Source organism: Pseudomonas sp. Sample_23 (genome assembly GCF_004307595.1).
Classification (GTDB): Bacteria; Pseudomonadota; Gammaproteobacteria; order Pseudomonadales; family Pseudomonadaceae; genus Aquipseudomonas; species Aquipseudomonas atacamensis.
The window spans coordinates 1-54,367 of sequence record NZ_RCNX01000098.1; the positions used below are offsets into that span (position 1 = coordinate 1).

Genomic DNA, 54,367 nt, shown 5'->3' on the forward strand with positions numbered 1-54,367 from the left:
ATTCATGCTGGTGTGTGGGGAACATACAAGGAGCTGCCGAAGGCTGCGATCTTTTTCTATGGGGTTACAGAGATTCCAGGCATCCCGCCAAATCATTGCCCAACTTTTCCAACACCTGCTCATAGCCCTGAGCCGTCGCCGGGGTGTACCCGCCCAACGCATCCAGTTCCGCCAGCTTCACCGGCAGGCCAGCCACCAGTGTTTCCGCCAGGCGCGGACGCAATGGCGGTTCGCTGAACACACAGGTCTTGCCCACTTCCTGCAAACGCTTGCGCATCGCCGCGACGTGCTGGGCGCCGGGTTGTACTTCGGCGGCCACCGCGAACACCCCGGCGTGCTTCAGCCCATAAGCGTCTTCGAAATAATCGAAGGCTTCGTGGAAGACGAAGTACGGCTTGCCTTCGACATTGGCCAGGCGCTTCTTCAAACGCTGATCCAGCGCATCCAGACGTGCATCGAAGGCTTTGGCATTGCTCTGATAACGCTGGGCATTGGCCGGGTCGGCGGCGCTGAGGTCGGCAGCCATTTTGTCGGCGATCACCCGCGCATTGACCGGTGACAGCCACAAATGTGCATCCAGCGAGCCGGGGCGATGATCGTGATCATGCTCGTCGGCTTCTTCGGCATGGGAATGGTTGTCCGCGCCGAAATGCCTCAGGTTGAGGCCAGGCAGATCCTGCACCGCGACGCTCGGCAGGCTGCGACCGCCGAGTACGCGCGGCAGGAAACCTTCCATGTCCGGGCCGATCCAGTAGAGCAGATCGACCGACTGCACCTTCCGTACGTCGGACGGGCGCAGGGCGTAATTGTGCGGCGAGGCACCCGGCGGCAGCAGCACCTCGGGAATCGCCACGCCGTCCTGCACGGCAGCGGCAATCAACTGCAACGGCTTGATGCTGGTGAGCACTTTGACCTCGGCCTGAGCCGTACCGATCAGCAGAAAAGTGGCAATAAAAGCCGCAAAAACAGAAAAAAGTCGGGACACGATGACCACTCAAGGAAGCGAGAACGGGTAACATAATAACGTCTCCAGCAAATCTCGTCGCCGCTCATGCCTATTACCCCTATTACCCCTATTGCCAGCCGTCCCCACGACCACTCCCATTGCGTGCACAGCGCTCTGTCCGAGGCCGATACCTTGTGCGCGCAGAAAGGTTTGCGTCTGACTGCCCTGCGCCGCCGCGTGCTGGAACTGGTCTGGCAAAGCCACAAGCCGCTGGGTGCCTACGACATCCTCGCGGTGCTCAGCGAGCAGGACGGCCGCCGCGCCGCGCCGCCTACGGTGTACCGCGCACTGGATTTCCTGCTGGAAAACGGCCTGGTCCATCGCATCTCGTCGCTCAACGCCTTCGTTGGCTGCGTGCATCCTGAACACGCGCATCAGGGCCAGTTCCTGATCTGCCGCGAGTGCCACGCCGCCATCGAACTTGAGCAAAAAGTGATCAGCGACGCGATCATCAGCAGCGCCAAAGACGTCGGTTTCATCGTCGAAGCGCAGACCGTCGAAGTGGTCGGCCTGTGCGCCGGTTGCCAGGGGGCCTGATGAGCAATGCGCTGATCCGTCTGGAACAGGTCGCCGTCACGTTTGCCGGGCAGACCGTGCTGGACAACATCGAGCTGAGCGTCGAGCCGGGGCAGATCGTCACCCTGATCGGCCCCAACGGCGCCGGCAAAACCACGCTGGTACGCGCCGTGCTCGGGCTGTTGAAGCCAAACAGCGGCAGCGTCTGGCGCAAACCGAAACTGCGCGTCGGCTACATGCCGCAGAAGCTGCATGTCGACCCGACCCTGCCGCTGTCAGTGCTGCGCTTCCTGCGCCTGGTGCCTGGCGTCGATCGTTCGCGTGCCCTGGCCGCATTGAAGGAGGTCGGCGCCGAACACGTGATCGACAGCCCGGTGCAGAGCGTTTCCGGCGGCGAAATGCAGCGCGTGCTGCTGGCTCGGGCACTGCTGCGTGAGCCTGAGCTGCTGGTGCTCGATGAGCCGGTGCAGGGCGTCGACGTGGCCGGGCAGGCCGAGCTGTACAGCCTGATCACCCGGCTGCGCGACCGCCACGGTTGCGGCGTGCTGATGGTGTCGCACGATTTGCATCTGGTGATGAGCACCACCGATCAGGTGGTCTGCCTCAACCGCCACGTCTGCTGCTCCGGGCACCCCGAGCAGGTCAGCGGCGATCCGGCATTCGTCGAACTGTTCGGCAAGAACGCGCCGAGTCTGGCGATCTATCACCACCATCACGACCACGCCCACGACCTGCACGGTTCGGTGGTCAAAGGCCCGCTCAGCGGGCAACCTCATGTTCATGGAGACGGCTGCAAGCATGGCTGATTTTCTTTTGTATGCCCTGCTTGCAGGTCTGGCCCTGGCGCTGGTGGCCGGACCGCTCGGCTCGTTTGTGGTGTGGCGGCGCATGGCCTATTTCGGCGATACGCTGTCCCACGCTGCGTTGCTCGGCGTGGCGCTGGGCTTTCTGCTGGACGTCAGCCCGACGGTGGCGGTGACGGTCGGTTGCCTGCTGCTGGCGGTGCTCTTGGTGACACTGCAACAGCGCCAGCCGCTGGCGTCCGACACGCTGTTGGGAATTCTTGCACCGAGCACGCTCTCTCTCGGCTTGGTGGTACTAAGCTTCATGCATGAAGTGCGGATCGACCTGATGGCCTATCTGTTTGGCGACTTGCTGGCAATCAGTCCGAGCGACCTGGCGTGGATTCTCGGCGGCACCGCGGCGGTGCTGGTGTTGCTGGTGACGCTGTGGCGGCCGTTGCTGGCGGTCACCGTGCACGAAGAACTGGCGCGGGTCGAAGGCTTGCCGGTTGCGGGTTTGCGCTTGGCGCTGATGCTGTTGATCGCGGTGGTGATCGCCGTGGCGATGAAAATCGTCGGGGTGCTGCTGATCACTTCGCTGCTGATCATTCCGGCGGCTGCGGCACAGCGTCACGCCCGTTCGCCGGAGCAGATGGCCTTGGGGGCGAGCCTGCTGGGCATGCTCGCGGTGTGCGGCGGGCTGGCGTTGTCGTGGTTCAAGGACACCCCGGCGGGGCCGTCGATCGTGGTGACGGCAGCCGCGCTGTTTCTGTTGAGTTTTGTTCTGCCCCGTCGTGGGGTGTAGACTTGGCCGCTTTTTGCGCAATTAGAGAGTCGCAGGAATGAAGCCGTTCGCCTCCCGTTATCTGCTCCTTGTCGCATTTTCCGTGCTGCTGGGCGCCTGCCAAAGCACGCCGCCGGTGGCTGAAGTCCCGGATGCGCGGGCTACGGCCATCGCACAGCTGGAGCAAAGCCTGGCCAGCAGCGAACTGGCCACCGCCGAAGACCAGTTGGCCGCGTTGCAGGCCGCGACCCCCAACGATCAGTCCCTTGAGCAGTACCAGCGGCAGCTGGCCGAAGCGTACCTGCGCCGCAGCCAGATCGTTCTGCAAAAGGGCGATGTCAACGCTGCCGCCACCGCGCTCAGCCGCGCCCGTGCTCTGATGCCCAAGGCGCCAGCGCTGACCGGCGGCGTCAACGGCGCGATCACCGAAGCGCGCAAGGCCGAGCTGGAAAAGGCTGAGGCCGCGCTGCTGGCTGCCGAAGCCAGGCCGAAAGCCAAGGTCATCGATCCGACCGCCGAGAGCACCACCGTTGCGTTGAACATCGGCGATATTCACAAGCTGCAACGACAACTCGATGCGATCGCCGCCGATGTAGTGAATTACGAATGCGCCGTCAGCATCCAGGCGCCGCGCACCGCGGATTATCCGTGGCTGGCGACCTTGCTGAGCAAGCGAGTCAAGAAGCTCGATCCTGATTTTGATTTGCAGATCGAGAAGCAGATCTTGCGCACAGTGCCGGCGCAGATGGTTTTAAGCCCGCGCAAGCCATAAAAAGATCGCAGCCTCCGGCAGCTCCTACATGGGATTGAGTACATCCTGTAGGAGCTGCCGAAGGCTGCGATCTTTTGCTTTTACGCTGGAATCGCCTTGGCCTTAGGCTCTCGCGCCCAGACCCGATGCTCGCCGATCGCGGCGAAGAACGGCTTGGTCAACGCGCCCACATCCGCGCCCTGCAACAGCCCCGCATCCGCATCGAGCTTCAGCAAGTCCTGCAACTGCTTGGCCTCGCCGTGCAGCGCGATCGCCTTCAGGTGCTTGTACGCTTCCAGCAGGTAATGCAACGCCACTCCATCACCGCTCAACGCAGTAATCGACGCCGCGCCACCCGGCACGAATACCGCGTCGAAAGCGATCGACGGCATGCCTTCCATCGACGCATCCACCGGCAATGCCTTGCCGTCAGCGGCTGTCACTGGCGCCGAGGTCGGGCCGAGCAGTTTTGCGTGAGCGCCTTCGGCTTCCAGCGCTTTCTTCATCGCATCGATGGCCGCAGCATCAACTCCGTTGGCCGCGAGAATCGCCACCTTGCGCGTCTTGATATTGCCCGGCAGCAGGTTGGCCTGGCTCAGCGCTGGCGATTGCTCCAGCGAGGTCTTGCGCACTTCGACCGTGCCTTTGGCTGGCGCCGGCAAGCCGAGGTTTTCCGCCACGCGTTTGGCCAGGGTCAGGTCGATATTGGCAAGGATCTCGTTCACTTCACGGGCACGGATGAACTCACGCTCGACCTTGCCCAGCTCGAAGCTGTAGGCAGCGATGATGTGCTCTTTCTCGTGGTCGCTCATGCTGTTGAAGAACAAGCGGGCCTGGGAGAAGTGATCGCTGAACGATTCGCTGCGCTGACGGATCTTCGCTGCGTCGATGCGCTCCGGGTAGCTCTCGAAACCACCGTCCTGTGCCGCCGGCGGGGTTTCTTTCGGCCAGCCGCCGTCGATCGAGTTTGGCTCGTAAGAAGCGCGGCCCTTGTCGATGGTGGTGCGGTGCTGCGCGTCACGCTGGCCGTTGTGGAACGGCGCCACCGGACGGTTGATCGGCAGCTCATGGAAGTTCGGCCCGCCGAGTCGGCTGATCTGCGTATCGGTGTAGGAAAACAGCCGACCTTGCAGCAGCGGGTCATTGGAGAAGTCGATGCCTGGCACGATGTGGCCAGGGCAGAAGGCGACCTGCTCGGTTTCGGCGAAGAAGTTGTCCGGGTTGCGGTTCAGGGTCATTTTGCCCAGCGGCGTAATCGGGACGATTTCTTCGGGGATGATCTTGGTCGGGTCGAGAATGTCGAAATCAAAGTCGTGTTCGTTCTCTTCTTCGACGATCTGCACGCCCAGTTCCCACTCCGGGTAGTCGCCCATCTCGATCGCTTCCCACAGGTCGCGACGATGGTAGTCGGTGTCTTTACCGGCGAGCTTCTGCGCCTCGTCCCACACCAGCGAGCAAGTGCCGGCGGTAGGGCGCCAGTGGAATTTGACGAAGCGTGATTTGCCCTCGGCGTTGATCAGGCGGAAGGTGTGTACGCCAAAGCCCTGCATGCTGCGCAGGCTTTTCGGGATCGCCCGGTCGGACATCGCCCAGATGACCATGTGCGCCGATTCCGGCACCAGCGAGACGAAGTCCCAGAACGTGTCGTGAGCCGAGCCGCCGGTGGGAATTTCGTTGTGCGGCTCGGGTTTCACCGCGTGGACGAAGTCCGGGAACTTGATCGCGTCCTGAATGAAGAACACCGGCATGTTGTTGCCGACCAGGTCGAAGTTGCCTTCATCGGTAAAAAATTTCACCGCAAAGCCACGCACGTCACGCACGGTATCGCCGGAACCACGTGGCCCCTGCACCGTGGAAAAGCGCACGAACACTGGCGTCCTCTTGCCCGGATCCTGTAGGAAGCCGGCCTTGGTCAGTGCTGCATGGTTCTCGTAGGTCTGAAAGAAACCGTGGGCGCCGGTACCGCGCGCATGGACGATGCGCTCTGGAATGCGCTCATGGTCAAAGTGCGTGATCTTTTCACGCATGATGAAGTCTTCCAGCAGCGACGGCCCGCGCGGCCCGGCTTTGAGGGTGTTCTGGTTGTCGGCGATCTTCACGCCCTGATTGGTGCGCAGTGCCTGACCGGTGGCGTCGGAACGGAATTCTTCCAGGCTGTCGAGCTTGGCATTGGTGTTGGCGCGATCCGGGGTGTCGGTCCCGGCCATTTCGCTTTTAGCAGGTGCAGGCTTTTTGATGCTCATCAGACGTAAACTCCTCGTTTGGCCCCGGATGCCTTCCGCAGACCCTTGAGTGATTCCCGGGCACGGCACCCAGGGTTTCAAGTCGCTTAACTAGTGACTGATGAGGCGCTCGGAGCGTTCCTTTTTTATGACCTTTGATCTTGTTATTGCCAAATCGAAGGTTAATTGCGAAATAAATGCTAAGAACCTCTATACGGACAGGCTAAAATGCGCGCCCGGCTAACCGCTGATCCTTTTCCAACGCGCCCCACAAGGTTCGCTACGTGATCGAGTTTCAAAACGTCCACAAGACTTACCGCGTCGCCGGTAAGGATATTCCCGCGCTGCACCCGACCAGTCTCGCCATCGAGAACGGCCAGGTGTTCGGCCTGATTGGCCATTCCGGTGCGGGCAAAAGTACCCTGCTGCGGCTGATCAATCGTCTGGAAGATTCCAGTGGCGGCAAGATCATCGTCGACGGCGAAGAAGTCACCGCACTGGACGCCAACGGCCTGCGCCGTTTCCGCCAGCAGGTCGGGATGATCTTCCAGCACTTCAACCTGCTCGCCTCCAAGACCGTCGCCGACAACGTGGCCCTGCCGCTGACCCTGGCCGGTGAGTTGTCGAGCAGCGAAATCAACCATCGCGTGGCCGAGCTGCTGGCGCGGGTCGGTCTGTCCGACCACGCGAAAAAGTACCCGGCGCAATTGTCCGGCGGTCAGAAGCAACGCGTCGGCATTGCCCGTGCGCTGGCGACCAAGCCGAAAATTCTGCTGTGCGACGAGGCCACCAGCGCCCTCGACCCGCAGACCACGGCATCGGTCCTGCAACTGCTGGCCGAAATCAACCGCGAACTGAAACTGACCATCGTCCTGATCACCCACGAGATGGACGTGATCCGGCGCGTCTGCGATCAGGTCGCGGTGATGGACGCCGGCGTGATCGTCGAGCAGGGTCCGGTGGCCGATGTGTTCCTGCATCCGCAGCACCCGACCACCAAGCGTTTCGTCCAGGAAAGCGAGCAGATCGACGAGAGCGAACAGCGTGACGATTTCGCCCACGTGCCGGGGCGTATCGTGCGTCTGACCTTCCAGGGCGAAGCGACCTACGCGCCGTTGCTCGGCACCGTCGCCCGGGAAACCGGCGTCGACTACAGCATCCTCGCCGGTCGCATCGACCGCATCAAAGACATTCCGTACGGGCAACTGACCCTCGCTGTCACCGGTGGCGACATGGAAGCGGCGTTTGCCCGCTTCACCGCCGCTGACGTTCACATGGAGGTGTTGCGCTAATGGAAATGTTTGACGCTGCAATCAAGCAATACGACGCCGCGATAGAAGCCATCAAACTGTTCTTTCAGAACATCGACTGGCTTGAAATCGGCCTCGCCACCAACGACACCATGCTGATGCTCGGCGGTTCGCTGCTGTTCACCGTGCTGCTCGGCCTGCCGCTGGGCGTGCTGCTGTTTCTCTGCAGCCCGCGTCAGTTGCTGGAGAACCGGGGTCTCTATGCAGTCCTGTCGGTTATGGTGAACATCTTGCGTTCGCTGCCGTTCATCATTCTGCTGATCGTGATGATCCCGTTCACCGTGCTGATCACCGGCACCTCGCTGGGTGTGGCCGGGGCGATCCCGCCGCTGGTGGTGGGCGCCACGCCGTTCTTCGCGCGTCTGGTGGAAACCGCGCTGCGCGAAGTTGATCGCGGCATCATCGAAGCGACCCAGTCGATGGGCGCGACCACGCGGCAGATCATCATGAACGCCTTGCTGCCGGAAGCCCGTCCGGGCATCTTCGCAGCGATTACGGTGACAGCGATTACACTGGTGTCCTACACGGCGATGGCCGGTGTGGTCGGCGCCGGTGGTCTGGGCGACCTGGCGATCCGTTTCGGCTACCAGCGTTTCCAGACTGACGTGATGATCGTCACCGTGGTGCTGCTGTTGATTCTGGTGCAAGTGCTGCAAATGGTTGGCGACCGTCTGGTCGTGCATTTCTCGCGCAAATAAGCGGTTTTTTAATCAAGAGGCGCGGGCCATTCGCTGGCGGGCGCCCTCACAAGGAGTTAGCTGAATGAAAAAACTGATCGCTGCTTTCGCCGCTGTTGCGGCGTTTTCGGCCCACGCCGAGACTCTGACCGTTGCCGCCACCCCGGTGCCGCACGCGGAAATCCTCGAATTCGTCAAACCGGCCCTGGCCAAGGAAGGCGTGGATCTGAAGGTCAAGGTCTTCACCGACTACATTCAGCCGAACGTACAGGTCGCTGAAAAGCGTCTGGACGCCAACTTCTTCCAGCACCAGCCGTACCTCGATGAGTTCAACAAGGCCAAGGGCACCAGCCTCGTCGCCGTGACCGGCGTGCACCTGGAGCCGCTGGGTGCTTATTCGAGCAAGCTCAAGGATCTGAAGGACCTGCCCGGTGGTGCCAACGTGGTGATCCCGAACGACGCCACCAACGGCGGCCGTGCGCTGTTGCTGCTGGACAAGGCTGGCGTGATCAAGCTCAAGGATTCAAAAAACATCCTGTCGACCGTCAAAGACATCGCCGAGAATCCGAAAGACCTGAAGATCCGTGAACTGGAAGCCGCGACCATCCCGCGCGTGCTGACTCAGGTTGATCTGGCGCTGATCAACACCAACTACGCGCTGGAAGCCAAGCTTGATCCGTCCAAGGATGCGCTGGTGATCGAAGGCAACGACTCGCCGTACGTGAACATCCTCGTGTCCCGCGCGGACAACAAGGACAGCGACGCGATGAAGAAACTGGCTGCTGCGCTGCACAGCCCGGAAGTGAAGCAGTTCATTACCGAGAAGTACAAAGGCGCGGTGTTGCCGGCGTTCTGAATCAGGTTGCTGCAATGAAAAAGGGGACGCCAATGGCGTCCCCTTTTTTGTGTCTGGTGCCTGGCTTGCGACCTGCCTTGAAGCTTCCCCTCACCCCAGCCCTCTCCCGAGGGAGAGGGGGCCGACCTTCAAGCTTTTCGAGCCTGAGATCGACTCACAATTGCAGGTCGGCGCAATTCGAATAAACACCTCGGTCAGTCCCCTCTCCCTCTGGGAGAGGGTTAGGGTGAGGGGCTTTTTAGCTTTTGAACTGTCACTTGCGCTCAAGCATCGCCGGCAACTGCGCCACCAGCTTGGCATTGTTCAACGGCGCGCGAATAAACCCGCGCTGCGTGCCGTCCGGGCCGATCACGGCGAGATTGCCGCTGTGATCCACGGTGTAATTCGGCTTGCTGGTATCGGCGGGAATGAACGGAATGCTCACCGCGTTCGCCACCTTCTGCAGTTCCTCGATAGATGAAGGCGTCAGGCCTATGAACTGCGGATCGAAATAGCCCAGGTACTGCTTCAACTGCTTCGGCGTGTCGCGGTTGGGGTCAACGCTGACCAGCACGATCTGCAATTTATCCACAGCCTCTTTCGGCAATTCACTCTTGATCTGCCGCAGTTGCGCCAGGGTGGTCGGGCAGATGTCCGGGCAGAAGGTGTAGCCGAAGAACAACAGACTCCACTTGCCTTTCAGCTCATCGATGGCAACCGGTTTGCCGTCCTGATCGGTCATGGTCACGTCCGGCAGGTTGCGGCTCTGCGGCAGCAGGATGATCCCGGCGTCGATCAGCGCAGTCGGGTCGCCCTGGCCTTTGCCGTTCAGCACTTTATTCACGGTAAGCCCGAGGATCAGCGCGATCACGGCGACGAGGATGAAGACGGTTTTCTGGGTTCGGGTCATAGGTTCAACAGTAAGTAGTGGTCTACGAGCAGGGCGATGAACAACAGGAACAAGTAATAAATAGAGTACTTGAAGGTGTTGATCGCCGCGTGCGGCCGAGTGCCACGGTACAGCACCACGGCCCATTGCAGAAACCTCGCGCCCAACGCCAGCGCACAGACCAGATACAGCACGCCGCTCATGTGAATCACGTAGGGCAAGAGGCTCACTGCCAGCAACGCAAAGGTGTACAGCAGAATGTGCACTTTGGTGTAGTGCTCGCCATGGGTCACCGGCAGCATCGGAATGTCGGCCTTGGCGTATTCCTCCTTGCGATGAATCGCCAGTGCCCAGAAGTGCGGCGGGGTCCAAGCGAAGATGATCAGCACCAGCAACAGCGGTTCGGCGCTGACATGGCCGGTGGCGGCAGTCCAGCCCAGCAGCGGTGGCGCGGCACCGGCGAGGCCGCCGATGACGATGTTCTGCGGCGTCGCGCGTTTGAGGAAACCGGTGTAGACCACCGCGTAACCGAGCAGCGAGGCGAGAGTCAGCCAAGCGGTCAGCTGATTGGTGAAGGTCAGCAGCAGCGCCTGGCCGAGCAATGCCAGCACCAGGGCGAAGGTCAGCGCCGCCACAGGTGAAACCCGGCCTTCGGCCAGCGGCCGTTTGTGCGTGCGCGCCATTACCGCATCAATGCGCCGATCGACCACATGATTGACCGCCGCCGCACCGCCGGCGCACAAGGCAATGCCCAGATTGCCAAACACCAGCACTGTCCACGGCACGCCGGCGCGGGTAGCGAGGAACATGCCGACCAGCGAGGTGATCAGCATCAGCACCACGACTTTCGGTTTGGTCAGCTCCAGATAATCGCGCCACAGCGCTTGCGCTGCACGCTCGCCGATCAGACTCGCCATGGCGTTTCTCCTTTCAATGCGATGGGCGCGACGACAGGTTTGTGCGCACTCAAGCGCCAGCGCGCCAGCACCGGTTGGTTCACCCGCAACAGGCTGGTGCGCGCGTGATAGTTGACCAGCACCAGAGTCAGCAACAGCGCCGCACCGCCAGCGTTATGGGCGACGGCCACTGGCAGCGGTAGATGAAACAGTACGTTGCTGATGCCGAGGGTGATCTGCGCGGCAAGGGCGATCAGCAGCAATCCGGCCAATCGGGTCATGCCTACCGCTTTCAACTGCCACGCCAGACCGAGCAGCACGACCGTCACCAGCAGAGCGCCGATGCGGTGGGTCAGATGAATCGCCGTGCGCGCATCGCTATCGAGTTGTCCGCCGAGATAATTCGGGCCGATGTGCTGGGTCAGGTGGAAACCGTTGGCGAAGTCCGCCGGCGGCAGCCATTGGCCGTGGCAGGTGGGGAAGTCGATGCAGGCCACCGCTGCGTAGTTGGAACTGACCCAGCCGCCCAAGGCGATCTGGCCGATCACCAGCAGCAGGCCCGCCGTCGCCCAGTATTGCAGGCGCTTGGGTACGGTCAGCGCCGGCAGCACGCCGGACAACCTCAGCGTCAGCAGGAACAGCAGACTCAACGTGGCAAAGCCGCCGAGCAAATGCCCGGTGACCACTTGCGGCCAAAGCTTGAGCGTCACCGTCCACATACCGAACGCCGCTTGGGCGATGACCACCGCCAGCAGAAACAGCGGCAGTTTCACCGGCTGGCCCGGATGGCGCCGGTTGACCCAGGCGCGCCCGGCCAAAACTGAAATCAGCAAGCCGAGGGTGCCGGCGAAGTAGCGGTGGATCATCTCGTTCCAGCCCTTGTGCGCCTCCACTGGCGCGTCAGGGAAATGCAGTTCGGCATGGGCCAGTTGCGCCTCGCTTTTCGGCACGCTGATAAAGCCGTAGCAGCCTGGCCAGTCCGGGCAGCCGAGGCCGGCGTGGGTCAGGCGGGTGTAGGCGCCGAGCAGCACGACAATCAGCGCCAGCAGGGTGGCAAACAGCGCGAGGCGAAATCCAGGTTTGGCCATGACGATGCCCTCATCCGATGTTCGACAGTTTCAGCAGATGCCGCAGGTCGTTAAGCAGATCCTTGCCCTTCACATTCGGCTCGTAACGCAGCACCAGATTGCCGTGCGGGTCGACGATCCACAGCTGCGGCACAGCTTTATCGCCGGTGGTCCTGGCGAACACCCCGGCATCCAGCGGATAGCGCTGCAACTGCGGATATTCACGGTCGAGTTTTGCGGCGTAATCAGCGCTCAGTGGTTGCGCGGCGGCGAGGGCGTGGCTGGCGCGCCCGGCTTCGCGGCCGAGGCTGATCTGGATCTGCCGCGCCAGATAAACCAGTTGCTGGCAATCGACGGCACAATCCTTCGGCGCCGTGACCAGAATCTGCCAGCGCTGCTCATCGGCCTGCACGCCGAGGTCGGCGCGGGTCTGGCCGTTGCCGATCAGCTCGCCGTGGTAGCTGCGTCCTTCCGGCACCCAGAACTGCAATTTGTACATGCCGGTGGCGAGCAGCATCGGCCCGACCACGCCAAGCACGATCAGCAACAATTGAATGCGCCCGCGCCGGCGGCTCGGAACGGGTTTGGCCTCAGACATGCTGGGTGGATTCATGGCGCTTCCCATGGCGTTTCTCCTTTGCGTGGTGCCAGCCGAAATAGAGGTAGAGCCCGAGCAACGCCGTGGCCATGGCGAACCATTGCACGGCGTAGCCGAGGTGTTTTTCCGGGCCCATCGCGACTACCGGCCAATCGGTCTGGTAGCTGGCCGGGCCGGGTTCGGCGCGTAATTCGTAGGCGAAGCCGTCGCGCTCCAGGGTTTGCCACAATTTGCCCGGCTCGACGGCGGTAATGGTTTGCGGCCAGACATGGCTGACCGGATCGGCGTGCAACTGGAACGTTGCGCCGGGGGCGACATAGACCCAGGCGTCGAGCGTCAGCGCCTCGGCCGGTGTCGTGAATTGCGGTGGCACGCGTCGATCGGGCCATGGCAGCCAGCCGCGATTGACCAGCAGCCACAGACCGCTGCGTTGATCCTGAAACGGTTGCAGCAATTCGACGCCGACCTTGCCGCCACGCTGGCGGTTGTCGAGCAACAGGGTATGGGCGGGGTCGAACTGGCCGTGCAGGCGCACGCGGCGGTAAGCCGGGTCGGCGCTGGCGAGCAGTTCACTGCTGGCCAGCGGTTCGGCCACGCGACGTTCGGCATAACTGGCCAGCAGCGCGGTTTTCTCCGCCCCCCGGCCCAGTTGCCAGAAGCCCAGTGCAACCATCAGCGGCAGCAACAGCGCCACCACGACAGTAGGAATCACGCCCGGGCGAAAGCGCTTCATGGGCGCGCCATAAAGTCAGTCATCGCGATCGCTATACTCAAGTGCATCGCCTGTCCCCCGGAGTCTTGCCATGTTCAAAGCAGCGATCGTCCTGATGCTGATTGCCACGGTCGTCAGCCTGTTCAGCGGCCTGTTTTTCCTGGTCAAGGACGACAGCAGCTCCAATCGGCTGGTCATCGCCTTGAGTGTTCGGGTGGCACTGGCCGTGGTCACCGTCGGCCTGATGGCCTGGGGTTTCTACAGCGGCCAGTTGGTGTCCCATGCGCCTTGGTAGCGCCAGCAGTCAGAGGACGTAAACGAAGAAGAACAAGCCGATCCAGACCACGTCGACGAAGTGCCAATACCAGCTCGCCGCTTCGAAACCGAACTGGTGCTCGTTGTCGAAATGGCCTTTCATGATGCGCATCAGCATCACGAACAGGATGATCGTGCCGATGGTCACGTGGGCGCCGTGGAAGCCGGTAAGCATGAAGAACGTCGCGCCGTAGATGCCCGAGCCGAGGGTCAGCCCCAGCTCTTGGTAGGCGTGAATGTATTCCTCGGCCTGGAAGCCGAGGAACGCGATGCCCAGCAGTACGGTAATCGCCAGCCACAGTTTCAGTGCGCCGCGATGGCCTTTCTTCAGCGCATGGTGGGCGATGGTGATGGTCACGCTGGAGCTGACCAGCAGGATCGTGTTGAGCAGCGGCAGGCCCCAAGGGCTGATGACATCCTTGGGCGGTGGGAACAGTTTCGGGTCGGGGTTGTTCAGCAACGGCCAGACATATTCGAAGTTCGGCCAGAGCATTTCCGACAGGCCCTTGCTGCCTTCGCCGGCCAGCCCCGGTGCCGACACGACGCGGATATAGAACAGTGCGCCGAAGAAGGCGACGAAGAACATCACCTCGGAAAAGATGAACCAGCTCATGCCCCAGCGGAACGAGCGGTCCAGCTGTGGGCTGTACAGCCCCGCGCGACTTTCCTTGATCACCGCACCGAACCAGCCGAACAGCATGTACGCCAGCAGCAGGCCACCGACGAAAAAGATCAGTGGGCCGTGGGAATCCGGGCGTGCGGCCTTGAGATCGTTGAACCAGGTGGCGAGGCCGTACACGGTGACGAACATCCCGAGCGTGGCGATGATCGGCCATTTGCTCTGGGCCGGGACGTAATAATGCTCATGAGTTGCCATTTATTGTTCTCCTTATCGGCCACGCTCAACCGCCAGTGTTAACAGCCACCGGCGGATGTCGGGCGGTGATATCGAACAGCGTGTAGGACAGCGTCAGGTGCTTCACTTCCTTGGGCATGTCGCGGTCAACGATGAAACGCACCGGCATTTCGATCTGTTCACCGGGCTGCAGCACCTGCTGGGTAAAACAAAAGCATTCGGTCTTGTGGAAAAACGCCGCCGCGTTGCTCGGCGCGATGCTCGGCACCGCTTGCGCGCTCATCGGTTTGTCGGTGGGATTGCGCGCGATGAACACCATTTCGTTGACCGCGCCGGGGTTGGCGGTCAGCTCGTCGTGTTTCGGGTAAAAGTCCCACGGCATGTCGGCGGTGTTGGTCGAGAGAAACTGCACGCGCACCTGGCGGGAGGTGTCGACCACTTGCTCGCCTGAGTACTGGCTGCCGGTCTTGCCGTTGATGCCGAAGGCTTTGCACATCACGTCGTAGATCGGCACCAAGGCAAAACCGAAGACAAACATCGCCACCACCACCAGCAGCAGGCGGGTGACGAGTTTCTTCAGCGAGATCGAGTCAGCCATGATTCATGTTTCCTCGTGTTCCCTGGTGGCCGGTGAAGCTTTTGTGGAGAGGGGATCTGTGTACATCCACAGGAGATCTGTGAGCATCCACTGGGGATCTGTGCCTCTGCACACATTGCAAAAAACAGCAGGTGTTCATTTCACTTCCGGCGGCGTGGTGAAGGTGTGATACGGCGCTGGCGACGGCACGCTCCACTCCAGCCCTTCGGCACCGTCCCACGGTTTCGCCGGGGCCGGTGCGCCGCCACGGATGGTCTTGATGACGATGAACAGGAAGAAGATCTGCGTGGCGCCGAACATGAATGCGCCGATCGACGAGACCATGTTGAAATCGGCGAACTGCAGGTTGTAGTCCGGAATCCGTCGCGGCATTCCCGCAAGACCGACGAAGTGCATCGGGAAGAAGGTCAGGTTCATGCCGACGAACGACAGCCAGAAGTGCAGCTTGCCGAGGGTTTCGTCGTACATGTGCCCGGTCCACTTCGGCAGCCAGTAATAAGCCGAGGCGAAGATGCCGAAGATCGCCCCCGGTACCAGCACATAGTGGAAATGCGCGACGACAAAGTAGGTGTCCTGATACTGGAAGTCCGCTGGGGCGATCGCCAGCATCAGCCCGGAGAAACCGCCAATCGAGAACAGGATGACGAACGCCACGGCAAACAGCATCGGTGTCTCGAAGGTCATCGAGCCTTGCCACATGGTGCTCGCCCAGTTGAACACTTTCACACCCGTAGGCACGGCGATCAGCATGGTCGCGTACATGAAGAACAGCTCGCCCACCAGCGGGATGCCGACCACGAACATGTGGTGCGCCCAGACGATGAACGACAGGAACGCGATGCTCGCCGTGGCATAGACCATCGAGGTGTAGCCGAACAGCGGCTTGCGCGCGAAGGTCGGGATGATCTGGCTGACCGCGCCGAACGCCGGCAGGATCATGATGTACACCTCGGGGTGGCCGAAGAACCAGAATACATGCTGGAACAGCACCGGGTCACCGCCGCCGGCAGCACTGAAGAAACTGGTGCCGAAGTGAATATCCATGAGCATCATCGTCACGCAGCCGGCCAGCACCGGCATCACTGCGATCAGCAGAAACGCGGTGATCAGCCAGGTCCAGACGAACAGTGGCATTTTCATCAGGGTCATGCCGGGCGCGCGCAGGTTGAGGATGGTCGCGACTACGTTGATCGCGCCCATGATCGAACTGATGCCCATCAAGTGGATGGCGAAGATGAAGAACGTCACGCTTTCCGGCGCGTAGGTCGTCGACAGCGGCGCATAAAAGGTCCAGCCGAAATTTGGCCCGCCACCCGGGGTGAACAGCGTCGAGACCAGCAGCAGAAACGCCGCCGGCAACAGCCAGAAGCTGAAGTTGTTCATCCGTGGCAGGGCCATGTCCGGCGCGCCGACCATCAGCGGAATCATCCAGTTGGCGAGGCCGACGAATGCCGGCATCACCGCGCCGAACACCATGACCAGACCGTGCATGGTGGTCATCTGGTTGAAGAATTCCGGCTGCACGATCTGCAGGCCGGGCTGGAACAGCTCGGCGCGAATGACCATGGCGAACGAGCCGCCGAGCAGGAACATGCAGAAGGCAAACCACAGGTACAGCGTGCCGATGTCCTTGTGGTTGGTGGTCAGCACCCAGCGCATCAGGCCTTTGGCGGGGCCGTGGGCGTGGTCGGCGTGACCGTGGTCATCGATGACAGCGCTCATGGCCGGTCTCCTTCACGAAAGTGGACGGGGCGGGCCGGAGCGCGCTGCCCCGACCGGTTCACTGAATACGCAATTGACCGGCTCATTTGCTTTCCGCCTGTTTCAGCTCCAGCACTTCTTTTGGCGTGACCATGTCGCCCTTGTTGTTGCCCCAGGCGTTACGTTCGTAAGTCACGACCGCTGCGATATCGACTTCTGACAGCTGTTTGCCGAACGCCGCCATGGCGGTGCCGGGTTTGCCGTGGTAGACGATGCTCAGGTGATCCTTGATCGGCCCGGTGGCGATTTTCGAGCCCTTGAGCGCCGGGAACATCGGCGGCAGGCCCTGGCCTTCAGCCTGGTGACAGGCCACGCAAGTGGTGTGGTAAACCTTGTCGCCGCGCTCCTTGAGTTCGTCGAGGGTCCATTCCTTGCTGGTCAGTTCTTTGAGCTGCGCGGCCTCGGCCTTGCGCTCGGCGAGCCATTTTTCGTAGTCGGCCTGTTCCTTGACCTCGACCACGATCGGCATGAAGCCGTGATCCTTGCCGCACAATTCGGCGCACTGGCCACGGTAGAGACCGGGCTTGTCGATGCGCGTCCAGGCCTCATTGACGAACCCGGGAATCGCATCGCGCTTGACCGCAAACGCCGGCACCCACCATGAGTGAATGACGTCAGCCGAGGTCACCAGAAAGCGCACCTTGGCGCCGATCGGCAGCACCAGCGGCTTGTCGACTTCGAGCAAGTAATGCTCGCCCTTGGCTTCCTTGTTGTGGATCTGCTCGGCGGGGGTGGCCAGGTTGCTGAAGAACTCGACGTCCTGGCCCAGGTATTTGTAGTGCCACTTCCACTGATAACCGGTGATCTGGATATCGATGTCCGGCTCGCTGGTGTCGTACATCTTGATCAGCGTCGCGGTGGCCGGCACGGCCATGGCCACCAGGATCAGCAGCGGCACGATGGTCCACATGATCTCGACGCCGGTGCTTTCGTGGAATTTGGCCGCGACCTGGCCAGTAGAGCGGCGGTGCACCATCATCGACCAGAACATGGCGCCGAAGACGATGATCCCGATCACCACACAGATCCAGAAAATGGTCATGTGCAGGTCGAATACTGCGTGACTGATTTCAGTCGCTCCAGGCGCCATATTCACAGTCCATGCCGCGTTGGCCGGGCTGAAAATCGACCACAACAGGAGTCCCATCCAGACATGTGGATGTCGCATCATTGCGGGTTCCCCTTATCGTTCTTGTTATCCCGCCGGCGTATCGCCTGCGGCAAGGGAGCGGCTGCATCAGACTACGAACTTGAATCGCCGGGCCTTGCTGCGGGTGCAGTCGGGCGTCATCAGCTAACTCCATTCATTGGCGAGTATAGACAGCGCCCGGGAATTGCAACCCGGGCACGTAAATGAGCTGAAACACCCGGCGCTTGCGTTCAAGTGCCCGAATGGAGAAGGATGCAGACGAGTGGTGGCGAATGGATATAACGCAGCTGCATCAAGGATGAAATAATTATGACAAATGCGTCTTAGCGTTTTTCGTAAGCCAGCTAAGTTATGTCTTCCCTATTTCATTGCCTTGTTTCCTGGAGTTTTCATGAACACCGCCGCATTGCGCGAGCAGATCCAAAAAGCCCAACAGCACGAAAAAGACACCGGCCTGCTGACCCGTCAGCTGGAAAGCAAGCTGCCTCACCTGCACCCGGCGATCCAGTTGCCGGAAGCCGACGCCCAGGGCGTGCTGACGCGTTTTGTCGCCGCCTACATCGATGAAGTACCGGACCTGCTGGATGCAGCCAATGAAGTCGCCAGGGAAGCGGGAATCGAATCGCAGATCAAACCGGTGCTGAAAATCGCCGAGCAGTATTTCCTCCAGCCGCCGGCGATCATGGCCGGACACGTCGGCCTGGACAGCCTGCTCGACGAGGCCTATCTGGCACACCGCTTTGTCGAAGAGGTCAACGACCTGTACATCAAGCATTTCGGCCAGCCATTGATCCCCTTGGACATGACGGTCGCCAACCTGATTGCTCACCAATTGATCGGTGAGGAATTTGCCAACCAACTGGATGAAGCGGTGCATCACGCGATCGACGAGATGCTCAACGAAGAGAGTTTTGCTTTGGAGTCGGTAGAAGCCTATCGCGAAAAACTCAGCAGCCCGGACACTGGCGCGGCGTGGAAACGCTGGCCGTGCATGAGCCGCCGGTTGGGTGTGGGGCTTGAGCTGGATCAGCCTGCTGCCTGATTTTCTTGTGTCATAAATCCAGTGTGGGAGCGAGCCTGCTCGCGAATGCGGTCGATCATTCAACATCTCTGTTGGCTGATACACCGCTTTCGCGAGCAGGCTCGCTCCCACAGGGTTTGCGTTTTGAGGTCGACTTCTAACCCGCCGCACCAATCCCGGTATTGGTCCGCACCCGGCCTTCCAGCCTGCGCTTCAACCCACGCGACTCGATCAACAGCTTCGACCCCTTCGCCGCATTCGCCCGGCCCCATTCCTCAAGCAACTCGAGACACGAATGGTCGATGTAGCTCAGGTTGTTCAGCGGCACATGCACTGTCGTGCCGTGGGGAATGCTGCCCAGCACTTGAGTCAGCGCGGGTACTTTGAGGAACGTCGCCGCGCCGACCAGACGCAATTCCATTTCGCCGTCCTGCGGCAGGTCGATCAGGCTGATTTTCAGGCGCGAAGCCTTGAATGCCAGTTTCAACATGGTCAGGCCGAAACCGATCAGCACACCGGTGAGCAGGTCAGTAAAAATGATCGCCAGCGCCGTCGCGGCGTAGGTGAACATTGGCATCCGCCCGTACCGACCCAGACCACGGAAAGCTTTCAGGTCGACCAGTTTGAAGCCGGTATACACCAGCACCCCCGCCAGGCTTGCCACCGGGATGCTTTGCAGCACGCTCGACAGCAACAGCACGAATGCCAGCAGCCACAGGCCATGGAAAATCGTCGAGTAGCGTGTGGTCGCACCAGCCTGAACGTTGGCCGAACTGCGCACGATCACCCCGGTCATCGGCAGCGCGCCGACCAGACCGCAGAGCATGTTGCCGACACCTTGCGCCGACAGTTCACGGTCGAAGTCCGAACGCACGCCGCTGTGCATGCGATCCACCGCCGCCGCGGACAACAGGGTTTCGGCACTGGCGATAAACGCCACGGCGAACGCGGCAATCAGCAGCGTCGGGTCGGCCAGATTCATCAGGTCGGCTGGCTTGAGCCAATCGATCGCCTCGGCCAGGTTCGCCGGTACCTCGACGCGCTTGACCTGCAACGCCAGCATCAGGCTCGCCACCGTCGCCAGACCCACACCGAGCAATGCGCCGGGAATGAAGCGCAGCGAATGCGGGCGGAATTTTTCCCACAGCCACATCACCGCAATCGTCGACAAGCCGAGCAGACCCGCCTGCCAGCCGAACGACGGCAAGGCTTGCGCTACGGCCGCCGGAAACGCCGTGAGGTTGTCGAGCCCGGAAGGCTGCGGCTTGGCATCGAGCATCACATGGATCTGCGAAAGCACAATCAACACGCCAATGCCCGCGAGCATGCCGTAGACCACCGCTGGCGCCGTGACGCGAAACCAGCAGCCGAGCTTCAGCCGCCCGGCGACCAGTTGCAGAAAACCGGCGAGCAGCAGGATCGGCCCGAGCATCTCGACGCCATGCTGGCGCACCAGCTCGAAAACCAGCACCGCCAGACCCGCCGCCGGACCGCTGACCTGCAACGGCGAGCCCGCCAGCCAACCGACTACCAGACCGCCGATGATGCCGGTGATCAGACCCTTGGCCGGCGGCAGCCCTGAGGCAATCGCGATGCCCATGCACAGCGGCAGGGCGACCAGAAACACAACCACGGAGGCGAGCAGCTCCCGTGGCAACACAGCTTTCAATTGAGCCGCACGCATGGCGATTCTCCCGAAGTTTTCTTCAGGCGTGGCGAGGCCGGGCCGCTGAATCAGCGGCCGGCGTCATACCACACAGATTGTTGGGAAGATTTAGAAGCGCGCTTTGGGCGTCGCCACAGGAATCGGATGGCTGCCGTCGAGAGGCAGGAAACGACCCTGGTCCGCGTCGTAAGCTTTGATTTCGCTGGTTTCGATGTTGTAGACCCAGCCATGGATGAACAGATGACCGTTCGCCATGCGCGAGGCTACCGAAGGATGGGTACGCAAGTGCTGCAGTTGGGCGATGACGTTTTCCTCGGTGAGGATCGGCATGCTGTCTTTTTCGTCGGTGCAGTTGCAGTTGTCGTGCACCATGGTTTTCGCGACTTCAGCGTGGCGCAGCCAGGCTTTGACCGTCGGCATTTTTTCCAGGCTGTCGGGGTTGAGTACCGCGCGCATGGCGCCGCAATCGGAGTGGCCGCAAATGATGATGTGTTGCACGCCCAGCGCCAGTACCGCGTATTCGATCGCGGTGGAGACGCCGCCGTTCATCTGACCGTAGGGCGGCACTACGTTGCCGACGTTACGGGTAACGAACAGATCGCCCGGTGAGCTCTGGGTGATCAGCTCGGGAACGATGCGCGAGTCGGCGCAGGTGATGAACATCGCCTTGGGCGCCTGAGCGGTGGCGAGCTTCTTGAACAGTTCTTCCTGCTGCGGAAAAACGTCATGGTGAAAGCGTAAAAAGCCATCAACGATCTGTCGCAGTGCTGCATCGGCGGATTGTGCTTCAGGGCTTTGCGCCGAGGCAGCCAACGACTGTTTATCCTTGTCACTCATGATTCATCCTCTTGTGCGGATTCAGGGAGTCTTCCCCGGTATTCCGGTATGAAGCCAGTGGCTGTTTAAACCATCCGGGTCATCCCGACCCGTCAGTCACTCGATGAACAAGGTAGCCGCCGAAACTTAACTGAAACTGAATCAAACGCTCTAGAACGTGTGTTCCAGGTCACAAAAAACGTGACTGGAGTGTTTCGGCGGAAGGATTCCAACCCGTCAACCCAAAGCCAATTGTCGCTAAATCAACGACATCTGGCGACCCGGCGGACAGAAGGCCGAGCAGTCGAGGTTATAGCCCTCGCGTTTGTTCAGGCCAAGCTTTTTGATGGCCTTGGCAAATCTTTGTGCGAGCAGGTCGGCAAACGGTCCTTCGCCGCGCATCCGCGCACCGAAACGGCTGTCGTAGAGTTCGCCGCCGCGACTCTGGCGGATCAGGCTCAGCACATGGGCGGCACGTTGTGGATAGTGCGCCTGCAACCACTCCTCAAACAGCGGCGCGACTTCCAGCGGCAGGCGCAGCATCATGTAGGCGGCGCTTTGCGCACCGGCGGTGTGGGCCTCGGTGAGCAGGCTTTCGATTTCGCTGTCATTGATCATCGGAATCATCGGCGAACACAGCACGCCGACCGGAATGCCTGCTTCACGCATGACCCGGATCGCGCGCAGGCGTGCCTTGGGCGCAGCGGCGCGCGGTTCGAGGATGCGTTTGAGTTCATCATCCAGCGTGGTCAGGCTGATCATCACCGTTACCAGCCGTTGCTGCGCCAGCTCCGTGAGCAAATCGAGATCGCGCAGAATCAGCGAACCTTTGGTGACGATGGTCACCGGATGTCGGTAGCGCAGCAGCACTTCCAGGGTCTGACGGGTGATTTTGTATTCGCGCTCGATGGGCTGATACGGGTCGGTGTTGGAACCAAGATTGATCGGCGCACATTGATAGCCGGGTTTGCTCAGTTGTTCCTCGAGGACCTGGGCGGCATTGGTCTTGGCTATCAGCCGGGTTTCGAAATCCAGGCCCGGCGACATGTCCCAGTAGGCGTGGCTGGGCCGTGCATAGCAATAGATGCAGCCGTGTTCGCAGCCGCGATAGGGATTTACCGAACGGTCGAAGGGCAGATCCGGCGAGGTGTTGCGGCTGATGATCGATTTGGCCTTCTCGATAATCACTTCGGTGTTTTGCGTCTCTGGCACTTCCTGATACCAGCCATCGTCCTCGGCCACCGAACGACTCGGCGCAAAGCGGTTGTGCGGGTTGGTTGCGGTGCCGCGACCGCGAGGTGGCAATGGAGTAGACATGAAAACGCCCCGATACTGTATATGCGCACAGTATCGGGGCGATCCTCATCTGGCTAGTGCCGTCGGGCGAGTGGTCAGTTGTGTTGCGTCACTTGGCCCAGATCGTCACCGGAGGTCTGCTTCATATCCTCCGTACGCAACTCGGCAACATCGGCAGCTTTCACCGGCGCACCCTTGTTGCCCCAGCTGCCACGAATGAAGCTCACCACATCCGCGACTTCCTGATCCGACAGGCGCCAGGCGAAACCGGGCATGGTGAAGGTCGATGGCGCGGTGTGCGTTGCCGGCAAAGTCCCGCCCTTGAGCACGATGTGGATGAGCGAGGTCGGATCGTCGGTTTGCAGCACCGGATTACCCGCCAGCGCCGGGAAGACCCGGGTGTAGCCATGGCCATCGGTCCGGTGGCAGGCCGCGCAGTTGTCGATGTACACCGACGCGCCGCGTTGGCTGTCGTCACCGTTCCACAGCGCTTTGGCTACTTTCTGGTCGTACTGATGCGGCTGATCCGCCGGGTCATTGGCCGGCAGTGATTTGAGATAGCGGGCAATCGCGGTGAGGTCGGCGTCGCTCATGTATTGCATGCTGTGGGTGACCACATCACTCATGCCGCCGAATACTGCGCTGCGATCACTGCGCCCGGTCTTGAGAAACTGCACCAGTTGTTCTTCGCTCCAGCTGCCGAGGCCATCCTTGTGATCGCCGCGCAGGCTCTTGGCGATCCAGCCTTCCAGCGGCGCACTGCCGGCGAGGAATTCGCTGCCGTCCGCCGCGCTCAGGGATTTTTCCTGCATGGTCAGGGCGCGCGGGGTGTGACAGGCGCCGCAGTGGCCGAGGCCTTCGACCAGGTATGCGCCACGATCGATCACCGGATCGGCCGATGTGGCCTGGTAATCCTCGACCTTCGGTGCGAACAGCCAGCGCCAGCCCATCAGCGGCCAGCGCATGCTCAACGGCCACGGAATGTCGCTGGCCTTGTTCTCCTGCGCCACCGGTTCGACGCCGTGCATGAAGTAGGCGTACAGCGCTTGCATGTCGGCCTGGTTGACCCGCGCGTAGGACGGGTAAGGCATCGCCGGGTACAACGTGCTGCCGTTTTTGGCCACACCGTGGCGCACGGCCTGGTCGAAGTCCTCGAAGCTGTAATCGCCCAAGCCGGTTTTATCCGGGGTGATGTTGGTCGAGTAGATCGTGCCGATCGGTGTTTCCATCGGCAGCCCGCCGGCGAACGGCTTGCCGCCCTTGGCGGTGTGACAGGCCACGCAGTCACCGGCGCGGGCGAGGTATTCACCTTGCTTGATCAGATTTTGATCAACATCGGCCGCATAAATTGCAGTGCTGCCGAGCAGGGCGAGGGTGGCGATAACGAAAGTTTTCATGGTCATCGCTCCTTAAGCCTGCACCAGCGGGCCGGGGTTTTTCAGGTACTGCTCGCGAATCGCTTTTGCCGACCAGTAGGTCAGCGCCGCCACCAGCCCGGTCGGGTTGTAGCCCAGGCCCTGCGGGAACGCCGAGGCGCCCGGGACGAACACGTTGTGCACGTCCCAGCTCTGCAAATAGCGGTTCAGCGCGCTGGTCTTCGGATCGGTACCCATGATTGCGCCACCGTTGAGGTGGGTGGTCTGGTACGAGGCGGTGTTGAAGTGGTCGCCGACCTGCTTGCCGATCACCGCAATGGCTTTCGGGCCCATGGCTTGGGCGATCTTGCCCATTTTCTCGACCATGAAGCGGTTCATCTTGATGTCGTTTTCCTGCCAGTCGAAGGTCATGCGCAGCAGCGGCAGGCCGTAGGCATCGCGGTACACCGGATCGAGATCGAGGTAGTTGCCACGGTAGGATTGATGCGCGCCGTGGGCGTCCATCGACACCTGGTGGGTGTAGTAATCGGCGGTTGCGCGTTTCCACGCGCTGCCCCAGGCCGGCGTGCCCGGCGGGTTCGAGGTGCCGGCAATCGGTCGACTGCCAGCCTGGTTGACCCACATCGGCGAACCGCCGACAAAGCCGTGCGGGCCGTGGTCGAAGTTATCGGCGTTGAAATCGTCCACCGCCACGCCGTTGCCGCCAGCGCCGATGAAGTTGTTGGTGTGGGTGTCCTTGTCGAAGAAGGCCTTGATGGTCGCCATATTCTGGTAGGCGAAGTTACGCCCGACCACGCCTTCGCCGCTGATCGGGTCGTAGGGTTTGCCGATCCCGGAGAGCAGCATCAGACGCACGTTGTGCAGCTGGAACGCGCCGAGGATCACCAGATCCGCCGGCTGCTCGATCTCGCGGCCCTGGCCGTCGATGTAGGTGACGCCGGTGGCTTTGGACTTACTGCTGTCGAGATTGACCCGCAGCACATGGGAGTTGGGCCGCAGTTCGAAATTTGGCAAGGGCTTGAGCGCCGGCAGAATATTCACGTTCGGCGAGGCCTTGGAATACATGTAGCAGACGTAGCCGCTGCAGAAACCGCAGAAATTGCACGGCCCCATTTGTGCGCCGTAGGGATTGGTGTACGGCCCAGAGGTATTTGCCGAAGGCAGGTTGTAGGGTTTGTAACCGACTTCTGTAGCCGCTTTACCAAACAGCTGTGCGGATACGGTGTTCTTCTGCGCTTCAAGCGGGAACGGGTTGGAACGATCCGGCGCGTAGGGGTTGCCGCCCTTGCCCTGACCGACCAGTTGACCTTTCACCGTCCAGGCCTGGCCGGAGGTGCCGAAGACTTTTTCCGCGAAGTCGAAAAACGGTTCCAGCTCTTCATAGCTGACGCCGAAATCCTGGATGGTCATGTCCTTGGGGATGAAGCTTTTGCCGTAGCGTTCTTCATAGTGGCTGCGCATGCGCAACTCGATCGGGTCGACGCGAAAGTGCACGCCCGACCAGTGCAGACCGGCGCCGCCGACGCCATTCCCCGGCAGGAACGCGCCCAACTGGCGGTTGGGCAGGGCGATGTCGTTGACGCTGTGGCGAATGGTCACCGTCTCTTTGGAGATGTCCTGAAAGAGTTTCTTGCGCACGCTGTAGGTGAGTTCGTCGATCACCTGCGGATAGTTGCCGTCGGGGTAAGTGTCCTGCATCGGCCCACGCTCCAGCGCCAGCACGTTGAGGCCCGCCTCGGTGAGTTCCTTGGCCATGATCGCCCCCGTCCAGCCGAAACCGACGATGACTGCATCAACCTTCTTCATTACCGTTGCCATGCTTACGCCCTCTCGCCGCGAATCGACACTGCCGGGAAGGGGTATTGCTCGTTGCGTTCCACCCAATCCATGAAATCGGCGCGGGCGCCGGGGAAACCGATCATCGTCCAGCCGACCATGCCTTTATTGCCACCGTGGATCGGGTCGCAGAAGAAACCTTCCTTGGTGTTTTGCAGCAGCAGATTGAAGAAAATCTTCGCCGGCACCGCATCGAACTGCGGCTTGCCGGCTTCGAGTTGCTTGAGCAAATCGTCTCGGGTAGCGCTGTCTTGCTCGGCAAATGTTTTACCGCTGAGACCTTTTACCCACTGATCCGTGGCGGCGATGCCGAGGCGATAGATGTCTTTGGGTACCAGTTTGCTCTGCCAGCCCATCTCCGGCGCAGCGTCGGCATTGAATGGGCCTTGCATGTACCACAGGGCACCGGCGGCGTACGGCGTGTTCATCTGCCGGTCGATGTATTCCGGTACGCCGGCTTCAAGCGCGCCCGGACCTTGCGCGTCGTTGGGGATCAACTGGGCGACGGCGGCATTGATGAATGCCCATTCTTCAGCGGTGAAAAAGCTCGGCTGATAATCACCGGCGCCAGCAGCGGCCGGTTTTGCTGCGGCCGGCGCCGGTGCGCTTTCAGGTGCGGCTTGCAGCACGCTGCTGCCCAGGCCGGTACCGGCAAGCGTGACCACCGGAATCAGGGTCAGGGATTTGCGCAAGAACTCACGCCGCGGGTTGTCTCGATCTTGATCAGACATGGGGGGCACCTCATCAGGCATAGAAGTCAGCCGCTTCTGCGAGCAGCTCGAGGAATTTCGCGTCGCGATGACGAGGGTCTGTCCCGAAAAAGGGCGCCACGTCTGCAACATCATGTGACAAATGGTAGCAGGCTAAGCATCAAGAAAAACCGTTTTCCTGGAAAAAAGCCCGGTGAGGCGCCGATTCACGTTTCTTTGACGGCCGGCTCACGGCGTATTGACCGCTTTATAGCGAAGCTGCAATTCCTCTCATGAAGATTGCCGAAACGGTCAGCCCAGCATGTCTCGAGTGCGCTTTTTCCCCGCGTTATGTTTTTCGCTTGTTGCCCTGTTGCATGGCATTGCCGCCCGGGCGGCCGACGCCACGGCATCTCGCCCGGCCGAGTGGGCACAGCCGGTTGAGGCGCAGTTCAACCTGTTCCGCATGTCACCGACGCTGTATCGCAGCGCCTTGCCCAGCCGCAGCGCGGTGCCGCTATTGAACGATCTGCATGTCGTCACCGTAATCAACTTCCTGCCTGATGCTGATAGCGATTGGCTCTCCGCGCCGGGCATCAAGCAAGTGCAACTGCCGTATCGCACCAATCACGTCGACGACAGCGATGTGCTCAAGGCTCTGCGCGCGATTCAGTCCGCCGAAGCCGACGGCCCGGTGCTCATGCACTGCAAGCACGGTTCTGACCGCACCGGTCTGATGGCGGCGATGTACCGCGTGGTGGTGCAGGGCTGGAGCAAAGAGCAGGCGCTCAAGGAAATGACCGAGGGCGGTTTTGGTGACAGTCAGCATTTCCACGACAGCGTGCGCTACGTGATGCAGGCTGATGTCGATCGGTTGCACGAAGCCCTGATCAATGGCGAATGCAGCACCAGTGCATTCGCCATGTGTTCGATGAAGAGCTGGTTCGACTCGGCGCACGTCCAGCGTTGATCAGCTCAATCGGCTGGCGCAGGAAACAGCGCGCTGTCGATCGGTTTACCCAAGAACGCTTGCAGCGCGGCGGGGAGTGACTGTCTGTCTCCCGACAGCAGGTGTTTGCGCAGGTCCCGGCCCGTCTGTTCATTGAACAGACCTTCACGTTCGAAGCGTTTGAATGCCTCGCTCGCCAGCACACCCGACCATTTGTAGGCGTAAAGCGAAGCCTCGTAACCGGTGACCAGATAATCGCAGCTGTTGGCGAAGCGGCAGTAGGCTGGAATATGCAGGCCCGGGAATGCGCTTTGCACATCCGCCATCACTTGTTGAACAGTGCGACCGTCGCCGTGACTGCAATGCAGTTCGAAGTCGAACAGCGCGCTCAGCAGCAGCATCGCCGTCTCTCGGCTGCGCTGGATGTCGGTGGTGGAAAACGCGGCGTCCGCCTGTGTTTCCGACAGGCGCTCACCGCTCTGATGATGCGTACCCAGCCAGCGCAGGAATTGCCCGGATAGCGCCCATTTCTCGAACAGCTGCCCGACAAACTCGGCAGCGTCGCGGCTCAGATGCGAAATGCCGGACAGGTTGTAGTGCGGCGAACGTGTCAGCACGTGATGCAGGCAATGGCCGAATTCGTGCAGCAGCACGCGCAGATCCTGATGTGCCAGCAGATTCAGCCCGTCGGCGGCGGCCGTGTAATTGCATTGAAGCGAGGCTATCGGCAGTGATGGCCGGCCTTCCGCATTGATCCGTCGGTTGCGCAGTACACCTGTCCAGGCGTAGTCGGCGCCAGCGGCGCGGTGGAACGGGTCGATGTAGATGAAGCCGACCGCTTGCTCATGCTCGCTGACTTCGAACAGGCGCACGTTTTCGTTGAAAGTCTCCAGGCGAATGTTTTCGCTGATCCTGATGCCGAACATGTGCTCACTGAAGCGGCACAGGCTCTGCAGTATGGCGTCCAGCGGAAAAAACAGGCGCAGGTCCTGCTCCTCGCCGCCCAACTGTTTCAAGCGCAATTGCTCGGCGAGGAAGTCGTGATCCCACGCTTCTATCTGATCAATACCGTACTGGCGTGCAGAGGCTTGCAGGTCATCGGTTTCGCGCGCAAGCGCCGCTGCGTTGAGGGCGATCTGCTGCTGCAGAAAACGGCGGACCTGGTCAGTATCCACGGCCATGCGGTCGAGCAGTCGCAGTTGAGCGAAATTGTCGAAACCCAACAGACGGGCTTTGGCATGACGCGCCGCCAGCAGCTTGTGCAGCACCGGTCCGTTGTCGAAGCGGCCGGCGTATGGCCCCTGATCCGAAGCGCGGGTGCACCAGGCTTTGAAACACTCTTCACGTAAACCGCGGTGCCGCGCCCGCTTCATGACCTGATCGTAAGTGTTCTGATCGAGTGTCAGCCGCCACCCGGACAGCCCGGCATTCTTGGCATTGGCGGCCAGATGCGCCTGCGTTTCGGCCGGCAGTCCTGCCAACAGCGCTGCATCGTCGATGTCCTTGCTCCATGCAGCGTTGACCGATCTGAGATTGCTCATGAAGCGCTTTTCCAGCAGATCGATTTCGCCGTTCAATCGCGTCAGATCCGTGCGCTGCGCACTCGACAATTCGCTGCCGGCCAGGTGAAACCTGCGCAGGATTTTCGCCAGCGAGGCTTTGCGTGCATCACTGAAGCTGGCGGCTATGGAGCTCTGTGCCAATCGTTGATAAACCTGGAGCAACTGTCGATTGCCGGCCTTCGCAGCCTTGTAATGCTGTGCAGCGTGGGTGCTGAGCGCTTCCTGCGCCAACCACTCGGGATCATCGGCATGTCTGACCGAAAGGAATTCGATAATCGCCATGGTTTCATTCAGGCGTGCATCGGCTTCATCAATGGCAATGACCACGTCGTCCCAGTTGGGATGATCGACTTGAGTGGCGATGACGTTTTCAATAACCAGCAGGTTGTCGGCAACGATGCGCTCGACTGCCGGCAGCAGATGTTCGGCGCGTATCGCCGACCAGGGCGGCAACTGCCATTGTTGCAGGAGTGGGTTGGTGTCAGGCATGGCGTCTTCCGTGAGAGAGGGCTGGATTGACCAGCCTAATCACGAAGCGCGGGGGCGAGGTGGTAGATAGTTACCGCCACCTGACGACGATCATCGGCAGGTGGCGGTAGTTGTCACTGTTGCTCGTCGGGCTTTTTCTTCAACTTGGGGTTGGGGAAGAACTGCACGGCCTGGACCTTTTTGTCGGCGGCAGGCTTCAGCGCACTGGTATTGACCCGCGTGCCCAGTTCTTTGGGCACCGACAGGCCCTGCTCGTTGAGGGTGTCGGAGTAGCCGCAAGCCACGCATTCGCGGTGCGGCACGCCGTCTTCGTTCCACATCATCAACTTGTCCGGCTCGCTGCACGCCGGGCAGACCGCCCCGGCGATAAAGCGCTTCTTGGTGATCACAGGGCCGTCGCTCATGCTGCCGCGTCCTCACTCAGGCCGCTGTGGCGCAACAGCGCGTCGATCGACGGCTCACGGCCACGGAAGTCGACGAACAGCACCATCGGTGCCTGCGAGCCGCCGCGCGCCAGAATCGCCTCGCGGAACGCCCGACCGGTTTCAGCGTTAAGCACGCCGTCTTCCTCGAATTTCGAAAAGGCATCGGCGGACAGCACTTCAGCCCACTTGTAGCTGTAGTAACCCGCTGCGTAACCGCCGGCGAAAATGTGCGCAAAGCTGTTGGGGAAGCGGTTGTAAGCCGGTGGACGCATCACCGACACTTCGTCACGCACGCCCTCGAGCACTTGCGCCACGCTGCGGCCATCGCCGTGGGTGGCGTGCAGTTCGAAGTCGAACAGCGAAAATTCCAGCTGACGCACCATCATCAGCCCGGACTGGAAATTCTTCGCCGCGAGCATTTTTTCCAGCAGGTCCTGCGGCAGTGGCTCGCCGGTCTCGTAGTGGCCGGAGATCAGCGCGAGGCCTTCCGGCTCCCAGCACCAGTTTTCCATGAACTGGCTCGGCAGCTCGACTGCGTCCCAGGCCACGCCATTGATGCCGGATACGCCAGCGTGTTCGACGCGGGTCAGCAGGTGATGCAGGCCGTGGCCGAACTCGTGGAACAGGGTGGTCACTTCATCATGGGTCAGCAGCGCAGGCTTGCCGCTGTCGGCCGGGGTGAAGTTGCACACCAGATTGGCGACTGGGCTTTGCAGCACACCGTCGACGGTGCGACGACGGTCGCGGGCGCCGTCCATCCATGCGCCGCCACGCTTGTTGGCGCGGGCATACAGGTCGAAGAAGAAGCGGCCGACGTGCTGGCCGTTTTCCTTGATCTCGAACAGGCGGACGTCCGGATGCCAGGTGTCGAAGCCTTTCTGCTCGGCGATCTCGATGCCGTACAAACGCTGGACGATGGCGAACAGGCCGCTGAGGACTTTGTCGATCGGGAAGTAGGCTCGCAGGGTTTCCTGAGCGACGCTGTAACGCTGCTCGCGGAGTTTTTCGCCGTAGAAACCACTGTCCCAGCTTTGCAGGTCGGCGCAGCCCTGTTCGGCGGCGTAAGCGCGCAGCTGTTGCAGATCCTGCGCGGCGAACGGCTTGCTGCGTTGGGCCAGATCGCGCAGGAAGCTCAGCACCTGATCGCTGGATTCGGCCATTTTCGTCGCCAGGCTCAGCTCGGCGAAACTGGCGAAGCCCAGCAATCGGGCCACTTCCTGACGCAGTTCGAGGATTTCTTCCATCACCGGACCGTTGTCGTTCTGGCCAGCATTCGGGCCTTGGTCCGAGGCACGGGTGCAGTAGGCGGCGTAGACTTCTTCGCGCAGTGCGCGGTCCTGCGCATAGGTCATCACGGCGTAGTAGCTGGGGAATTCCAGGGTGATCAGCCAGCCGTCGAGGCCTTTGGCCTGGGCTGCGGCAGCCATCTGCGCCTTGGCCGAATCGGTCAGACCGGCGAGGGCGGCTTCGTCGGTGATGTGCTTGGTCCACGCCTGGGTGGCGTCGAGTAGTTGGTTGGAGAAGCGGCTGCCCAGCTCTGACAGTTTGCTCTGCACTTCGGCGTAACGTTTCTGCTCGGCTTCCGGCAGATCGATACCCGACAGACGGAAATCGCGCAGGGCGTGTTCCAGGATGGTTTTTTGCGCGACGTCAAAATTGGCAGCTTCCGGACTGTTGGCCAACGCTTCATACGCCTGGAACAGTTCGCGGTTCTGGCCCATCTCGGTGGAGTAGGCGCTCAGGGCCGGCAGGCACGACTCGTAGGCTTCACGCAGTTCGGCGCTGTTGCACACGGCGTTAAGATGGCTGACCGGGCTCCACGCCGCACCGAGACGATCATTGAGTTCGTCCATCGCCAGCACCAGACCGGCCCAGGTCGGGTTCTTGCCCTGGGTCTTGAGAATTTCGGCGATGGCGGCGCGGTTGTCCGCGAGGATGGTTTCGATGGCGGGCAGGACGTGTTCGGCACGGATCGTGGAGAACGGCGGCAGGTCGTAGGACTGCAAAAGAGGGTTGTTCACGCTCACGGTTGGCACCTTGGCTGGAAGAAACATGCGCCCATCTTAATTACAATCGACACTCACCGCAGCTATCGGCGACAGAGAGAGAACTAATCGTGTCCCTTCGCAAATACCAGAATCACACCCCCCGCCTGAGCAACGGCGCATTCGTCGACGGTTCGGCGGTGGTGATCGGCGACGTCGAAATTGGCGCAGACAGCTCGGTCTGGCCGCTGACGGTGATCCGTGGCGACATGCACCGCATCCGCATCGGTGCGCGCACCAGCGTGCAGGACGGCTGTGTGCTGCACATCACCCACGCCGGCCCGTTCAACCCGGACGGCTTTCCATTGCTGATCGGGGACGACGTGACCATCGCCCACAAGGTCATGCTGCACGGCTGCACCGTGGGCAGCCGCGTATTGATCGGCATGGGCAGCATCGTCATGGACGGTGCCGTGGTGGAAGACGATGTGATCATCGGCGCCGGCAGCCTGGTGCCGCCGGGCAAGCGCCTGCAGAGTGGCTTTCTGTATGTCGGCAGCCCGGTCAAGCAAGTGCGCCCGCTGACCGACAAGGAAAACGCCTTCTTCACCTACAGCGCGGCGAATTACGTCAAGCTCAAGGACCTGCATCTGGCCGAAGGCTACGACCAGCTCTGAATCGCCTACACCTGCTCGGGAATTTCCATGCATTACCAGACCGTACTGTTCGACCTCGATGGCACCCTGACCGACCCGCGTGAGGGCATCACCCGCTCAATTCAATTTGCCTTGGCCAATCTCGGCATCGACGAACCGGACCTGAGCAAACTGGAACACTTCATCGGCCCGCCGCTGCTGCAAGCGTTCATGCAGTTCTACGACTTCGACGAGGCCAGGGCCTGGGAAGCGGTGAATTTCTATCGCGAGCGCTTCAAGGTCACCGGCCTCTATGAGAATCGGGTGTTCGACGGGGTCACGCCGTTGCTGGAAACCTTGAGCGGGCAGGGGCGGCAGTTGTACATCGCCACCTCCAAACCGTGGGTGTTCGCCCGCGAGATCGCCCGGCACTTCGACTTCGCCCGCCACTTCAAAGTGATCTACGGCAGCGAACTGGACGGCACGCGGACCAACAAGGTTGAGCTGATTGCGCACTTGCTTGAGGAAGAACGCCTGGACCCCGCGCAGACCCTGATGATCGGCGATCGCAAGCACGACCTGATCGGCGCGCGCAGCAATGGCCTGGATGCAGCGGCGGTGGGCTATGGGTTCGGCAGTTTTGAAGAACTGAATGCCGAGGCGCCGGCTTATCACTTTGAAACTTTGGACGAGTTGCATCAGGCGTTTTTGCAGCGCTGAGCAGATGGCTATCGCTGGCAAGCCAGCTCCCACAGGTTAGCGATTCTTCAGGCTCACCGCTGCCCCTGTGGGAGCTGGCTTGCCAGCGATGAGGCCCGTCAGCCGCTGGAGGACTCAGGAACTGCCAAGGCCCTCAAAGCCGCCTTACGCTCATCAACCGGCAACCGTCCCAACCGCTCAACCTCGGCATAAAACCTCAGCCAATCCCCATCCATTTGCCTGAACAGCGCCGCAAACGCCGGCACCCACTGGTCATACAGCCCGAACGGCAACAACCGCGCGTTGTTCAGTGGCGCATTGACCCAAGCGTCATAGCGTTTGTCCCCGGCCCACTGACTGTCGCGCATGACCCGATACTCCCGGCGCAAGCGCTCGAATTCAGCTGCTTTGCGCTCACGCATCTGCTCAACCGACAGCGGCTGCGCATACAGCGTCTCCAGCCGTGAGCGCGTGTCGAGTACCAGACCGATGAACTGGTCACGCTGCTTGAGCCTGGCATCCGACTCCGCCGGCAGCCCGCGGAACGCGCGCCATTGCCGCGTGCCTTCCTGCTCGACGAAGGTGGCGAAAGACTCGTTGAATTCAGTGTCGTCCTTCACATAGAACTTCTGGTGCGCCAGTTCATGAAAGATCAGCGTGGCCAGTCGTTCGTCGCCCCAGCCCATCATCGAATTGAGGATCGGGTCATTGAACCAGCCGAGCGTCGAGTACGCCTCGACCCCGCCGATCGACACGTCCATGCCCTGCAAGCGCTGAAGCGCCGCTTCGCCACGGGCGGCGCTCTGGCTGTAGTAGCCGCGATAGGCCACGCAGCCGGCAATCGGGAAGCAGTGATTCTGCGGCGTCAGGGAAAACTCTGCGGTGGCGAACACGTTCCACACCACGAACGGCCGGCCGATGTCGGCGTACAGACGATAGCTTTGGTTGTCCGGCAGATGCAGGTGCTCGCTGGCGAACATGCGGGCCTTTTGTGATTGAGCCAGATGCGCGCGCAATTTGGCATCGCGGCTGGGGTCGGCAATGACTTTTTCGACCGGCTCCCGTGCGCGCAGCAATTGCAGTTGGCCGCTGGCCAACTGGCTGTAATAGCTGACGCTGGTGCAACCGTTGAGCAACAAAAACAACACACCCGGAAACAAAATCGGAAAAACGCGATCAAGTAACCCAAGGCTGGAAAACGGCCTGATCAAAATAAGAAATTCCCCGGAAAGTCTGCCCCAAGACTATCCCGCCTCAAGGAGCACCGCTATGCGCATGTTGATGCTGACAGGAGGCCTGCTGACGCTGGCCGGTTGTGCCGGATTCGGAATGCCCGACCCCGACCCTTCGCAAGCCTGGATCGATCTTGACGCTCGCCAACACGACACGGCGCTGCAAGCCGTACAAGTCGATGCCACACAGGCTGTCGACAAACGTTATTTCGAAGTGCAGCCCGGCAGCCATGAGCTGAAGGTGCGCTATCAATTCCCGGTCGAGGCCACCAACATCGGCCCGACTGCCGAACCGCTGTGGCGCGATTGCCAGTTGAGCGTGAAATTCAAGGACTTCAACGCCGGCCAGCGCTATCAGCTGCAGGCGGGCAGCATCGGCTTCCGGCCTTGGGCCAAGCTTTATGACGAACAGCGCAAGGTTGTCGGCCAGGGCACACCGGCGGGCTGTCAGAGCAGTTGATCGGCGCTATGCTGCAAATCCCGTCAAAGGATATCGATCATGCGCAAGTTGACGACATTGCTGGCCGCCAGTGTGCTCGCCGGTTGTCAGAGCCCGTTGCCGGCGGCCGATCCAGACAAAGCCTGGGTCGACTTCGCCATGCCTACCCCCGGCGGCAAAGTGCTGATGGCCGAGCGCCTGGATAAACAGCGCTTGCGCGACGGACGCTTTTTTCAGGTGACGCCCGGTAGTCATGAGCTCACCGTGCGCTTTGACTTCGAAGTCTTCGGGGGTGGTCAGGGCATGGATACCGATCCGCAAGAGCGGCTGTGTTACATGACCGTGCCCTATGAACACTTCGAGGCCGGGCAGCGTTACCGCCTTGAAGCCCGATCGCTGGCCTTTACGCCAAGTGCACGCTTGATCAATCGTCAGGGGCAGATCGTTGCCAACGAGCGGCAGATCAATTGCGTGCCGTGATAGGCAATCAGCTATCGTTTCTCTGATAGATGATCCGCTTGGTACCGTTCTCGCAAGTGCCGACGATCATGGCTGAGTCGTGCTGCTTCGCCTCTTCCGCCGTGATGATTTCAAGGGTGTACGTTGGGATCGCCTTCGCCTGGATCTTGATCTCGATCTCCTTTCTAAGCTCCTCGCATTTTTTGGGGGCTGCGATAGCGGACGTGGCCAGTGCACTGCAAAGGATCGCCAAGCCAATACGTTTCATCGATGAAGCTCCTTGAGGCAGCGCGCACGGGTGTGCGCTGAAGCTGCTGTCGATTATTCGACCACAATTCTGCAGAGCGGGTTCTGACTTTGCTCACACCTTGTATTAATTGCCGGCCGCTGAGCAGGTTTCGAGACTGCTTTCGCGAGCAAGCTCGCACACACTGGATCTGCGACGTGCACAAATCCCCCGTGGGAGCGAGCCCTGCTCGCGAAGGCGGCAGCCCGGCAAACGCCGAATCAGCTGACCAGCGAAGCCTCAAGGGTGATCTTCGCATTCAGCACCTTGGAAACCGGGCACCCTTCCTTGGCCTTGTTGCTCAGCTCTTCAAACTGCTGCTGAGTTGCGCCCGGGATTTTCGCCTTGAGAATCAGCTTCACCGCAGTGATCGCGAAGCCGCCGTCAACCTGATCGAGGGTGACTTCGGCGTTGGTGTCGATGCTGTCTGCCTTCAGGCCGGCATCGCCGAGAATCATCGAAAACGCCATGGAGAAGCAGCCGGCGTGGGCCGCGCCGATCAGTTCTTCCGGGTTGGTGCCTTTGCCGCCTTCAAAGCGCGCCTTGAAGCCGTACGGCGCTTCGCGCAGTACGCCGGTTTCGGTGGAGATCGAGCCGAGACCGGTTTTCAGATCGCCTTCCCAATGCGCCGATGCCTTTTTCACGATAGCCATGTCTGCCTCCTCAAATATGGCGCGGAACGCCGCGCCGTCGCGGTTTTTACTAGCAAGGCTTCTGAGGATAGACGGCGGAACAAAGTTCAGCCTGGCTGAATCGTTGACTTTTTTAGTAGGAAATTTCGTCGCTGCTATTGAATCTCGGGTATATGCCCTCATTCCATAAAACACGCTTATGGATTTGGCAGGTTTTCGTTCGCAAGAAAAACCTGCCTCCCCACCCGGAGATGCAGGTTAATGAAAAAACTGTCCGACGTTAAATTTTCCACCCTCGACCTGGTGCCGGTGCGCGAAAACGGCAGCGCGGGGCAATCGCTGCGCAACTCGCTGGACCTGGCGCAGCATGCCGAGAAATTCGGCTACACGCGCTTCTGGGTCGCCGAACACCACAACATGGACGGCATCGCCAGTTCGGCCACTTCGGTGTTGCTCGGCTATCTGGCCGGAGGCACGTCGACGATCCGCGTCGGTTCCGGCGGGGTGATGCTGCCCAACCATGCGCCGCTGGTGATTGCCGAGCAGTTCGGCACCCTCGAGAGCCTGTACCCGGGACGCATCGACTTGGGTCTGGGCCGCGCGCCCGGCTCTGACCAGATGACCGCCCGCGCCTTGCGCCGTGAGCGCTCGGGCAGCGCTGACGACTTCCCTGAAGACGTTGCCGAACTGATGCGCTACCTCGGCCCGCGCACCCCGGAGCAACGCGTGATCGCCATGCCCGGCACCGGCACCAACGTGCCGATCTGGCTGCTCGGCTCAAGTCTGTTCAGTGCGCAATTGGCGGGTGAGCGCGGCTTGCCTTACGCCTTCGCCTCGCACTTCGCGCCGCGCTTCATGCACGAGGCGATCCGCATCTACCGCAATCACTTCAAACCGTCGGCGGTGCTCGACAAGCCGTACGTGATGCTCGGCGTGCCGCTGGTGGCAGCGGATACCGATGAGCAAGCCGATTACCTGGCGACGTCGGTGTACCAGCGCATTCTTGCGTTGATGCGTGGCCAGAGCCTGGTGCAGCGTCCGCCGGTGAAAACCATGGACGGTCTGTGGCTGCCCCATGAACGTGAGGCGGTGGGCGATTTTCTCGGCCTCGCCATGGTCGGCGGCCCGCAGAAGATCCGCGCCAAGCTTGAGGTGTTGATCGAGCAGACCCAGGCGGACGAGCTGATTTTCACCTCAGACCTGTACGAGCATGCCGATCGCGTGCATTCCTACGAGCTGCTGGCGCAGGTGATGAAGGGCTAAGATTCACCACACATACCTTGTGGGAGCGAGCTTGCTCGCGAAGACGGAGTGTCAGGCACTCGATATGTTGACTGACCCACCGGTTTCGCGAGCAAGCTCGCTCCCACATCGGGCACATGGAGCCCACAAAAAAGCCGACGCATCCACGTCGGCTTTTGTATTTCAGGCGCAATCAACCGCGTTTGTAGACGATTTCCTTGCTGCCGCCTTCGCAGGTGCCAACCACTTTGGCGTCAGCCGCCGCACCCTTGTCGACAACCTCCAGCGAATAACCGGAAACGCCTTTGGCGTCGAGCTTCGCGGCGATTTCGCTTTTCAGCTCGTCACATGGCTTGCCGGCTGCAAACGCACCACCCGCAAGGCTCAACAAACCTACTGCCAACATGAACTTCTTCATCGGTCGCACTCCCTGGTCGGATTGAAAGAGGCGGGCATCGAGTCATCCACCCGATGCGCTCACCTTGTAGCGCTTTGCCATTCCCTATGGCACTCGGCCAGCGCGCAAGTTCAGAAGACTAGCTCAAACTCAGCTGGCGGCAATCTTGAAGCCGACTTTCAGCGTGACCTGAAAGTGCGCTACCTGGCCATTTTCGATGTGGCCACGGGTTTCGGTCACTTCAAACCATTCCAGATTGCGCAGGGTTTTGTTCGCCTCGGCCAGTGCATTGTTGATGGCGTCTTCGATGCTGGTAGTGGACGAGCCGACCAGCTCGACTTTCTTGTAGGTGTGATGATCACTCATGGCGTTCTCCTTGGGTTGGAATGGCGTGTGAAATTGAGCCTAGCAGGCAATTGCACTGATGAATTCGGCGCCGCTGCGCTGCCGAAGTTCAGAATTTCTGCACTTTCTGGACATGCTGAAGTCCCAACCAACACACGCCACTCATCACCAATGCAGGAGAGCCACCATGGCCAACACCTCTTTACGTAAAGCCTCGTTGCAAAGCATGGAAGCCGAGATCGAGAGTCTGCTCAAATCGTTGGAAAGCTTGAAAGACGATGCTTCGGACGAGTCGCGCAAGACCCTCAAGGCGCTGAAAAGCAACGCCGAAAGTGCGCTGAAACATTCCCGTCATCTGCTCAGCGACGCGTACGAAGAAGTCAAAGTGAAAACCCGCGAGACCGGCATTGCCACTCGTGACTACGCGCAGGAACACCCATGGACCACAGCCGGCGTGGCTGTCGGTGCAATCGGTCTGCTCGCCGCCTACTTTTTGTTCAAGCGCGGTGAGTGATCAGGCTGGCGCAGCTCGTTCTTGAGCCATTGCGCCAGTTGCCGGGCGCGTCCATCTGCGGCGCGCTTGGGTAGCCACAACGCCAGTTGCGCCGGGGTTTCGCAGAAGCCCCACGGCGCAACCAGGCGACCCGCCTTCAGATCTTCGGTTACCAGCGGCTCCGGCGCGATTGCCACGCCGAGACCTGCAACAGCCGCCTCCAGCAAATAATACAAATGCTCAAACCCTTGCCCGAGCTTCAACGCCTTGGGATCGAGGTGGTTTTGCTGCGCCCAGCTGGGCCAGGCTTGTGGGCGAGAGGTGGTGTGCAGCAAGGGCTCATCAAAAAGATCTGCGGCCACAGCGGTGTGCAGCTTCTGATAACCGCTATACAACGGGCTCATTACGGGGCCGATGCGTTCCGCCGCCAGTTCATAGACCTGCATATCGGCCGGCCACGGTGGTTCGGCGAACAGCAACAACGCATCAAGGCCCGGGCGCCGGGGATCGAGATCGCCTTCACCGGCCGACAGGTGCAGACGCAGATCCGGCAAATCGGCATTCAGCCGCCCCAGGCGCGGAATAAACCAGCGCGCCAGCAGGCTCCCGGAACAACCCAGCACGAACGGCGCATCCGCTGTGCTTTGCGTCAGTTCGGCGCAAACACTGCGCAACCGATCGAACGCCTCAGCGCTGGCATCGCGCAGACGCGCTCCGGCATCTGTGAGTTTCAAGCCGCGTCCGTCCTTGACGAACAGGCTCACCCCTAGATGTTCTTCAAGCACCTTGAGCTGGCGGCTGACCGCGCCGTGGGTGACGTGCAGCTGTTCGGCTGCCTGACTAACGCTGTTCAGACGAGCGGTGGCCTCGAAGGCGCGCAAGGCATTCAGCGGGGGAAGGTCATGGCTCATGGTATCTGTGAGTTTTCCTGACAGGTTGCGGCGATCTTATCGGTTTTCAGCCTGGAAAGTCAGGGGTAGAGTGATCGTCATTGTCTTCTGACCGAATTCACCTGGAGCGACCCATGACCCAGACTTCGAACACCTCTGATCTGCGTAACGGCCCTGACGCCAACGGCCTGTTCGGTGCGTTCGGTGGCCGTTATGTAGCGGAAACCCTGATGCCGTTGATCCTCGACCTCGCTCGCGAATACGAAGCGGCCAAGGAAGATCCGGCATTCAAGGAAGAATTGGCCTACTTCCAGCGTGATTATGTCGGACGTCCGAGCCCGCTGTATTTCGCCGAACGCCTGACCGAGTTCTGCGGCGGCGCGAAGATCTACCTCAAGCGTGAAGAGCTGAACCACACCGGCGCGCACAAGATCAACAACTGCATCGGCCAGATTCTGCTGGCACGGCGCATGGGCAAGAAGCGCATCATTGCCGAAACCGGCGCCGGCATGCACGGCGTGGCTACTGCCACCGTTGCTGCGCGTTTCGGGCTGGACTGCGTGATCTACATGGGCACCACTGACATCGAACGTCAGCAGGCCAACGTCTTCCGCATGAAGCTGCTCGGCGCTGAAGTCATCCCGGTCGTGGCTGGCACCGGCACCCTCAAAGACGCGATGAACGAAGCCCTGCGTGACTGGGTGACCAACGTCGACAACACCTTCTACCTGATCGGCACCGTAGCCGGCCCACACCCGTATCCAGCAATGGTCCGCGACTTCCAGGCCGTTATCGGTAAGGAAACCCGCGATCAGCTGCAGGCTCAGGAAGGTCGTCTGCCGGACAGTCTGGTGGCGTGCATCGGTGGCGGTTCCAACGCCATGGGCCTGTTCCACCCGTTCCTCGACGACAAGAGCGTGGAGATCATCGGCGTCGAAGCCGCCGGTTACGGCATCGAAACCGGCAAGCACGCGGCCAGCCTGAACGGCGGGGTGCCGGGCGTGCTGCACGGTAACCGCACCTTCCTGCTGCAGGACGACGATGGGCAGATCATCGACGCTCACTCGATTTCCGCTGGCCTCGACTATCCGGGCATCGGCCCTGAACACGCCTGGTTGCATGACATCGGCCGCGTCCAGTACACCTCGGTAACCGATGACGAAGCTCTTGAAGCGTTCCACAAATGCTGCCGCCTGGAAGGGATCATTCCTGCCCTGGAAAGCGCCCACGCTCTGGCCGAAGTGTTCAAGCGCGCACCGAAGCTGCCGAAGGATCACCTGATGGTGGTCAACCTCTCGGGCCGTGGTGACAAGGACATGCAAACCGTGATGCACCATATGCAACAGTCGCAGCAGGAGAAACACTGATGAGCCGCCTGCAAACCCGCTTTGCCGACCTCAAGCAACAGAACCGCGCCGCGCTGGTGACCTTTGTCACTGCAGGTGATCCTGACTACGACACTTCGCTGGCAATCCTCAAAGGCCTGCCTGCCGCAGGTGCCGATGTGATCGAGCTGGGCATGCCGTTCACCGATCCGATGGCCGATGGCCCGGCGATCCAGCTGGCCAATATCCGCGCACTGGGCGCCAAACAGAATCTGGCGAAAACCCTGCAAATGGTTCGCGAGTTCCGTGAAGGCAACAGCGACACGCCGCTAGTGTTGATGGGCTACTTCAACCCGATTCACAAATTCGGCGTCGAGCGTTTCATCGCCGAAGCCAAAGAGGCTGGCGTTGACGGCCTGATCGTGGTCGACATGCCACCAGAGCACAACGAAGAGCTGTGCGACCCGGCGCAGGCTGCTGGCCTGGACTTCATCCGCCTGACCACGCCGACCACCGACGACGCACGTCTGCCGCGTGTGCTCAACGGCAGTTCCGGTTTTGTCTACTACGTGTCGGTCGCGGGTGTCACCGGCGCAGGTGCAGCGACTCTGGAACATGTGGAAGAGGCGGTTGCACGTCTGCGTCGGCATACCGACCTGCCGATCAGCATTGGCTTCGGTATCCGTACACCGGAGCAGGCCGCGGCCATCGCGCGTCTGGCTGACGGTGTGGTGGTGGGCTCGGCGTTGATCGATCACATCGCCAGTGCCGATACGCCTGAGCAGGCCATCGATGGCGTGTTGAGCCTGTGTTCGGCGCTGTCCCAAGGCGTGCGCAAGGCTCGCGTCTAAAGCCGCAGGGGAAAACTAAAAGGCTTCAGAACAGGCGTTCTGAAGCCTTTTTTTGTGCTCAGGGTAATTGCAGTCCGCCCGAAGCCTTGTGCAGTTTGCGCAGATGCTCGCCAATCTGCTTGACGTTGGCCTCGCTGGCGGCAATCTCGGCGGCGCGCTTGGGTTCAAGCAGCTTGCGCACTTCGGTATCGAGATCGCCGGACAGTGCCAGCAGCTTCTTCTGCCGCTGGCTGCTTTCCGCTTCCAGTCGGCCGAACTCGCTCGGCTGAGGCAGTCCGTAACCTTTGGAGTCGAGCAGTTCCGCCGGGCGGCTGAGGAAACCACTGTTGGCGAGGATCTCCTGCAAGGTCGCATTGGCTTTGTCCATGCCGCCGTTTTCCAGCTCGCGGGCACCGAGGTAGCGTTGCTTGACCTCGTCCTGGGCCAGCAATAACTGCCGGCGGAAACTGGCTTGCTCGAGCAGCAACAGCGCCGCGCTGGTGCGCAGGTCGGCGCGGTCGAACCATTCGCGGCGTTGTTCAGCGCTGAGTGACAGCCAGTCTTCGACAGTGGTCTGCTTGATCGGCAGCTGCTTCTTCAATACATCGAACATCGCTTGATAGCGATCGCGGAACGAGTCGAAGCGGTAACCCAGGCGCAGCGCTTCTTTCGGATTGTCGAGCACACTGGTATCGGCCAGACCACGGCCCTTGAGCACTTCCAGCAAGCCGTTGGGCATGATGCTGTCTAGCCCGACCAGTTGGCTGTTATTGCTGCCGCTGCGCAACAGTTTCAAACCCTCTACCGCGCAGTTGTTGGACAGGAAGAAATAGTTGCCGTCGTAGCTCCAGTGCATCTCGGCAGCATGTTCGACCACGCCCTCGATCTCCTCGCGAGACAGGTTCAGCGGCACTGAAGCGAGGCTGCGCAGCTCGGTCTTGGTGTATTCGTCGATCACTTGCGCCAGCGGCAACACGAACAGCCGTGACGGGTATTTGCCGACCAGTCCGTCCCAGCTCGACAGCTGCACATCGCCAACGAAAGCGCGATAGGACAGCACCAGGTGCTGATCGAGGTCGAGGCGGCAATCCGGGCCACGCGGGCGACCGGGGGCGCAGATCACCAGGCGCAGCATGCTGTGACCCCAGCGGCTGACCCAGTTCTGATTGGCCTCGGCCAGCAGGTAATCGACCGCGTAGACCCGTTCCGGATCGACTTGCCCCAGAGGCTGCTTGGCGAAGTCATTGCCCGCATTGAGAAAGGCGAAGCTCTTGCTGCAGGTGTCCTGCGCTGGCGGCGCCCAGCCGAAATGTTCCTTGTAATAGCGATACAGCGCCGGGCGGCGGCAGGCGTAGCTCGGGTCGAGGAGGAAGTACTCCATGTTGACCGCGACGAATTCCTTGGGACTGGAGATCTCGTAAAGATCCGGACTGCGGGCGATCTGGCGGTTGTGTTGTTCACGCTCGCCACGGCGGCCGACGTACTGTTGCCACCCGGCCAGATCGAGCAGGCGCGGGTCATCGCTGATGGTGAAGCGGCGACCGTTCTGCCCGCGACACTCATCGGGAATGCCGATCAGCCCGGCGCTGTTGAAGCGTCGGGTGCAGCGCTGGATCAACGTGCGCTCGGCGCTCGGCCATAAACGCGCGCGGTCGTAGATATGCGTGATTTCGTGCAGCACTGTGGCCAGTAGTTCCTGGCGCACAGTGCCGTGAGGACGATTGGTTTTCTCTTTCGCCGCGCTGCCATCGGTGAGGCTGGCGAGCAGCTTGCGGTTCAGATCGAGCTCGGACACCAGCGTCGCCTGCCCGTAAGCGTTGGCAGGCATGTCGTCGGTCCAGCCGACGTCGATGCGCCGATCCAGCCGCTCGATGAAGCTCGGCGGCAGTTTCGCCATCGCCTCATCGATCAGCGCCTGACTGGCCTGTTGTTGAGCCGGGCTCAGACCCTCGGTCTTGAGCCGCAATTGCAGGCCGGCGTGGGCGCTGTTGCCAAGCAGCAACAACGCCCCGGCCAGCAGCCAGGCGCCAACGGACTTCACAGTGCGAGAATGGCTTCGGCGAGTACCTGATCACTGGCGTCGCGCGCTTCCGGCACGCGAGTGCGCAAGGTGTTGAGGGCGGCTTCGAGGTGCGCGCCACGGATGTCACCGTTGCTGGCGACGAAACTGGCGGCGTCGTCGTGGGCTTCGCGGATGATTTTCGAATCGCGAATCGACGTGGTGGTATCGGAAGTGAAATCGATGCTGCGCTGGGAGGCACGAACGATGATGTTACTGGTGGCTACCAGGGTGTGCGCCTGGGCCACATCGGCCAACACAAACAGGCCAAGGGCGGCAGCAATCAGCGGGCTACGCATGGAACGACTCCGGAAGGACAAGGATAACTATTGGACGAGAATTGCCTCTGCCAGTTCAAGGTCGCTGGCATGAAGTTTCGGCCGGGTTTTGCGCAGGTAATGCAGCGCGGACTCCAGCCGTGCGCCTCGCCATTCACCGTCACTGGCAACAAAGGCGGCCGCATCATCATGGGCGGCGAGCAGCAGTTTACGGTCGAACGGCGCAGAAGACACCATGCTGGTCGCGTAACCGCTGACAACCGTGCCTTGGGTCGATGCATTGAAAGCATCGAAGGCATTGGCAGACATCGCCCAGCAGGCGCTGAACAAGGCAGAAGAGATGAGCAGGTTTGGAAGAAAGCGCATGGGACTCGACAACTGTTAACGAGCCTGAAGGCTAGCGCAAATGCCCGGGCCAGAGCCAGCGTTGAAACATCGGGACACGGCTGGCGTGTCCCGCAATACCGCAAACGATCAGAGGGTCAGAATGGCCTGAGCCAATTGGGCATCGGTGGCATTGAGTTGTGGCGCCTGATGGCGGATGTGATCGAGCGCGCTTTCCAGCTTCACTCCACGAATATCGCCTTCGCTGGCCACGAAGCTGGCGGCATCGTCGCGGGCGGCGAGGACAATCTTGTCGTCACGGAACGAGGAGGTCACATCGGAAGTGGCGTCGGAAGTGGCTTTAAGCGCGCCGACGATCGAGTCGGTGGTCACGATGAAGCTGGTAGCACTGGCGTTGGCAGCCATGGCCAGCAGGGCGGCGGCACTGAGCAGGCGAAGACGGGTCATGATGGAACTCCTTTGGATAAACCGTAGTGAGAGGTGGCTCGGTATCTGAGGAGTCAGACGCCTGTTGCACAACGTTCGCCACGTTCTGCATGGATATTAGGCTGCCAGATGCGGTTCGCCCAGTGGTGGCCAGTGATACTTCAAAGGTCCTGGATAACTGTACCGGTATTATTCTAGTGTTTCGTAAATTGTACCTGTGCTCGTTCAGGGTGTGTTTAAGAGCATCCAAGGCCCTGAAACGACAAAACCCGTCGTGGTTGCCCACGACGGGTTCTGCTTGTGCAATTCGGGTTGCTGGCGGTGGGTCTGACGACCAGAGCCAGCGACGCTGCTTAGCGCCAGAACGGCTTGCTCAGCTCTTCGTAGCGTTGTGCTTCGCTGATACCGGCATCAGCCAGCAGACGCGAATCCAGACGGGCCAATTGGTGGCGGCTGGAGATGCGGCGCTGCCACAACATCAGGTTGGCAATAACGCGCAGAGGCAGGGAAGCCTGGGTGTTTACAGCTTTGTCTTCGAAGAACAGTTCGGAACTGAGTGTACGTTCCATGGTTGACATCCTTCCGCTTGTGGCGGGATCAGGTAGTGGTTTGACTGGTGCCCATGATCCTCTCGTTTGGATAGTCTCTGTAGATACAGTTCATTTGTATTGTGAGTGAGCAGTTAACTGTTTATGGATGGTGTACGGGTCGAAATTGGGCAAACTGTACCTGTCCGCACTCGATTGGTGCATTTCCGCTCGTATCAGGGGATTGAGTAGGGCTTTGCTGTAGGAAAAGACCGGTACAGCAGTACAGTTTTCGACGATTATTCTCCTAGCGAAGATCCATCGACGCAAAACTGTGTTTGCGTCGATGGATATCTGTGTGAATCACACCGCCAGCATGCGCCCGGTTTCTTCCAGGTTCACATGCCAGCTCAGCGCTTCGCGCAGAATGTGCGGGGTGTGACCGCCGATTGCACAGGCAGCGCTGAAGTAGTCATTCAGTGCCTGGCGAAAGTCCGGATGCACGCAGTTGTCGATGATCACTCGTGCACGCTCCCGTGGCGCCAGGCCACGCAGGTCGGCGAGGCCGACCTCGGTCACCAGAATGTCGACGTCATGCTCGGTATGGTCGACGTGGCTGACCATCGGCACCACGCTGGAAATCGCGCCACCCTTGGCGATCGACTTGGTCACGAATACCGCCAGATGCGCATTGCGCGCGAAGTCGCCGGAGCCGCCGATGCCGTTCATCATCCGCGTACCGCAGACATGGGTGGAGTTGACGTTGCCGTAGATGTCGAACTCCAGCGCGGTGTTGATGCCGATGATGCCCAGACGGCGCACCACTTCCGGGTGATTAGAGATCTCCTGCGGCCGCAGAATCAGTTTGTCCTTGTACTTCTCCAGGTTGCCGAACACGTCGCTGTTGCGCCGCTCGGACAGGGTGATCGAACTGCCCGAGGCGAAGCTCAGCTTGCCGGCATCGATCAGGTCGAAAGTCGAGTCCTGCAGCACTTCCGAATACATGGTCAGGTCTTCGAACGGCGAGTCGATCAAGCCGCACATCACCGCGTTGGCGATGTTGCCAATGCCAGCCTGCAGCGGGCCGAGCTTGTTGGTCATGCGGCCGGCCGCGACTTCCTGCTTGAAGAAGGTGATCAGGTGTTCGGCGATGGCATTGGTATCAACGTCCGGTACCGACACTGTGGACGGCGAGTCCGACTGCTGAGTGATGACAATCGCAACGATCTTCTCCGGCGGAATCGGAATTGCCGTGCTGCCGATGCGATCGTCGACTTTCACCAGCGGGATTGGCGTGCGCGTCGGGCGGTACGTCGGGATATAGATGTCGTGCAGGCCTTCGAGGTTGGCGTTGTGGGCGAGGTTGATCTCGACGATCACTTGTTTGGCGAAGATCGCGAAGCTGGCCGAGTTGCCCACCGAAGTGGTCGGCACGATATGGCCTTGTTCAGTGATGGCGACTGCCTCGATGACGGCAATGTCCGGCAGCTTTAATTGCTGGTTGCGCAACTGCTCTACGGTTTCCGAGAGATGCTGGTCAATGAACATCACTTCGCCGGCGTTGATTGCCTTGCGCAACGTGCTGTCGACCTGAAACGGCATGCGCCGCGACAGCACGCCGGCCTCGGTCAGTTGCTTGTCGAGGTCGTTGCCCAGGCTGGCGCCGGTCATCAGGCTGATCTTCAGCGGCGTGACCTTGGCGCGCTCGGCCAGTGCATGGGGAACGGCCTTGGCTTCGCCGGCGCGGGTGAAACCGCTCATGCCGACGGTCATGCCGTCCTCAATCAGAGCAGCGGCGTCGGCAGCGCTCATCACTTTGTCCAACAACGAAGGCAGGCGAATACGGTCACGGTACATGGATTATTATCTCGGGCAACGAGTAGCAGGATGCGCAGTCTAGTTAATTTGGCCGGCGCCTGTCCCGCTACCAAGGTCGCAAACGAGGCCTCTATTTCGCGGGTTTGCAGTAAAACACCGTTACCGGATCTGCAACAACGCGGCAAATTGTCCAGCGTCTGGCGCAACCAAAAACGCCCCGACAGGTCGGGGCGTTCGCTATTGCAGTGGTGAATTACTCGACCGCTTTGACCATGTCTTCGATGACTTTCTTCGCGTCGCCGAAAACCATCATTGTCTTGTCCAGATAGAACAGTTCGTTGTCCAGACCGGCGTAGCCGCTGGCCATCGAGCGCTTGTTGACGATGATGGTCTTGGCCTTGAACGCTTCGAGAATCGGCATGCCGGCAATCGGCGACTTCGGATCGTTCTTCGCGGCCGGGTTGACCACGTCGTTCGCACCGAGCACCAGCACCACGTCGGCCTGACCGAACTCGGAGTTGATGTCTTCCATCTCGAACACCTGGTCGTAAGGCACTTCGGCCTCGGCGAGCAGGACGTTCATGTGCCCAGGCATGCGACCGGCCACCGGGTGAATCGCGTACTTCACGGTCACGCCGCGATGGGTCAGCTTCTCGGTCAGTTCCTTCAGTGCGTGTTGTGCACGGGCGACTGCCAGACCGTAGCCCGGGACGATGATCACGGTGTCGGCGTTGGTCAGCAGGAAGGTTGCGTCATCAGCCGAGCCGGATTTCACCGGACGGGCTTCCTGCGCACCGGCAGGACCTGCGTCTGCCGTATTGCCGAAGCCGCCGAGCAGCACATTAAAGAAGGAACGGTTCATCGCCTTGCACATGATGTACGAGAGGATCGCACCGCTCGAACCCACCAGCGAGCCGGCAATGATCAGCATCGAGTTGTTCAGCGAGAAACCGATGCCCGCCGCCGCCCAGCCGGAATAGCTGTTGAGCATCGACACCACCACCGGCATGTCGGCGCCGCCGATCGGGATGATGATCAGCACGCCCATCACGAACGCCAGAGCCAGCATCAGTGCGAATGCAGTGAGGTTGCCGGTGAACATGAAGGTCAGGCCGAGCACCAGCGTAGCCAGACCCAGAACCGCATTGAGTTTGTGCTGACCGGCGAACTGTACCGGTGCGCCCTGGAACAGACGGAACTTGTATTTGCCCGAGAGCTTGCCGAAGGCGATCACCGAACCCGAGAAGGTGATCGCACCGATCGCAGCACCGAGGAACAGCTCCAGACGGTTGCCTGCCGGAATCGCATCGCCCAGTTGTTTAACGATACCCAACGACTGCGGCTCAACTACCGCCGCAATAGCAATGAACACCGCCGCGAGGCCGATCATGCTGTGCATGAACGCTACCAGTTCCGGCATCTTGGTCATTTCAACGCGCTTGGCCATGATCGAGCCGGCGGTACCGCCGACCAGCAAGCCAACGATCACATAACCGATACCAGCCGTAGCCAGCTCAGCGCCCAATTTATAGATGAGGCCGACCGTGGTGAGGATCGCCAACGCCATGCCAAGCATGCCGAACAGGTTGCCGCGCCGCGAAGTGGTCGGGTGCGACAGGCCTTTGAGGGCCTGGATAAAGCAGATCGACGCGATCAGGTAGAGCGTCGTGACGAGATTCATGCTCATTACTTCGGCGCCTCTTCTTTTGCTTTCGGGGCTTTCTTCTTGAACATCTCAAGCATGCGGCGGGTGACCAGGAAGCCACCAAACACATTGACCGCCGCCAGTGCCACGGCCAGCGTGCCCATGGTCTTGCCCAGCGGCGTAACGGTCAGCGCAGCGGCGAGCATGGCGCCGACGATCACGATCGCGGAAATGGCATTGGTCACCGCCATCAACGGCGTGTGCAGCGCAGGCGTAACGTTCCAGACCACGTGGTAACCGACATAAATCGCCAGCACGAAGATGATCAGGTTGTAGATACCGGGGGAGATAAGCTCTTCCATCGTCTGAATCCCTGCTTAGGCGTTTTTGCGGATGACTTGGCCGTCGCGGCACATCAGGCACGCGGCGACGATGTCGTCTTCGAGGTTGACGTCGAACTGGCCTTCCTTGGTGAACACCAGCTTGAGGAAGTCCAGCAGGTTGCGTGCGTACAGCGCCGAAGCATCGGCAGCGACTTCACCGGCGAGGTTGGTCGGGCCAACGATGGTCACACCGTTTTCCACAACGACCTGATCGGCGACGGTCAGTGGGCAGTTGCCACCCTGGGCGGCGGCGAGGTCGATGACCACCGAGCCCGGTTTCATCTGTGCCACGGTCTCGGCGCTGAGCAGCGTCGGCGCTTTGCGGCCCGGAATCAGTGCGGTGGTGATGACGATATCGGCCTGCTTGGCGCGCTCGTGCACAGCCTGCGCCTGGCGCTGCATCCAGCTCGCCGGCATCGGCCGCGCGTAACCGCCGACACCGACGGCACATTCGCGCTCTTCATCGGTCTCGTAAGGCACGTCGACGAACTTGGCGCCGAGGGATTCGATCTGTTCCTTCACCGCTGGACGCACGTCGGAGGCTTCGATCACCGCACCCAGACGTTTCGCTGTGGCAATCGCCTGCAAACCGGCCACGCCCGCGCCGAGAATCAGCACGCGCGCCGCTTTCACGGTGCCCGCAGCAGTCATCAGCATCGGCATGAAGCGTGGGTAATAGTGAGCCGCGAGCAACACCGCTTTGTAGCCGGCGATATTCGCCTGCGACGACAGCACATCAAGACTCTGCGCCCGCGAGGTACGCGGCGCCGCTTCGAGGGCGAACGCGGTAATGCCGCACTCGGCCATCTTCGCGATGGTCTCGTTGTTGAATGGGTTGAGCATGCCCACCAGCACCGCACCGCGCTTGATCAGCGTCAGTTCGGCATCGCTTGGCGCGATCACTTTGAGAATCAGCTCGGCGCCAAACGCGTCATTGGCGCTGCCAATGCTTGCGCCGGCCGCTTCATAGGCACTGTCGACGATACTGGCTTTGACGCCAGCGCCGCTTTGCACAGTGACCTTATGGCCTTGGCTGATCAGCTTCTTGATGGTTTCCGGGGTTGCAGCAACCCGTGTTTCACCGGTCTGGGTTTCGAGAGGAACACCAATGTGCACGTCAAATCTCCTGCGTGATCTTATTGAGTAAACCCATGCACTACGGATGGTGCGACTGGGGCGGCCGATCAGCACGATCCCGCCGAATCAGGGCGGGGCGCGGCATTTTGCAGGCGAACTTTATGCCCTTCAAGGGATTATGACGGGTGACGAAAAATTAACTACAAGTCATGCCGTGACCGAATGACGCAGATGACCAGTTGAACCCCTTGTAGACCGTGCCCTGCATGGATTCTGGCTGAATTTGAAAAAAATTCGCATCGGTGGCGTGAATAGGCAGCAATGAGTCGCCATTAGAGGCTGAAAGCCACGTGTTTGGAAGCTTGGGGGACGTCTGTACGACTTTCGGATACAGTCTGCGCAAAAGCGACAAATAGTTATATCTGTAGGGCTTTGATTTTCCTGACTACGGGGTTAAGTATTGCGCAAAGCCTTTATTCTTCTAGGCTGTAGCTCTGCGCTTGATTTACCAGCCAGTCGCGAAATGCCTTCAGCGATGCCGATTCGACCTTTCGCTCCGGAATCATCAGGTAATAGGCCTTGATGCTGGAGAGCGCTTGAGGGTTGGCAACCACCAGACGTTTCTCTGCCAGCTCGCGCTGGATCAGAAACGGCGGAATCAGCGCGACGCCCATGTCGTGCATGGCTGCCTGGGCAAGCATGGAGAATAGCTCGTAGCGCGGACCTGTCATGTCGCGAGGGATATTCAGTTGCTGCGAGTTGAACCATTGGCGCCAGGCGTAAGGTCGTGTGGTCTGCTGCAGCAGCGGTAGCTCGGCGATGGCTTGCGCTGTCAGCTGCGTGTGATCGCCGAGTAGGGAGGGGCTGCACACCGGCATCGGATTTTCGCCCATCAACCTGTGGGATTCGGTACCCGACCAATCGGCATCACCGAAATAGATCGCGGCATCGAATTCGGTATCGGCAAACAGGAAAGGCCGAGTGCGGTTGGTCAGGTTGACGGTCACTTCCGGGTGCTTGAGCTGAAAATCCTTGAGCCGTGGCAGCAGCCATTGCGTGCCGAAGGTCGGGACGACGGCGAGCTCGATAACGTTGGTGCCCTGCTGGCCCATCACCGAAAGGGTGTCGCGCTCCACCGCATCGAGCTGAGTCGCCACCCGGCGACTGTAGGAAAGACCCGCCTCGGTCAGTTTCACTCCACGTCGCGAGCGTCGGAACAACTCGACGCTGAGGAAGTCTTCCAGGCTGGCGATCTGTCGGCAAATGGCGCCTTGGGTGAGCGACAGTTCTTCAGCAGCACGGGTAAAGCTCTCATGGCGGGCGGCAGCTTCGAAACTGATCAGGGCGGCGGTGCTGGGGATCTTCCTGCGCATGTACGTCAACCTCACTAATGCGCCGCATAAAAGGCTATTCGCGACGTTTCGGAGTGAGAAATTAGCACAACAGGATGCGAAATCCTCGTTTGCCGCGATGGCGAACCGCGCCTAGGATCAATGCCACGTTAATTCACCCGATTGCGAGGGCACACTCATGGGCGGTAATGCTAGTTTCAATTGGATCGATCCCCTGCTGCTGGATCAACAGCTCACCGAAGAAGAGCGGATGATCCGCGACACCGCCGCGCAGTTCGCTCAACAGAGTCTGGCGCCGCGTGTGCTCGAAGCTTTCCGTCATGAGAAGACCGATCCGGCAATCTTCCGCGAGATGGGTGAAGTCGGCCTGCTCGGTGCGACCATTCCCGAACAATACGGTGGCAGCGGTCTGAACTATGTCAGCTACGGTCTGATTGCCCGAGAGGTCGAGCGCGTCGACTCCGGCTACCGCTCGATGATGAGCGTGCAATCCTCGCTAGTGATGGTGCCGATTAACGAATTCGGCACCGAGGCACAGAAACAGAAGTATCTGCCGAAGCTGGCATCCGGCGAATGGATCGGTTGCTTTGGCCTGACCGAGCCGAACCATGGTTCCGATCCGGGCGCGATGATAAGCCGGGCGCGCAAAGTCGATGGCGGCTACAGCCTGACTGGCGCGAAGATGTGGATCACCAACAGCCCGATCGCTGACGTATTCGTGGTCTGGGCCAAGGACGATGCTGGCGACATCCGTGGTTTCGTTCTGGAGAAAGGCTGGAAAGGTCTGAGCGCTCCGGCGATTCACGGCAAGGTCGGCCTGCGCGCTTCGATCACCGGTGAGATTGTCATGGACAACGTGTTCGTGCCGGAAGAAAACATCTTCCCGGATGTCCGTGGCCTGAAAGGCCCGTTCACCTGCCTCAATTCCGCACGCTATGGCATTTCCTGGGGCGCGCTGGGCGCGGCCGAATTCTGCTGGCACACCGCGCGCCAATACACTCTGGATCGTCAGCAGTTCGGTCGTCCGCTGGCCGCAACTCAGCTGGTACAGAAGAAACTCGCCGACATGCAGACCGAGATCACTCTGGCACTGCAAGGCTGCCTGCGCTTGGGCCGGATGAAGGACGAAGGTACCGCCGCCGTTGAAATCACTTCGATCATGAAGCGCAACTCCTGCGGCAAGTCGCTGGATATCGCGCGGATGGCGCGGGACATGCTCGGTGGTAACGGCATCTCCGATGAGTTCGGCGTGGCCCGTCACCTCGTCAACCTGGAAGTGGTGAATACCTATGAAGGTACCCATGACGTTCACGCGCTGATCCTCGGGCGTGCGCAAACCGGTCTGCAAGCGTTCTATTAACAGGAGGGCGGACCATGGGCGCACTGTCGCATCTGCGGGTACTGGATTTATCGCGAGTACTGGCCGGGCCTTGGGCCGGGCAAATCCTCGCCGACCTTGGCGCCGAAGTGATTAAGGTCGAGCGCCCGGGCAATGGTGATGACACCCGCGCCTGGGGGCCGCCCTTCCTTAAAGACGCTTACGGCGAGAACACGTCGGAAGCGGCTTATTACCTCTCGGCAAACCGCAACAAGCAATCGGTCACCATCGACTTCACCCGGCCTGAAGGGCAGAAGCTGGTGCGCGACCTGGCAGCAAAGTCGGACATTCTGATTGAGAATTTTAAAGTAGGTGGTCTGGCGGCCTATGGTCTGGACTATGAGTCGCTGAGGGCTTTCAACCCGAACCTGATCTACTGCTCAATCACCGGCTTTGGCCAGACCGGGCCTTATGCCAAGCGTGCGGGCTATGACTTCATGATCCAGGGGCTCGGCGGCTTGATGAGTTTGACCGGCCGACCCGAAGGAGACGACGGTGCCGGGCCGGTGAAAGTGGGCGTGGCGCTGACGGATATTCTTACCGGGCTGTATTCGACGGTGGCGATCCTCGCGGCATTGGCTCATCGCGATCACGACGGTGGCGGCCAGCACATCGATATGGCGTTGCTGGATGTACAGGTCGCGTGTCTGGCGAACCAGGCGATGAACTACCTGACCACCGGCAATGCGCCGAAGCGCCTGGGCAATGCGCATCCGAATATCGTGCCTTATCAGGACTTTCCTACGGCGGATGGCGACTTCATTCTCACCGTGGGTAATGACGGGCAGTTCCGCAAGTTCGCCGAGGTCGCGGGGCAACCGCAGTGGGCGGATGATCCGCGCTTCGCGACCAACAAGCTGCGGGTAGCGAACCGCGCGGTGCTGATCCCGTTGATCCGCCAAGCTACGGTCTTCAAGACCACGGCGGAGTGGGTTGCACAACTGGAGCTGGCGGGTGTGCCTTGTGGGCCGATCAATGATCTGTCGCAGGTGTTTGAGGATCCACAAGTGAAGGCGCGCGGTCTGGCGATCGAACTGCCTCATGCATTGGCGGGGATGGTGCCCCAGGTGGCCAGCCCGATTCGATTGTCGGAGACGCCCGTTGAATATCGTCATGCGCCTCCTTTATTAGGTGAGCACACGTTAGAGGTTCTGCAGCGTGTGCTGGGTCTGGGGGCGGGTGCGGTGGCTATGTTGAAGGAGGAGGGCGTCCTTTAAGTCTTCTTCTATATAGAAGAAGCTCTTTTCTCATCTCATTGGGTGTTTTTTAACCAATACGCAAGTTATTGAAAGAAAAGCGAAATTAACGGTTGACGGCAGATTCCAGAGGTCTATAATTCG

56 protein-coding genes are annotated in these 54,367 nt (G+C 60.6%); 20 read left to right on the forward strand and 36 right to left on the reverse strand.

All coding sequences use genetic code 11. From position 1 onward, the window contains the following. Positions 1-64: 64 nt before the first annotated feature. Positions 65-985, reverse strand: a complete 921-nt coding sequence (locus D8U82_RS25915) for a zinc ABC transporter substrate-binding protein (RefSeq protein ID WP_125927306.1) — start codon at positions 983-985, stop codon at positions 65-67. 66 nt (positions 986-1,051) lie between these two features. Between D8U82_RS25915 and D8U82_RS25920 the strand changes: the two genes are divergently transcribed. From D8U82_RS25920 to D8U82_RS25935, 4 genes are read left to right on the forward strand one after another with little or no spacing between them, the layout of a single operon-like run. Next, a complete protein-coding gene (locus tag D8U82_RS25920) occupies positions 1,052-1,543 on the forward strand; it encodes a Fur family transcriptional regulator (protein WP_125927305.1) in 492 nt (163 codons plus the stop codon). Then, the gene (gene znuC, locus D8U82_RS25925; RefSeq protein ID WP_130903242.1) at positions 1,543-2,328 is read left to right on the forward strand and encodes a zinc ABC transporter ATP-binding protein ZnuC; all 786 of its coding nucleotides are present in this window, start codon (positions 1,543-1,545) and stop codon (positions 2,326-2,328) included. Before D8U82_RS25920 ends, znuC begins: the two co-directional genes overlap by 1 nt. Beyond that, positions 2,321-3,109, forward strand: coding sequence for a zinc ABC transporter permease subunit ZnuB (znuB, locus tag D8U82_RS25930; protein ID WP_016772340.1), 789 nt, complete (start codon positions 2,321-2,323; stop codon positions 3,107-3,109). The genes znuC and znuB overlap by 8 nt, the downstream gene beginning before the upstream one ends. A 37-nt stretch (positions 3,110-3,146) precedes the next feature. Continuing rightward, positions 3,147-3,860: a PA5502 family lipoprotein gene (locus D8U82_RS25935; RefSeq protein ID WP_016772339.1), complete on the forward strand. Its 714-nt coding sequence runs from the start codon at positions 3,147-3,149 to the stop codon at positions 3,858-3,860. A gap of 80 nt (positions 3,861-3,940) precedes the next feature. Here D8U82_RS25935 and katE read toward each other — a convergent pair whose 3' ends face one another. Further along, the gene (gene katE / locus D8U82_RS25940) at positions 3,941-6,082 is read right to left on the reverse strand and encodes a catalase HPII (RefSeq protein ID WP_130903243.1); all 2,142 of its coding nucleotides are present in this window, start codon (positions 6,080-6,082) and stop codon (positions 3,941-3,943) included. A 263-nt stretch (positions 6,083-6,345) separates the two neighbouring features. On the opposite strand from katE, the gene D8U82_RS25945 reads away from it, so the two are divergent. From D8U82_RS25945 to D8U82_RS25955, 3 genes are all read left to right on the forward strand, one after another. Beyond that, the gene (locus tag D8U82_RS25945; RefSeq protein WP_073470783.1) at positions 6,346-7,353 is read left to right on the forward strand and encodes a methionine ABC transporter ATP-binding protein; all 1,008 of its coding nucleotides are present in this window, start codon (positions 6,346-6,348) and stop codon (positions 7,351-7,353) included. Between the two features lie 5 nt (positions 7,354-7,358). Next, positions 7,359-8,069, forward strand: a complete 711-nt coding sequence (locus tag D8U82_RS25950) for a methionine ABC transporter permease (protein WP_172834041.1) — start codon at positions 7,359-7,361, stop codon at positions 8,067-8,069. A gap of 64 nt (positions 8,070-8,133) precedes the next feature. Continuing rightward, on the forward strand, positions 8,134-8,904 hold the full coding sequence (locus D8U82_RS25955) for a MetQ/NlpA family ABC transporter substrate-binding protein (RefSeq protein WP_016772336.1): 771 nt from the start codon (positions 8,134-8,136) through the stop codon (positions 8,902-8,904). A gap of 253 nt (positions 8,905-9,157) precedes the next feature. Here D8U82_RS25955 and D8U82_RS25960 read toward each other — a convergent pair whose 3' ends face one another. Genes D8U82_RS25960 through D8U82_RS25980 form a run of 5 tightly spaced genes read right to left on the reverse strand, consistent with a single transcriptional unit; the run spans position 9,158 to position 13,066 of the window. Then, on the reverse strand, positions 9,158-9,793 hold the full coding sequence (locus D8U82_RS25960) for an SCO family protein (protein ID WP_076564836.1): 636 nt from the start codon (positions 9,791-9,793) through the stop codon (positions 9,158-9,160). Beyond that, positions 9,790-10,689 carry a heme o synthase gene (gene cyoE / locus D8U82_RS25965; RefSeq protein ID WP_125927303.1) on the reverse strand — a complete coding sequence of 300 codons (900 nt, stop codon included), beginning with the start codon at positions 10,687-10,689 and terminating at the stop codon, positions 9,790-9,792. The genes D8U82_RS25960 and cyoE overlap by 4 nt, the downstream gene beginning before the upstream one ends. Then, positions 10,677-11,756 carry a COX15/CtaA family protein gene (locus tag D8U82_RS25970; RefSeq protein ID WP_125927302.1) on the reverse strand — a complete coding sequence of 360 codons (1,080 nt, stop codon included), beginning with the start codon at positions 11,754-11,756 and terminating at the stop codon, positions 10,677-10,679. Before D8U82_RS25970 ends, cyoE begins: the two co-directional genes overlap by 13 nt. A gap of 10 nt (positions 11,757-11,766) precedes the next feature. Continuing rightward, entirely contained in the window at positions 11,767-12,360 is a 594-nt protein-coding gene (locus D8U82_RS25975; RefSeq protein ID WP_056791251.1) for a hypothetical protein, read from the reverse strand. Next, the gene (locus D8U82_RS25980) at positions 12,326-13,066 is read right to left on the reverse strand and encodes an SURF1 family protein (protein ID WP_125927301.1); all 741 of its coding nucleotides are present in this window, start codon (positions 13,064-13,066) and stop codon (positions 12,326-12,328) included. The genes D8U82_RS25975 and D8U82_RS25980 overlap by 35 nt, the downstream gene beginning before the upstream one ends. 70 nt (positions 13,067-13,136) lie before the next feature. On the opposite strand from D8U82_RS25980, the gene D8U82_RS25985 reads away from it, so the two are divergent. Then, on the forward strand, positions 13,137-13,340 hold the full coding sequence (locus D8U82_RS25985; RefSeq protein WP_016772330.1) for a twin transmembrane helix small protein: 204 nt from the start codon (positions 13,137-13,139) through the stop codon (positions 13,338-13,340). A 9-nt stretch (positions 13,341-13,349) separates the two neighbouring features. Here the strand turns inward: D8U82_RS25985 and D8U82_RS25990 are convergent, their stop codons facing one another. The 4 genes from D8U82_RS25990 to coxB all read right to left on the reverse strand — a co-directional run bounded on the left by D8U82_RS25990 (position 13,350) and on the right by coxB (position 17,746). Continuing rightward, positions 13,350-14,237 (reverse strand): cytochrome c oxidase subunit 3, encoded by an 888-nt coding sequence (locus D8U82_RS25990; RefSeq protein ID WP_016772329.1) that lies wholly within the window; start codon positions 14,235-14,237, stop codon positions 13,350-13,352. A 25-nt stretch (positions 14,238-14,262) separates the two neighbouring features. Next, on the reverse strand, positions 14,263-14,814 hold the full coding sequence (locus D8U82_RS25995) for a cytochrome c oxidase assembly protein (RefSeq protein WP_071173968.1): 552 nt from the start codon (positions 14,812-14,814) through the stop codon (positions 14,263-14,265). A 135-nt stretch (positions 14,815-14,949) separates the two neighbouring features. Next, positions 14,950-16,536 (reverse strand): cytochrome c oxidase subunit I, encoded by a 1,587-nt coding sequence (gene ctaD, locus D8U82_RS26000; protein ID WP_016772327.1) that lies wholly within the window; start codon positions 16,534-16,536, stop codon positions 14,950-14,952. Between the two features lie 82 nt (positions 16,537-16,618). Next, the gene (gene coxB / locus D8U82_RS26005) at positions 16,619-17,746 is read right to left on the reverse strand and encodes a cytochrome c oxidase subunit II (protein ID WP_016772326.1); all 1,128 of its coding nucleotides are present in this window, start codon (positions 17,744-17,746) and stop codon (positions 16,619-16,621) included. Between the two features lie 370 nt (positions 17,747-18,116). On the opposite strand from coxB, the gene D8U82_RS26010 reads away from it, so the two are divergent. Beyond that, the gene (locus tag D8U82_RS26010) at positions 18,117-18,767 is read left to right on the forward strand and encodes a hypothetical protein (protein WP_024015006.1); all 651 of its coding nucleotides are present in this window, start codon (positions 18,117-18,119) and stop codon (positions 18,765-18,767) included. A gap of 136 nt (positions 18,768-18,903) precedes the next feature. Here D8U82_RS26010 and D8U82_RS26015 read toward each other — a convergent pair whose 3' ends face one another. From D8U82_RS26015 to D8U82_RS26040, 6 genes are all read right to left on the reverse strand, one after another. Next, positions 18,904-20,430: a SulP family inorganic anion transporter gene (locus D8U82_RS26015; RefSeq protein ID WP_016772324.1), complete on the reverse strand. Its 1,527-nt coding sequence runs from the start codon at positions 20,428-20,430 to the stop codon at positions 18,904-18,906. A 90-nt stretch (positions 20,431-20,520) separates the two neighbouring features. Next, complete coding sequence (locus tag D8U82_RS26020; protein ID WP_016772323.1) at positions 20,521-21,249, reverse strand: carbonic anhydrase; 729 nt, start codon at positions 21,247-21,249, stop codon at positions 20,521-20,523. Positions 21,250-21,486: 237 nt separating this feature from the next. Beyond that, complete coding sequence (locus D8U82_RS26025) at positions 21,487-22,545, reverse strand: PA0069 family radical SAM protein (RefSeq protein ID WP_130903244.1); 1,059 nt, start codon at positions 22,543-22,545, stop codon at positions 21,487-21,489. A 74-nt stretch (positions 22,546-22,619) separates the two neighbouring features. Further along, the gene (locus tag D8U82_RS26030; protein ID WP_024015016.1) at positions 22,620-23,921 is read right to left on the reverse strand and encodes a cytochrome c; all 1,302 of its coding nucleotides are present in this window, start codon (positions 23,919-23,921) and stop codon (positions 22,620-22,622) included. A gap of 12 nt (positions 23,922-23,933) precedes the next feature. Continuing rightward, positions 23,934-25,718: a GMC family oxidoreductase gene (locus D8U82_RS26035; RefSeq protein WP_073470773.1), complete on the reverse strand. Its 1,785-nt coding sequence runs from the start codon at positions 25,716-25,718 to the stop codon at positions 23,934-23,936. A gap of 2 nt (positions 25,719-25,720) precedes the next feature. Next, a complete protein-coding gene (locus D8U82_RS26040) occupies positions 25,721-26,467 on the reverse strand; it encodes a gluconate 2-dehydrogenase subunit 3 family protein (protein ID WP_076564860.1) in 747 nt (248 codons plus the stop codon). A 280-nt stretch (positions 26,468-26,747) separates the two neighbouring features. On the opposite strand from D8U82_RS26040, the gene D8U82_RS26045 reads away from it, so the two are divergent. Further along, a complete protein-coding gene (locus tag D8U82_RS26045) occupies positions 26,748-27,395 on the forward strand; it encodes a tyrosine-protein phosphatase (RefSeq protein WP_073470771.1) in 648 nt (215 codons plus the stop codon). A gap of 5 nt (positions 27,396-27,400) precedes the next feature. Here the strand turns inward: D8U82_RS26045 and D8U82_RS26050 are convergent, their stop codons facing one another. The 3 genes from D8U82_RS26050 to prlC form a co-directional block, all read right to left on the reverse strand. Then, complete coding sequence (locus tag D8U82_RS26050) at positions 27,401-29,425, reverse strand: M3 family metallopeptidase (RefSeq protein ID WP_130903245.1); 2,025 nt, start codon at positions 29,423-29,425, stop codon at positions 27,401-27,403. 113 nt (positions 29,426-29,538) lie between these two features. Beyond that, positions 29,539-29,829, reverse strand: coding sequence for a YheV family putative zinc ribbon protein (locus D8U82_RS26055; protein WP_016772316.1), 291 nt, complete (start codon positions 29,827-29,829; stop codon positions 29,539-29,541). Continuing rightward, the gene (prlC, locus tag D8U82_RS26060; protein WP_130903246.1) at positions 29,826-31,877 is read right to left on the reverse strand and encodes an oligopeptidase A; all 2,052 of its coding nucleotides are present in this window, start codon (positions 31,875-31,877) and stop codon (positions 29,826-29,828) included. Before prlC ends, D8U82_RS26055 begins: the two co-directional genes overlap by 4 nt. A gap of 89 nt (positions 31,878-31,966) precedes the next feature. Between prlC and D8U82_RS26065 the strand changes: the two genes are divergently transcribed. Both D8U82_RS26065 and D8U82_RS26070 read left to right on the forward strand, forming a co-directional pair. Then, a complete protein-coding gene (locus D8U82_RS26065; RefSeq protein WP_016772314.1) occupies positions 31,967-32,512 on the forward strand; it encodes a gamma carbonic anhydrase family protein in 546 nt (181 codons plus the stop codon). A gap of 27 nt (positions 32,513-32,539) precedes the next feature. After that, on the forward strand, positions 32,540-33,190 hold the full coding sequence (locus tag D8U82_RS26070) for an HAD family hydrolase (RefSeq protein WP_016772313.1): 651 nt from the start codon (positions 32,540-32,542) through the stop codon (positions 33,188-33,190). A 98-nt stretch (positions 33,191-33,288) separates the two neighbouring features. On the opposite strand, the gene D8U82_RS26075 is transcribed toward D8U82_RS26070, so the two are convergent. Then, positions 33,289-34,380 carry an aminopeptidase gene (locus D8U82_RS26075; protein ID WP_130903247.1) on the reverse strand — a complete coding sequence of 364 codons (1,092 nt, stop codon included), beginning with the start codon at positions 34,378-34,380 and terminating at the stop codon, positions 33,289-33,291. Between the two features lie 58 nt (positions 34,381-34,438). On the opposite strand from D8U82_RS26075, the gene D8U82_RS26080 reads away from it, so the two are divergent. Next, a complete protein-coding gene (locus D8U82_RS26080; protein ID WP_016772311.1) occupies positions 34,439-34,861 on the forward strand; it encodes a hypothetical protein in 423 nt (140 codons plus the stop codon). Between the two features lie 39 nt (positions 34,862-34,900). Further along, positions 34,901-35,320, forward strand: coding sequence for a hypothetical protein (locus tag D8U82_RS26085; protein ID WP_016772310.1), 420 nt, complete (start codon positions 34,901-34,903; stop codon positions 35,318-35,320). Positions 35,321-35,327: 7 nt separating this feature from the next. Here D8U82_RS26085 and D8U82_RS26090 read toward each other — a convergent pair whose 3' ends face one another. Further along, the gene (locus tag D8U82_RS26090) at positions 35,328-35,567 is read right to left on the reverse strand and encodes a DUF1161 domain-containing protein (protein ID WP_125927293.1); all 240 of its coding nucleotides are present in this window, start codon (positions 35,565-35,567) and stop codon (positions 35,328-35,330) included. A gap of 239 nt (positions 35,568-35,806) precedes the next feature. Next, positions 35,807-36,238, reverse strand: coding sequence for an OsmC family protein (locus D8U82_RS26095; protein ID WP_016772308.1), 432 nt, complete (start codon positions 36,236-36,238; stop codon positions 35,807-35,809). A 240-nt stretch (positions 36,239-36,478) separates the two neighbouring features. Between D8U82_RS26095 and D8U82_RS26100 the strand changes: the two genes are divergently transcribed. After that, positions 36,479-37,480, forward strand: a complete 1,002-nt coding sequence (locus D8U82_RS26100; RefSeq protein WP_024015025.1) for an LLM class flavin-dependent oxidoreductase — start codon at positions 36,479-36,481, stop codon at positions 37,478-37,480. A gap of 172 nt (positions 37,481-37,652) precedes the next feature. Here D8U82_RS26100 and D8U82_RS26105 read toward each other — a convergent pair whose 3' ends face one another. Together D8U82_RS26105 and D8U82_RS26110 are read right to left on the reverse strand one after the other, a co-directional pair. After that, on the reverse strand, positions 37,653-37,877 hold the full coding sequence (locus D8U82_RS26105; protein WP_130903248.1) for a DUF1161 domain-containing protein: 225 nt from the start codon (positions 37,875-37,877) through the stop codon (positions 37,653-37,655). Between the two features lie 129 nt (positions 37,878-38,006). Further along, on the reverse strand, positions 38,007-38,222 hold the full coding sequence (locus D8U82_RS26110) for a dodecin (protein ID WP_016772305.1): 216 nt from the start codon (positions 38,220-38,222) through the stop codon (positions 38,007-38,009). Between the two features lie 166 nt (positions 38,223-38,388). Here D8U82_RS26110 and D8U82_RS26115 point away from each other — a divergent pair, with 166 nt between their 5' ends. Next, the gene (locus tag D8U82_RS26115; RefSeq protein ID WP_039757078.1) at positions 38,389-38,715 is read left to right on the forward strand and encodes a DUF883 family protein; all 327 of its coding nucleotides are present in this window, start codon (positions 38,389-38,391) and stop codon (positions 38,713-38,715) included. Here the strand turns inward: D8U82_RS26115 and D8U82_RS26120 are convergent. After that, positions 38,688-39,605, reverse strand: a complete 918-nt coding sequence (locus D8U82_RS26120; RefSeq protein WP_122751344.1) for a LysR family transcriptional regulator — start codon at positions 39,603-39,605, stop codon at positions 38,688-38,690. The genes D8U82_RS26115 and D8U82_RS26120 overlap by 28 nt on opposite strands. A gap of 113 nt (positions 39,606-39,718) precedes the next feature. On the opposite strand from D8U82_RS26120, the gene trpB reads away from it, so the two are divergent. Together trpB and trpA are read left to right on the forward strand one after the other, a co-directional pair. Beyond that, positions 39,719-40,951, forward strand: a complete 1,233-nt coding sequence (trpB, locus tag D8U82_RS26125; protein ID WP_016772302.1) for a tryptophan synthase subunit beta — start codon at positions 39,719-39,721, stop codon at positions 40,949-40,951. After that, positions 40,951-41,760, forward strand: a complete 810-nt coding sequence (gene trpA, locus D8U82_RS26130) for a tryptophan synthase subunit alpha (protein ID WP_024015029.1) — start codon at positions 40,951-40,953, stop codon at positions 41,758-41,760. The genes trpB and trpA overlap by 1 nt, the downstream gene beginning before the upstream one ends. 58 nt (positions 41,761-41,818) lie before the next feature. On the opposite strand, the gene D8U82_RS26135 is transcribed toward trpA, so the two are convergent. The 10 genes from D8U82_RS26135 to D8U82_RS26180 all read right to left on the reverse strand — a co-directional run bounded on the left by D8U82_RS26135 (position 41,819) and on the right by D8U82_RS26180 (position 51,670). Continuing rightward, positions 41,819-43,780, reverse strand: coding sequence for a DUF4105 domain-containing protein (locus D8U82_RS26135; RefSeq protein WP_130903249.1), 1,962 nt, complete (start codon positions 43,778-43,780; stop codon positions 41,819-41,821). Then, a complete protein-coding gene (locus tag D8U82_RS26140) occupies positions 43,777-44,097 on the reverse strand; it encodes a DUF2388 domain-containing protein (RefSeq protein ID WP_041476450.1) in 321 nt (106 codons plus the stop codon). The genes D8U82_RS26135 and D8U82_RS26140 overlap by 4 nt, the downstream gene beginning before the upstream one ends. Positions 44,098-44,124: 27 nt before the next feature. Then, on the reverse strand, positions 44,125-44,442 hold the full coding sequence (locus D8U82_RS26145; RefSeq protein WP_024015031.1) for a DUF2388 domain-containing protein: 318 nt from the start codon (positions 44,440-44,442) through the stop codon (positions 44,125-44,127). 108 nt (positions 44,443-44,550) lie between these two features. After that, the gene (locus D8U82_RS26150) at positions 44,551-44,868 is read right to left on the reverse strand and encodes a DUF2388 domain-containing protein (protein ID WP_122612907.1); all 318 of its coding nucleotides are present in this window, start codon (positions 44,866-44,868) and stop codon (positions 44,551-44,553) included. 332 nt (positions 44,869-45,200) lie between these two features. After that, positions 45,201-45,416 (reverse strand): DUF1127 domain-containing protein, encoded by a 216-nt coding sequence (locus tag D8U82_RS26155; RefSeq protein ID WP_007911656.1) that lies wholly within the window; start codon positions 45,414-45,416, stop codon positions 45,201-45,203. 321 nt (positions 45,417-45,737) lie between these two features. Then, the gene (locus tag D8U82_RS26160) at positions 45,738-47,231 is read right to left on the reverse strand and encodes an acetyl-CoA hydrolase/transferase family protein (RefSeq protein WP_130903250.1); all 1,494 of its coding nucleotides are present in this window, start codon (positions 47,229-47,231) and stop codon (positions 45,738-45,740) included. Positions 47,232-47,445: 214 nt separating this feature from the next. After that, positions 47,446-48,879, reverse strand: a complete 1,434-nt coding sequence (locus tag D8U82_RS26165; protein WP_110644713.1) for an NAD(P)(+) transhydrogenase (Re/Si-specific) subunit beta — start codon at positions 48,877-48,879, stop codon at positions 47,446-47,448. Then, a complete protein-coding gene (locus D8U82_RS26170) occupies positions 48,879-49,199 on the reverse strand; it encodes an NAD(P) transhydrogenase subunit alpha (protein WP_003220416.1) in 321 nt (106 codons plus the stop codon). The genes D8U82_RS26165 and D8U82_RS26170 overlap by 1 nt, the downstream gene beginning before the upstream one ends. 15 nt (positions 49,200-49,214) lie before the next feature. Beyond that, the gene (locus tag D8U82_RS26175) at positions 49,215-50,336 is read right to left on the reverse strand and encodes a Re/Si-specific NAD(P)(+) transhydrogenase subunit alpha (protein WP_123441957.1); all 1,122 of its coding nucleotides are present in this window, start codon (positions 50,334-50,336) and stop codon (positions 49,215-49,217) included. A 434-nt stretch (positions 50,337-50,770) separates the two neighbouring features. Next, complete coding sequence (locus tag D8U82_RS26180) at positions 50,771-51,670, reverse strand: LysR family transcriptional regulator (RefSeq protein ID WP_130888824.1); 900 nt, start codon at positions 51,668-51,670, stop codon at positions 50,771-50,773. 157 nt (positions 51,671-51,827) lie between these two features. Here D8U82_RS26180 and D8U82_RS26185 point away from each other — a divergent pair, with 157 nt between their 5' ends. Together D8U82_RS26185 and D8U82_RS26190 are read left to right on the forward strand one after the other, a co-directional pair. Further along, positions 51,828-53,009, forward strand: a complete 1,182-nt coding sequence (locus D8U82_RS26185; protein ID WP_130903251.1) for an acyl-CoA dehydrogenase — start codon at positions 51,828-51,830, stop codon at positions 53,007-53,009. 14 nt (positions 53,010-53,023) lie between these two features. Further along, positions 53,024-54,244: a CaiB/BaiF CoA-transferase family protein gene (locus D8U82_RS26190; RefSeq protein ID WP_130903252.1), complete on the forward strand. Its 1,221-nt coding sequence runs from the start codon at positions 53,024-53,026 to the stop codon at positions 54,242-54,244. Positions 54,245-54,367: the final 123 nt, after the last annotated feature.

What these genes read in the sequence shown, in the direction of transcription:
- D8U82_RS25955 (WP_016772336.1), top strand. Translation starts at nt 8,134, where the DNA reads ATGAAAAAACTGATCGCTGCTTTCGCCGCTGTTGCGGCGTTTTCGGCC.
- D8U82_RS25995 (WP_071173968.1), bottom strand. Translation starts at nt 14,814, where the DNA reads ATGGCTGACTCGATCTCGCTGAAGAAACTCGTCACCCGCCTGCTGCTG.
- D8U82_RS25980 (WP_125927301.1), bottom strand. Translation starts at nt 13,066, where the DNA reads ATGAAGCGCTTTCGCCCGGGCGTGATTCCTACTGTCGTGGTGGCGCTG.
- D8U82_RS26030 (WP_024015016.1), bottom strand. Translation starts at nt 23,921, where the DNA reads ATGAAAACTTTCGTTATCGCCACCCTCGCCCTGCTCGGCAGCACTGCA.
- ctaD (WP_016772327.1), bottom strand. Translation starts at nt 16,536, where the DNA reads ATGAGCGCTGTCATCGATGACCACGGTCACGCCGACCACGCCCACGGC.
- D8U82_RS26170 (WP_003220416.1), bottom strand. Translation starts at nt 49,199, where the DNA reads ATGGAAGAGCTTATCTCCCCCGGTATCTACAACCTGATCATCTTCGTG.
- D8U82_RS25960 (WP_076564836.1), bottom strand. Translation starts at nt 9,793, where the DNA reads ATGACCCGAACCCAGAAAACCGTCTTCATCCTCGTCGCCGTGATCGCG.
- D8U82_RS26020 (WP_016772323.1), bottom strand. Translation starts at nt 21,249, where the DNA reads ATGAGTGACAAGGATAAACAGTCGTTGGCTGCCTCGGCGCAAAGCCCT.
- D8U82_RS26165 (WP_110644713.1), bottom strand. Translation starts at nt 48,879, where the DNA reads ATGAGCATGAATCTCGTCACGACGCTCTACCTGATCGCGTCGATCTGC.
- D8U82_RS26145 (WP_024015031.1), bottom strand. Translation starts at nt 44,442, where the DNA reads ATGCGCTTTCTTCCAAACCTGCTCATCTCTTCTGCCTTGTTCAGCGCC.
- D8U82_RS26180 (WP_130888824.1), bottom strand. Translation starts at nt 51,670, where the DNA reads ATGCGCAGGAAGATCCCCAGCACCGCCGCCCTGATCAGTTTCGAAGCT.
- D8U82_RS26050 (WP_130903245.1), bottom strand. Translation starts at nt 29,425, where the DNA reads ATGCCTGACACCAACCCACTCCTGCAACAATGGCAGTTGCCGCCCTGG.
- coxB (WP_016772326.1), bottom strand. Translation starts at nt 17,746, where the DNA reads ATGATGCGACATCCACATGTCTGGATGGGACTCCTGTTGTGGTCGATT.
- D8U82_RS26035 (WP_073470773.1), bottom strand. Translation starts at nt 25,718, where the DNA reads ATGGCAACGGTAATGAAGAAGGTTGATGCAGTCATCGTCGGTTTCGGC.
- D8U82_RS26010 (WP_024015006.1), top strand. Translation starts at nt 18,117, where the DNA reads ATGAACACCGCCGCATTGCGCGAGCAGATCCAAAAAGCCCAACAGCAC.
- D8U82_RS26120 (WP_122751344.1), bottom strand. Translation starts at nt 39,605, where the DNA reads ATGAGCCATGACCTTCCCCCGCTGAATGCCTTGCGCGCCTTCGAGGCC.
- trpA (WP_024015029.1), top strand. Translation starts at nt 40,951, where the DNA reads ATGAGCCGCCTGCAAACCCGCTTTGCCGACCTCAAGCAACAGAACCGC.
- D8U82_RS26090 (WP_125927293.1), bottom strand. Translation starts at nt 35,567, where the DNA reads ATGAAACGTATTGGCTTGGCGATCCTTTGCAGTGCACTGGCCACGTCC.
- D8U82_RS25935 (WP_016772339.1), top strand. Translation starts at nt 3,147, where the DNA reads ATGAAGCCGTTCGCCTCCCGTTATCTGCTCCTTGTCGCATTTTCCGTG.
- D8U82_RS26080 (WP_016772311.1), top strand. Translation starts at nt 34,439, where the DNA reads ATGCGCATGTTGATGCTGACAGGAGGCCTGCTGACGCTGGCCGGTTGT.
- D8U82_RS26085 (WP_016772310.1), top strand. Translation starts at nt 34,901, where the DNA reads ATGCGCAAGTTGACGACATTGCTGGCCGCCAGTGTGCTCGCCGGTTGT.
- D8U82_RS25950 (WP_172834041.1), top strand. Translation starts at nt 7,359, where the DNA reads ATGTTTGACGCTGCAATCAAGCAATACGACGCCGCGATAGAAGCCATC.
- D8U82_RS26015 (WP_016772324.1), bottom strand. Translation starts at nt 20,430, where the DNA reads ATGCGTGCGGCTCAATTGAAAGCTGTGTTGCCACGGGAGCTGCTCGCC.
- D8U82_RS26095 (WP_016772308.1), bottom strand. Translation starts at nt 36,238, where the DNA reads ATGGCTATCGTGAAAAAGGCATCGGCGCATTGGGAAGGCGATCTGAAA.
- D8U82_RS26160 (WP_130903250.1), bottom strand. Translation starts at nt 47,231, where the DNA reads ATGTACCGTGACCGTATTCGCCTGCCTTCGTTGTTGGACAAAGTGATG.
- D8U82_RS26190 (WP_130903252.1), top strand. Translation starts at nt 53,024, where the DNA reads ATGGGCGCACTGTCGCATCTGCGGGTACTGGATTTATCGCGAGTACTG.
- trpB (WP_016772302.1), top strand. Translation starts at nt 39,719, where the DNA reads ATGACCCAGACTTCGAACACCTCTGATCTGCGTAACGGCCCTGACGCC.
- D8U82_RS26045 (WP_073470771.1), top strand. Translation starts at nt 26,748, where the DNA reads ATGTCTCGAGTGCGCTTTTTCCCCGCGTTATGTTTTTCGCTTGTTGCC.
- D8U82_RS25970 (WP_125927302.1), bottom strand. Translation starts at nt 11,756, where the DNA reads ATGGCCAAACCTGGATTTCGCCTCGCGCTGTTTGCCACCCTGCTGGCG.
- D8U82_RS26040 (WP_076564860.1), bottom strand. Translation starts at nt 26,467, where the DNA reads ATGTCTGATCAAGATCGAGACAACCCGCGGCGTGAGTTCTTGCGCAAA.
- D8U82_RS26055 (WP_016772316.1), bottom strand. Translation starts at nt 29,829, where the DNA reads ATGAGCGACGGCCCTGTGATCACCAAGAAGCGCTTTATCGCCGGGGCG.
- D8U82_RS25920 (WP_125927305.1), top strand. Translation starts at nt 1,052, where the DNA reads ATGCCTATTACCCCTATTACCCCTATTGCCAGCCGTCCCCACGACCAC.
- katE (WP_130903243.1), bottom strand. Translation starts at nt 6,082, where the DNA reads ATGAGCATCAAAAAGCCTGCACCTGCTAAAAGCGAAATGGCCGGGACC.
- znuC (WP_130903242.1), top strand. Translation starts at nt 1,543, where the DNA reads ATGAGCAATGCGCTGATCCGTCTGGAACAGGTCGCCGTCACGTTTGCC.
- D8U82_RS26115 (WP_039757078.1), top strand. Translation starts at nt 38,389, where the DNA reads ATGGCCAACACCTCTTTACGTAAAGCCTCGTTGCAAAGCATGGAAGCC.
- D8U82_RS25975 (WP_056791251.1), bottom strand. Translation starts at nt 12,360, where the DNA reads ATGGGAAGCGCCATGAATCCACCCAGCATGTCTGAGGCCAAACCCGTT.
- znuB (WP_016772340.1), top strand. Translation starts at nt 2,321, where the DNA reads ATGGCTGATTTTCTTTTGTATGCCCTGCTTGCAGGTCTGGCCCTGGCG.
- D8U82_RS26025 (WP_130903244.1), bottom strand. Translation starts at nt 22,545, where the DNA reads ATGTCTACTCCATTGCCACCTCGCGGTCGCGGCACCGCAACCAACCCG.
- D8U82_RS26150 (WP_122612907.1), bottom strand. Translation starts at nt 44,868, where the DNA reads ATGACCCGTCTTCGCCTGCTCAGTGCCGCCGCCCTGCTGGCCATGGCT.
- D8U82_RS26105 (WP_130903248.1), bottom strand. Translation starts at nt 37,877, where the DNA reads ATGAAGAAGTTCATGTTGGCAGTAGGTTTGTTGAGCCTTGCGGGTGGT.
- D8U82_RS26100 (WP_024015025.1), top strand. Translation starts at nt 36,479, where the DNA reads ATGAAAAAACTGTCCGACGTTAAATTTTCCACCCTCGACCTGGTGCCG.
- D8U82_RS26110 (WP_016772305.1), bottom strand. Translation starts at nt 38,222, where the DNA reads ATGAGTGATCATCACACCTACAAGAAAGTCGAGCTGGTCGGCTCGTCC.
- cyoE (WP_125927303.1), bottom strand. Translation starts at nt 10,689, where the DNA reads ATGGCGAGTCTGATCGGCGAGCGTGCAGCGCAAGCGCTGTGGCGCGAT.
- D8U82_RS26155 (WP_007911656.1), bottom strand. Translation starts at nt 45,416, where the DNA reads ATGGAACGTACACTCAGTTCCGAACTGTTCTTCGAAGACAAAGCTGTA.
- D8U82_RS26185 (WP_130903251.1), top strand. Translation starts at nt 51,828, where the DNA reads ATGGGCGGTAATGCTAGTTTCAATTGGATCGATCCCCTGCTGCTGGAT.
- D8U82_RS25985 (WP_016772330.1), top strand. Translation starts at nt 13,137, where the DNA reads ATGTTCAAAGCAGCGATCGTCCTGATGCTGATTGCCACGGTCGTCAGC.
- D8U82_RS25990 (WP_016772329.1), bottom strand. Translation starts at nt 14,237, where the DNA reads ATGGCAACTCATGAGCATTATTACGTCCCGGCCCAGAGCAAATGGCCG.
- D8U82_RS26140 (WP_041476450.1), bottom strand. Translation starts at nt 44,097, where the DNA reads ATGCGTAGCCCGCTGATTGCTGCCGCCCTTGGCCTGTTTGTGTTGGCC.
- D8U82_RS26070 (WP_016772313.1), top strand. Translation starts at nt 32,540, where the DNA reads ATGCATTACCAGACCGTACTGTTCGACCTCGATGGCACCCTGACCGAC.